Origin of the sequence: Kribbella sp. NPDC006257, assembly GCF_040613535.1 — a bacterium.
Taxonomy (GTDB): domain Bacteria; phylum Actinomycetota; class Actinomycetes; order Propionibacteriales; family Kribbellaceae; genus Kribbella.
Window position 1 is genome coordinate 1 of sequence record NZ_JBEXSJ010000032.1, and the last position, 57,671, is coordinate 57,671.

A 57,671-nucleotide genomic window follows, 5' to 3' on the forward strand; every position below is an offset into this window, starting at 1 on the left:
CCCCAGGACAAACCAGCACCGACAACCTCACGCCGCTCGGGCGACTGAGCCACCGGATCAAGACCCACGGCGGCTGGAACGTCACGCGCCTCGACGACGACACCCTCGAATGGACCACCCGCTACGGATTCACACTCCACGTCACCCACCGCGGCACCTACCTCATCCACAACAACACCGAACCTCTCATCCACAACAACACCGAACCTCTCATCCACAACAACACCCAATCCGAACAACCGCAGCAGCCCGAGTTCGAGCGAATGGACCCACTCGTCCGGACCCAACCCGGGCTGCCCGAACCCGAGCGGACGCAACCCGAGAAGGACGTTGAAGGGGCCGACCGGGTTCGCGTAGAGACCGAGCTCCAGCCGGTTGGCGCCGCCGGGCACATCGGTCGGGACGGTGACACACCGACCCAGGACGAAGCTCACCGTCCGGGACCCGGCGCGGCCGCTCCGGATGAGCAGGCCCGGCCCGAAGTCGCATCAGGCAAGCAGGTGCCGGGCGGATGACGGGCTCGGCGCGGTGGCGGAGAGGGTCCTTTCGGGCAGAGATGGTTGCCCGGACGAGTGCCTGTGTGGTGCCGGTACGCCGTACGCGGGAGCTGCACGCTCGGGAGATGGCCGCCGTGCGCCCGACGGGTTCTTCTGTGAAGGCCGAGGTCAACGACGCCCTTGCCGAAGGTAAGCGGCGGGCCACGGCCGATCGGTCGCGCGTTCCACCGGGGTTGCTGGCGTTGCAGCGGAAGGCGGGTAATGCCGCCGTCAACGCGTTGCTGGAGGCGAAGCTCAAAGCGCCCGGTGGCGACGGCACCAGTGAAATCGACGCTGCGCTGGTAGAGATCCGCCATGACGAACCGGCGATCGACACGGTGGAGAAAGGGCTGAAGGCGGCGAAGGCTGCCGGCGTACCGGTTGATCTTGAAGGGCTCAAACCGCCGGCCTCGGCGCTGGCGGTGACGACGACCGGATTCGGGCCGGGATCGGTCGCGCCGAAGAAGGCGGTGCCGCCGGCGAAACCCGTACCGGCCGTCAGTCCGTTGGGAAAGGCCGGTGCCAAGCCGGTCAAGCCGGGTGGTGGCAAAGGCGGGGCCAAGGCTACGGGCGGCGGCGGGTCCGGAGGTGCGGGCTCAGGCGGTGGTGGCGGCGGAGTTGGTGGCGGCGGAGGGGCGGCTGCGATGGCGCCGTTGTCGGGGGCGCAGTTGCTGGAGCCGCCGGCGCCGCCTACCGGCGTACGGCCGGAGCAGGATCCTGCGTTCACCGGGGTGACCGGGAATGTGAAGGGGTTCGCCAAGGCGAAGCGGGCGCATCCGCCGGCCGCGGCGAAGGCCAAGGAGGCGCAGGACGCCGCGTTGCCACCGACCGGCGACCTGGGTGCCCAGGCCAAGGCTGCCAAGGCCGACACGATGGATGCGCAGCAGGCAGGGACATTCGACAAGAAGGCGTTCATCGCCGCGGTGAAGACCGCGATCGAGGCCAAGTCGCCGAAGACACTCAAGGAGGCCGACAACTACAAGGAGTCGGGCAAGGCCGGTGAGGTCAAGGGCGAGATCAAGGGCATGGTCGGCGAGGGCAAGGAGGGCCAGGCCAAGGACATCGAGACCGCGACCAGGGCTCCGGAGGACACGTCGAAGGGTGTCCCCAAACCGGTCACGCCGCTGGAGACCGAGGATCCCGGGCGGTCCGCCGCGATTCCGGCCGCCGGGGCGGTTCCGAAGGTGGCGCCGCCGGAGCAGACCAACCTGGAGGCCGGCAAACACCAGGCCAATCAGGAGATGGCCGACGCCGAGGTGACCGACCAGCAGTTGGCGCAGTCGAACGAACCGCAGTTCCAAGGGGCCCTAGCCGACAAGCAGACTGCGGCCGCGCATGCCGATACGGCACCGGCCGCGTTCCGGGCCGAAGAGCAGAAGACCATCGAGCAGAACAAGGCCGAGGCCGGCACCGAGACCAAGGCCGGGGTCGCTGGAATGCAGGGCTCGAAGGCGGCCGCGCTGGCGAAACTCGTTGCGGACAAGGGGAAGACCAAGTCCAAGGACGAGGCGAAGCGGGCCGAGGTAACCACCAAGATCCAGGGCATCTTCACGGCGGCCGAGGCGGATGTGAAGAAGATCCTGGACGGGATCGATCCGAAGGTCGACGCCGAGTTCGAGAAGGGTGAGAAGGCGGCGCGGAGTGCCTTCGAGACGTACGTGGCGGCCAAGATGTCGGCGTACAAGGAAGACCGGTACGGCGGTTGGCTCGGCGGGCTGCGATGGGCCAAGGACAAGCTGCTCGGGATGCCGGACAAGGTGAACGAGTTCTACGAGGCCGGGCGGGAGATCTACCTCAAGCAGATGGATGGGGTGATCTCGCGGGTCGCGGACATCGTCGGGGGTGACCTGACCGCGGCGAAGGCGCGGATCGCGGCGGGGCGCAACGAGATCGCGACGTACGTGAAGAGCCTGCCGGCCGATCTGCAGAAGGTCGGGTCCGAGGCGTCGAAGGAGATCGGTGAGAAGTTCTCCGAACTCGAGAGCGACGTCGATTCCAAGCAGGACGCGCTGGTGGAGACGCTGGCGACGAAGTACAGCGAGGCGCGCAAGGGGCTGGACGAGCGGATCGAGGAGCTCCAGGCCGAGAACAAGGGCCTGGTCGACAAGGCGATCGGTGCGATCAAGGCGGTCATCGACACGATTCGCGGGCTCGTCTCGATGCTCAAGGACGTGCTGGCCAAGGCCGCCGGGGTGGTCGGGGACATCATCAAGAACCCGGTCGGCTTCCTGTCGAACCTGATCGACGGGGTGAAGGGCGGCATCCTCAAGTTCAAGGACAACATCCTCGACCATCTGCGCAAGGGGCTGATGTCGTGGCTGTTCGGCGCCCTGGCCGAGGGTGGGGTGACGCTGCCGGACAAGTTCGACGTGCGCGGCATTCTCCAGTTGCTGCTGTCGCTGTTCGGGCTGACCTGGGCGAACATCCGCAACCGGCTGGTGAAGAACATCGGCGAACCGGCGATGGCGGCGATGGAGAAGGGCGTCGAGATCTTCCAGAAGCTCCGCAGCGAAGGGATCGCGGGGCTGTGGCAGATGCTGATCGAGAAGCTCGGCGACATCAAGGAGATGATCCTCGAACAGGTGAAGGACTTCGTCATCACGAAGATCATCACCGCCGGCATCACCTGGCTGATCGGGCTGCTCAACCCGGCCGCCGCGTTCATCAAGGCCTGCAAGCTGATCTACGACGTGATCATGTTCTTCGTCACCAACGGCAGCCGGATCCTCAAGTTCGTCAACACCGTGATCGATTCGGCGGCCGACATCGTCCGCGGCAACGTCTCCGGCGTCGTCAACAAGATCAACGACGTCCTCGGCCAGATGGTCCCGATCATCATCGGCTTCCTGGCCAGCGTCATCGGCCTCGGCGGGATCGGCCAGAAGATCCGCGAAATAGTAGAAAAACTCCAAAAACCAGTCAACAAGGCCCTCGACTTCGTCATCAAAACCGGCTTGAAGCTGGCCGGCCCCGTCATCCGAGGCCTCAAGAGCCTCGGCAACAAGGCCAAGAAGAAGATCGCCGCCGGCAAGGCCTACGTGAAGGGCAAGGTCGAGAAGGGCAAGGACTGGGCCAAGGGCAAGGTCACGGCCGGTCTCGACGCCGTGCGGAACGCGATCTTCAAGGCAGTTGGCCGGCGCCGGCCGGTCGGCATGGAAGGACGGACCCACCATCTGTACGTCGAGCAACGCGGCGGCGCGTACCGGGTCATGCTCGCGAGCACGGCGGCGGAGCTGATGGCCCGGATCGACCGCGCGCTGGAGAACCCCAAAGCCAAGGGCAATCCCGGCATCACCAGCCACCTCAGCGGACTGCGCGGGAAGGTCGCGACGGCCGAGGCGGCCTTCGCGAGCGCCAAACAGGTGGGCGACTCCGCCAAACTCGAACGGGAGACCCGGCGCGACCTGGAGAACACGGTTGACGAGGTCGAGAAGGAAACCATCCGGCTTGGCGCCAAGTGGGACATCACGGAGCTGACCGGCGGTGAGTACGTGCTCGACGACAAGGTTCATCCGAAGTATCAGAAGCAGATCCGCAAGGTGTTCTACGAAGGCTTCGATCGGATGACGACCGACGCTCACCGGGAAAAGCAATACCTGCTGCAGCACAGGAATCTTCCCCCCGGGCCGATGAGCAACAACGTCGACATCTACTGGTGCCCCGGCTTCGGCCGGGATGCGCACCCCGCCGACCGCCGCTCGGACACCGGTCGCTTCGCCCTCGACCACGGTCAAGCTGTTGTGCAGCATTGGAACAAGGAGGCGGGGGGCCGGTTCATGACGCAGGACGAACGGAAGAAATTCCTCAGGGAGATCGAGAACCTGTCCGGCCTCTGCACGTCCTGCAATGGCCGGAAGAGCGGCCGCGAGAAGGTCGGGGACAAGAACCCGACCTACCTCCTCGACGTCGGCCCCAACTTCAGTGGCCCGAATGGGCTCCGATGAACGTGAGAAAGGCTTTGTCATGCATGAGCACGGGTTTGATGTTGAGGAGAAGGCTCTTCGGCCTAAGGGTGGGCGGGTTGAGGAGTTGGTTTCGGATCAGCAGGGGAAGGCGGCTGTTGAGGGGCGTACTGATGTGTTGGGTGGGGTGGGGATGTTGGGGTTGCAGCGGGCTGTGGGGAACAGTGGGGTGACGGCGATGGTGGAGGAAGAAAGGTCGCCGGTGCATGACGTGATTTCTGGTGGGGGGCGGCCGTTGGAGCCTGAGGTTCGGGGGGAGATGGAGGGGCGGTTGGGGGCCGATTTCGGGGATGTTCGGGTGCATGACGACTCGGCTGCTCATGATTCGGCCAAGGCTGTCAATGCGCACGCGTACACCGTGGGGAGCAACGTGGTGTTTCAGCGGGACAAGTACGACCCGGGGTCGGACGCTGGGAAGACGATGCTGGCGCATGAGTTGACGCATGTGGTGCAGCAGCGGAGTGGGCCGGTGGAGGGGTCGTCGGCGCCGGGTGGGATCAAGGTGAGCGATCCGTCGGACCGGTTCGAGCGGGAGGCCTCGGCCAACGCTGACAGGGTGATGGCGGCGCCCATGCCCGTGGTCGGTGTGCAGCGAGATGAGGCGCCCGCTGAGGAGGAGAAGGAGAAGGAGGAAGAGGTGCAGGGGGCGTTCGTGCAGCGTGAGGAGGAAGAGGCGCAAGAAGAGGAGAGCTGACGCCGCTGGTAGACAGCGGAGGGGTCGAGCGGGTGCACTGGAGAAGTGCATGCCCGCAGGAAGACCTTGCTGTCCGGCGTACGGAAAGACGCCGGTACTGCGGCGCGCGCGGCGGGCGGCGGTACGCCGTACGAGCGAGTGATCGCGCTGCAGCAGACAGCCGGGAACCGGGCGGTGTCGATCGCGCTGCGGGGTGGACCGGTCAATGTGAGTCTGCACGGGGAGACCAAGGGGAACTACGACGGCGGCACGAGCGTCGTGAGCAAGCCGAAGATCGTCCGGGCCAAGGGGTGTGACTGCCCGGACGAGGATCCTTGTCTGCGGGCAACCGGGACGATCGCGGTGACCTATCACGTCGATGTGGACATCCGGATGCCGTCGGTGCCGGACGGGTTGAACGAATGCCAGGAGCAGCGGGTGCGCGCGTTCCTGCGGGACGTGCTGGGGCCGCATGAGCAGGATCATGCGCGAAGGCTGCGGACGTACAACGGTACGACGCGGCGGGCGTACTCGATCACGGGCTGCGGGAAGACAGGTCTGGAAGCGGAGCTGTCGACCAAGCTCCAGGAGATGCACGACACCGAGGCAGCGGACCGCGCCAGCAAGGCCGACGACAACTCCGCCGCCATCGACCCGTTCACGCGGACCATCGACCTCGACTGCTGAGTTGCCCTCCTGGCGGCTCGGACTTCCCCTTCGGGCAATCGAGAGTGCCCTGGTCTGCGTCCGGTTGGTCGCCGGGCTCGGCAGGGGTGGCGATCAGGCTGGAGCAAATCCTGATCGAGGAGGGGAAGCATGCCGACGTACCTGTCACCAGGTGTGTATGTGGAAGAAGTCGAATCGGGCGCCCGCCCGCTCGAGGGTGTCGGTACGGCGGTGGCCGCGTTCGTCGGGCTCGCCGAGGACGGCCCCTTCAACACCGCGACGCTGATCAGCAACTGGACCGCGTTCACCGATACGTTCGGCGGCTTCGTGGCCGGTTCGTATCTGGCGCAGGCCGTCTACGGGTACTTCCTGAACGGCGGCGGCAACTGTTACGTCGTACGGATCGGTGGTGGTGCCGAGTCCACCGACAGCAAGCGTGGGCGCAAGGAACTGCCCGCCGGGCCGCAGGCGATGCTGGGCCGGTTCCGGGTGGTCGCGCTCGATCCGGCGCAGTCGCCGGGCGAGGTGAGCGTCGAGATCACCGACGCCGGCGGCGAGAACCCGTCCGACGACATGTTCAAGATCGTCGTCAAGCAGAACGGCAACCAGGCCGAGGAGTTCGACCGGCTGACCTTGTCGCGCGGCAAGACGAACGTCGCCACGGTGGTGAACGCGAACTCGAAGCTGGTCAAGATCGAGGAGATCACCGGGGCAGCGCTGGAGAAGCCCGCGCATGGTGAGGTCGCGCTCACCAGTCCGCCGCCGGCGCCCGCAGTACCCTCGCCGCGGTTGACGGCCGAGGACTATGTCGGCGACGTCTCCGACCGGACCGGGTTCGGCGGGCTCGAGGCAGTCGACGAGATCACGATGCTCTGCGTACCGGATCTGATGAGCGCGTACCAGCAGGGGTCGATCGACCTCGAGACGGTCCAGGCGGTCCAGCTGGCGATGCTCGCGCACTGCGAGTTGATGGGCGACCGGATCGCGATCCTCGACTCGCCGCCCGGGCTCAATGCCCAGCAGGTGAAGGAGTGGCTGGTCGACAAGGCCGGCTACGACTCGGCGTTCGGGGCTTTGTATTACCCCTGGATCAAGACGGCCGATCCCGGCACCGGGCACCTCGGGTTCATGCCGCCGTCCGGGCACATGGCCGGCATCTGGGGCCGCAACGACGACACCCGTGGTGTGCACAAGGCGCCCGCCAACGAGATCATCCGGGGCGCTGTGAGCCTCGAAGTACAGATCACCAAGGCGGAGCACGATCTGCTGAACCCGGTCGGCATCAACGTCCTGCGGACCTTCCCCGGGCGCGGCAATCGGGTCTGGGGCGCACGGACGTTGTCGTCCGATCCGGCCTGGCGCTACCTGAACGTGCGGCGGCTCTTCAACTATCTCGAAGAGTCCATTCTCAGCGGCACCAACTGGGTCGTGTTCGAGCCGAACGACGAGGCGCTGTGGGCCCGCGTACGGCGTACGATCTCCGCCTTCCTGGTGAACGAGTGGCGCAACGGAGCCCTGTTCGGGCAGACGCCGGACGACGCGTTCTTCGTCAAGTGCGACGCGGAGACCAACCCGTCCGAGGGGATCGACGCCGGCCAGGTGGTCTGCGAGATCGGGGTCGCGCCGGTGAAGCCGGCCGAGTTCGTCATCTTCCGGCTGTCGCAGTTCTCCGGCGGCACCAGCCTGGTCAGCGAGTGACCACCAGCTTCTCTTCAGGCTTCGCAGAAAGGTAACCAGTCATGGCTCTTCCGGACATGGACTCCGGTGTCGGTCACTCCTTCGGGCTGGAGTTCGACGGCATCCAGATCAAGAGCATCACCGAGATCAGCGGCTTGAAGATGGAACAAGACGTGATCGAACTCAAGGAAAACGGTGCCGACGGCAAGTATGTGATCAAGAAGCTGCCCGGTCGCTGGAAGGCGCCGGAGATCACGCTGACCCGCGGACTCTCCTCGGACACGAGTTTCGACAAGTGGATCAAGGATTCCCAGTTCGGCAAGATGGGCGCGGTCCGTAAGGGTGGTGCGATCATCGTGTACGACTACGAGGGCGCGCCGCTGAAGCGGTACAAGCTCACCAACGCCTGGCCGAAGAGCCTCGAGATCGGCACGATGAAGGCCGGTGACACCTCGGTGATGACCGAGAAGCTGGTCGTCACCTGCGAGCGGCTCGAGGTGGAGTGATGCGCCGCACCACGTCTGCCACGCTCGACCCCGGTACTGCGAACGCGAGCGCCGCGGTGGCGCAGGAGGTTGCCGCGGCGCCGGTCGCGGTCGACGTGCTGCGCACTGAGTTCCCGTTCGTGCTGCCGCGCGGGTACGTCGACTCGGCGGGTGTGGTGCATCGCGACGGGGTGATGCGGCTGGCGACGGCACGCGACGAACTGGTGCCGTTGCGGGACGACCGGGTGCGCGAGAACCCGGCGTACCTGACGGTGGTTCTGCTCGGTCGTGTCGTGACCCGGCTGGGGAGTCATACCGATATCCATGCCGGGGTGATCGAGGATCTGTTCGCGGCGGATCTCGCCTTTTTGCAGGACTTGTATCGCCGGGTGAATCAAGAGGGACATACCCGTGCGGGGGTGAACTGCCCGGCGTGCGGGCACGCGTTCGCGATCGACCTGGCCGGTGGTCGCCTGGGGGAATCGTGACGTACGCGGCCGAGCAGCTGTATTCCGAGGTCGCGTACGTCGCCTACCACTTCCACTGGTCCCGCGAGGAGATCCTCGACCTCGAACACCCCGAACGCCGCCGCTTCGTCGACGAGATCGCCACCCTGAACACCCGCACCCACCCCGGAAGGTAAACCATGCCCTGGCCCTTCCGTCGCTCCACTTCCGCACCGTCTTCGGTTGCTGGGGGCAACAGCATGGACGGCGGAGGTGGGTCCGCAGGTGGCGCCGAGATTGCCGGCACGACGGGCGAGTGGGACGCTGCTGGTGGTGCGTTCGGGGGTGGTGGGCTGCGGGCGGCGTGGGAGGATCTGCCGCCGTTGCAGCGGTCTACTGAGGACTTGGCGCCGGTGGTGTCCGCAGCATCGTTTCGGGAGTCGCTGTCGGCGCACCAGGATCCGCGGTTCCTGGCGCCGCTCGGGCATGCGCTGACGGTGGATGCGCCCGCCGGCGAGATCGGCAACTATGCACAGCCGGCGCCGGTCGAGCAGCGGCATGAGTTCACCCTGCCGCCGAGCGCGGCGAACTTCAGTACTACGGGAAGCGGCGGTGCGAGCTCCTCCGTCCAGCGAGCAGCCGAGCAGCCTCCTCCGGTTCAGCGAGCAGCCGAGAGCCTTCCCCCGGTCCAAAGGGTCGACGGGTCTGCACCGATCCAGAGTTCGGCTGAAGGGTTTGTGCCGGTCCAGCAGGCGGCTGAAGGATTCGCGCCGGTCCAGCGGGAGGCGGACGGGGTTGCGAGGGTCGAGCGAACGGGCGATGGGTCTACACCGGTGCAGCGGGCGGTGGAGGGGCTTGCGCCGATTCAGAGATCGGCTGAGTGGGGTGCATCGGTCCAGCGATCAGCTGAGCAGTCTGCACCGGTCCACCGAGCCGCCGAGGATGCCGTGTCGGTCAACCGAGCCGCCGTGGATTCTGCGGCAGCCAAGCAAGCCGGCGGGGATTCTGCGGTGCTCCAGCGGGCGGTGGAGGCTTCTGCGCCGGTCCAGAGATCGGCCGAGGGCTTTGCTCCGGTTCAGCGAACAGCTGGAGGCTTTGAGCCGGTTCGGGGATCGGCGGAGAGTTCTGCCGCTGTCCAGCGATCAGCTGAGGGCAGTGGGCTGGTCCCGGGATCGGGTGAGGGCTTTGCTTCGGTTCAGCGATCAGCTGAGGGTTTTGGGTCGGTCGGGGGATCGAGTGAGGGCTTTGCTTCGGTTCAGCGATCAGCTGAGGGTTTTGGGTCGGTCCGGGGATCGGGTGAGGGCCTTGTTCCGGTTCAGCGGACGGCTGGGGGTTTTGAGTCGGTCCAAGGATTGAGTGAAAGGGCTGTCCCCGTTCAGCGGGTGGCGGGGGATTTTGAGGCGGTTCGGCGGTTGAGCGGAGACGGTGGGGTGGTTCAGCGGGCGGTGGAGGGGGCATCGGCGGCGGTGCGGACGTTCTCGTTGCCGGCGGTGGGTGGGGGTACTGGGGGGCGGGCGGGAGAGCTTCCGGTGATTGAGGCTCGGTCTGCGCCTGTTGTTGACGTGCAGAGCTCTTTTGCGTCGGCGGGGTTGCCGGTGGTTTCGCGGGTGGTTGAGTCTCCGCAGGATCATCATGAGCACGCTGCGGCTCGAGATGGTGGGCAGCGCGAATCGGTGCAGCCGGTTGTGGAGCAGGTGCCGCTGGTGGGTCAGTCGGCGTTCGTGTCGGCGTTGGGCGGGCCGCAGGACGACGGTGAGACTGTGCAGCGGGCAGAGGAGGGTCACGACGGGTTGCCTGTGGTTGCCGGCGGTGCGGCGGATTCGCGGGTGGAGTTCCCCGTGCAGCGGGTGGCTGATGAGCGGGTGCCGGAGTCTTTGCAGGTTGAACTGCTGGCGAACCGGGCGGGCAAGCTCGGGCCGGTGGCGCAGCGGGCGGGCGAAGCGCAGTCCGCTCAGCGCGCGGGGGCCGGGCGGTCCGTGCAACGGGCGACCGACGGGCGGTTCGTGCAGCGGGCGACCGACGGGCGGTTCGTGCAGCGCGCGGGCGATGCGGGGTCCGTGCAGCGGGTGGCGGATCAGTCGGTGGTGCAGCGGGTTGGAGGAGGGGCGGCTGAGTTGTTGTGGCCGCCGCCGGTGCGGGGCGGGGCGGATGCTGTTGTGCCGTTGGCTAGTGCGACGCCGTTGACGGTGCCGGGGGTGCAGGGGACGACCAACGCCGTGAGTGTGCCGCCCGCTGTGCAGCGGGTTGTTTATGACCATCCGGGGCTTCGGGTGCCTAGTAGTAGCCGGACGGGGGCTGTACCAGGCAGCCAGGTCAGCGCAGGACAGGCAGTTGGACAGGCGCAGGACAGCTCTGTGACAGAAGCGCCGCAGGAGCAGGTGTTGTCTTGGTCGGCGGGGGAGAGTTTTCACGCGGGGCCGGCCGTTCAGCGGGTTGAGGCCGAGAGCGTGCAGGCTGTTTCGTTGCAGCAGATGTTCGGGGGGCAGGCGACGTCGGAGAGCGTCGTACAGAGGGATGAGGCACCGGTGGCCGCAGTACAGGCCGCGCCAGATCAAGCAGCGCCAGATCAAGCTGCGCCGGCTCAAGCGGCGCCGGCTCCAGCAACAGCGGCACCGGGTAAGGCGGTTAGTGCGGCTGAGGTGGAGGAGTTGGCCAAGCGGTTGTACGAACCGTTGACGGCGAAGTTGCGGGCCGAGTTGTGGCTGGATCGGGAGCGGGCCGGCCGGGTGACGGACCGGTGGCACTGATGGAGGGGGTGGCGGGATGACGCAGAGCTATCCGGAACCGGCGGTGAGCGTGTGCTTCGGGGTGACCATCGACGACGCGCGGCTCGGGACGTTCAACAGCTGTGAGGGGCTCGGCCTGGAGATCGTGCTGGAGCAGCGCGAGGAGGGCGGGCAGAACGGCTTCATCTGGCAGTTGCCGACCAGGATCAAGTACACCAACATCAAGCTGACCCGGCCGCTCTGCAAGGACACCACCGAGGTGATGGCCTGGCTGGCGAGCATGACGACCGGCGTGAAGCCGCAGACCGCGAGTATCACCGCGATGACGGCCGAGCGGAAAACCGTGGCCCAGTGGGGATTGCTCGGCGTGATCCCGGTGAAGTGGAGCGGTCCCGGCCTGAACCTCGACTCGCCGAAGGTGGCGCTGGAGACGCTCGAGATCGCCCATCACGGGTTCACCGCGAAGAAGGTGGCCGGATGACGAACCCGATCGCGTTGACCACGACCGCGGGTGGCGCCCAGCCCACGGATCCGGGCGGCGGTGGGCGGGCGCAGTTGGAGAAGGCGAAGCTGAAGATGTTCGACCCGTCGCCGAAGAGTGGCGGGGGCAAGGGTGCGGACCGCGGCACGATCCAGTTCCAGTTCAACCCCAAGGAAGTGACGATCCAGAAGTCGGCCAAGTGGGAGCGGAAGCCGGCCAAGAAGGCGAAGTCTGCTGGTCCACCCGAGTTCAGTGGCGCCGAGCCGTGCAAGCTCACCGTCGAAATGTTCTTCGATGCCTCCGGCAACCATGACGGCAGTGTGGTGGCGGCTGTGGAGCAACTGTTCAGCTGCTGCGTCCCGACCGAGGAGAGTCGCGGCAAGGAGAAGCCGACGCCGCCGCTGGTGGTGTTGCAGTGGGGCAAGATCGCGAGCTTCCCGGCGTTCGTGACTTCCGTCAGTGCTAAGTACACGCTGTTCAGCCCCGATGGAGTGCCGATCCGCGCGCTCTGCAGCGTCGCGATGGAGGAGATGCCGAACGAGCCGTGGCGGCAGAACCCGACGTCTGGTGGGCAGTCGGTGCGCAGGTCGCACCGGATGATCGACGGCGACACGCTCGCATCGGTGGCCTACGCGGAGTACGGGGATCCGGCCATGTGGCGGGCGATCGCGAAGTACAACAGCGTCGACGATCCGATGCGGTTGCCGATCGGGACCGTGATGGTGCTGCCGGCGCCCGAGGAGCTGGTCTGAATGTCGATCACGAACACCTGCCTGATCGAGATCAACGGCCAGGCCTTGCCTGCGGACGTGGTGAATCTGCTCAGCACGGTGTACGTCGACGACAGCCAACGCCTGCCGGATCTCTTTGAAATAAGGTTCCGTGACGGCGATCACCTGGTGTTGCAGAAGACCGGGGCCAAGATCGGCTCGCCGGTCAGGGTCTCGGTGATGACGAGCACCAGCCAGACCGCCGTACTGCTGATGGCAGGCGAGATCACCGCGCTGGAAGCAGAGTTCGATACCGGCGGATCGTTCACCGTGATCAGAGGCTACGACCCGGCCCACAGACTTTTCAGAGGCCGTACGACGAACAGCTACCACCAGATGACCGCGTCGGACATCGCCCAGAAGGTCTCGCAACGGGCCGGCTTCACCAACGGCACGATCAAGCCGACGACCACCGTGTTCGAGCACATCTCGCAGGCCGGGATGAGCGACTGGGAACTGCTCGACGGACTGGCGTCGGATGCCGGCTACGAAGTCTCCGTCCGCGACGGCAAGTTCAACTTCGGCCCACCGGCCACCGCATCGGGTGCCCCGAGCAACGAACAGAGCCCGCTGGTGCTTCAGCTCGGCACCGACCTGCTCAGGTTCCGCGCGGTGCTGACCTCGGCCGGGCAGGTGAAGGAGGTCGAGGTGCGCGGCTGGGATCTGTCGACCAAGAAGGCGCTCACCACGCGCAGGCCGGCGAAGACCACCACGGCCGAACTCCCCCAGGCGAATCCGGCCGACTTCGCGCACGCTTTCGGCGATCCGGTGTACGTCGCGACCGACGTACCGCATCGCACTCAAGCTGAAGTCGATCAAGCTGCCGCCGCCATCGCCGAAGGCATCGCGGGGGCCTTCGCGGAGTTCAACGGTGTTGCCCAAGGCAACCCAACTCTCAAGGCAGGCGTGGCCATCACGGTCGAGAACCTGGGTGCGCCGTTTGACAGCAAGTACACCGTCACCACGACGCGGCATCGCATCGACCCGACCACCGGCTACACCACCTCCTTCGCGGTCACTGGTGCCCACGACCGGAGTCTCCTGGGACTCACAGGCTCAACCGGTCAGCGAGCACCAACCGGCATCGTCATCGGTCAGGTCAGCGACAACAACGACCCGGAGAAGCTCGGCCGCGTGAAGCTGACACTGCCCTGGCTCTCCGACGACTACGTGAGCGCTTGGGCGAGGACGGTGCAAGCCGGCGCAGGGAAGGACCGCGGCACCCTGATCGTGCCGGAGGTCGGCGACGAAGTACTGGTCATGTTCGAGCAGGGTGATCTCAGAAGACCTTATGTATTAGGGGGTCTGTACAACGGTGTCGATCTCCCGGACAGCAAGGGGATCGACCCGATCGACTCCGGCTCCGGTGCGGTGAACCGGCGCTCGATCGTGTCCCGCAAGGGTCATCGGATCGACCTGCTCGACCAGGACGGCCAGCACGAAGGCGTCACGCTGGCAAGTGGCGACGGGAAGCTCAGCGTCACCCTGGATGCGACCAGTACGACGATCACCGTGCATGCCGACGGGACCGTCAAGATCGAGGGCAGCCAGGGCATCACGATCGACTCGTCGAGCGCCAAGCTCGAACTCAAAGGTGGCGAGGTCTCGGTCACCGCCACCGGCAACCTGCAGCTCAAGGGCGCGAACACCACCCTCGAGGGCAGCGCGCAGACCGAGGTCAAGGGCGGCGCGCTGTGCTCGGTCTCCGCCGCGATGGTCAAGATCAACTAGGGGGCAAAGATGCCAGCAGCAGCCAGGGTCGGCGATCCGACCGGCCATCCCGGCGTGATCGGGCCGCCCGGCGTACCGACCGTGCTGATCGCGGGGATGCCGGCCGCGACGGTGGGGACGCCGCACATCTGCTCGTTCCCGCCGCCCGCGGTGCATCCGCCGAGCGCGATCGTCCCGCCTGGTTGCCCGACCGTGCTGATCGGCGGGATGCCGGCCGCGCGGATGGGTGACCTGGCCGCTTGTGGTGCGCCGATCGTGATGGGCGCGCCGACCGTCATGATCGGAGGGTGAGATGAGTACCGACTTCATCGGCGCCGGCTGGGCCTTCCCGGTCGGCACGGATGCCACCGGCGGGATCGCCTTGGTGACCAGGGAACGTGAGATCGAGCAGGCGATCCGCCTCATCCTCGGGACGGCGAAGGGCGAGCGCCCGATGCGGCCCGAGTTCGGCTGCCGGATCCACGACCACGTCTTCGGCCCGGCGAACGCGGCGACGGCAGGGCAGATCGCGTACGACGTCCGCGAGGCGCTCGAGCAGTGGGAGCCGCGGATCTCGGTCGAGGACGTGAACGTGCTGTACGACGAGATCGAGTCCGGCCGGGTCCATGTCGACGTCGGCTACCTGATCCTCGGGACGAACGACCCGCGCAACCTGGTCTTCCCCTTCTACACGATCCCGGACGAAGAGATCGCCGGTACGACGGTGGCTGGTTACCGGCCGGCCGAGCTGGGGGTCTGACATGTTGCCCGCGCCGAATCTGGACGACAGGACCTTCCAAGGGCTGGTGGACGAAGCCAAGCGGCTCGTCCAGCGGCGATGCCCCGACTGGAGCGACCACAACGTCTCCGATCCCGGCGTGACGCTGATCGAGGCGTTCGCGCAGATGGTCGACCAGCTGATCTACCGGGTGAACCGGGTTCCCGACTTGAACTATGTCAAATTCTTAGAGCTGATCGGCGTCGAGCTGCGGCCACCGGCGGCGGCCCGGGGTGGGGCGACGTTCTGGCTGTCCGCACCGCAGCCGCAGACCGTGCTGGTCCGGGCCGGGACCGAGGTCGCGACGCCGCGGACGGACATCCACGAACCGATCGTCTTCACCACCACGCAGGACCTGGAGATCATTCCCTGTTCCTTCGCACGCGCGGGTGCGGCGCCGGTCGACGGTACGCCGGCCGATCTCACCACCGCGCTCTCCGGCAAGAACGGATTCCCTTGTTTTTCCGATGAACCAAGCCCTGGTGACGCCCTGCTGATCGGCCTCAGCGAAGCGGTGCCGTCCTGCGCGGTGAACATCCGGCTGAATTGCAGCGTTTCCGGCGTCGGTGTCGATCCGCGCCACCCGCCGTTGGTCTGGGAGGCCTGGACCGGCTCCGGCTGGACCGAATGCGATCTCGACAAGGACGACACCGGCGGCCTGAACAAGGCGGGTGACGTCGTCATCCATGTCCCGCCGCAGCACGAGACCTCGATCATCGCCCGGCAACGGGCCGGCTGGATCCGGTGCCGATTGCTTCCGGTGGACGACGGGCGCCCGACGTACACGGCCTCGCCGCGGATCCTTTCGGCGTCCGCGTTCACCATCGGCGGCACTGTCCCGATGATGCACGCCGAGGTGATCCGGCACGAGCTGCTCGGCCGGTCCGACGGGACTTCCGGACAACGGTTCGCCCTGAAGCGGAATCCGGTGGTGCCCTCCGAGGAGCCGTGCACGGTCGAGGTGACCGACGAGGACGGCGTCGAGACCTGGGAGCCGGTGACGACTTTCGCCGACTCCGGTGAGACCGATCGGCATTTCCGGATCGATGCGTTCTCCGGTGGCGTGCAGTTCGGGCCCGCAGTACGGACGGCCGACGGGCGGCTCCGGTACTACGGTGCCGCGCCGCGCTCGGGCACCAGCGTCGCCATCTCGTCGTACCGGACCGGTGGTGGACGGCGTGGCAATGTCGCGCGCGGGCAGGTCCGGGTGCTGAAGACGAGCGTCCCGTACGTCGCGCGCGTCGAGAACCGGGCGCCGGCGATCGGTGGAGCGGATGCGGAGTCGCTCGACGAGGCGAAGGTGCGCGGGCCGATGCTGCTGAGGTCACGCGGTCGTGCGGTCACGATGGAGGACTTCGAGGAGCTGGCGCGCGAGGTCGCACCGGATGCGGCGCGGGTCCAATGCGTCCCGGCGACCGAGGCTGCCGACGCCGGTGGGATCCGGGTGCTCGTCGTACCGCACGTTTACGGTGACCTCGTCGGGAGGATTCGGCGGAACGATTTGATTCCGCCCGAAGGAACGCTGGAGCGGATCACGCAGACGTTGGATGAGCGGCGGCTGGTGGGGACCCGGTTGCTGGTGGCGCCGGCGGAGTACGTCGGGTTGACGGCTGTTGTCGACGTGAGTGCGCGGTCCCGGTTCGACCCGGAGGAAGTGAAAGAGGGTGTGCTCAAGGCGTTGTACGGCATGCTGCATCCGTTGACCGGTGGGCCGGACGGGACTGGCTGGCCGTTTGGGCGGTCGGTGCAGTCGCATGAAGTACACGCTGCGCTGGCACGGATCCCAGGAGTCGATATGGCGCAGGAGATGAGCGTTGCGCTGTTCCCTGCTGATCCGGAGACAGGGCGGCGCGGGGCGCCGGTGCAGCGGCTGGATCTGCCGGCTACTGCGCTTGTGTTCTCCTACGAGCATCAAGTGCGGGTGCGCTGATGCGTGGGGCATTGGGGGCGCTGCCGAGTCCACATCCGATCGGCGAGATCCTGCCGTCGGCGTACCGGACGGATCAGTTCACTCAGCAGTTGTGTGCGAGCTTTGATGACGTGCTGGCACCAGTGATCAGTGCGCTGGACAACCTCCCGGCGTACCTGGACCTCGGTACTGCGCCCGAGGACATGTTGCCCTGGTTAGCGCACTGGCTAGGACTCGCAGTAGATCGCGGTGACGATCCCGTGCGCCAGCGGGAGTTGCTGCGCTCGACCAGTGAGCTGCATGGGCGACAGGGAACGCGGCTGGGGATCGAGCTGGCGATCAGTGCTGTGCTCGGCGTGCGGACCGAAGTAGTGGAGTCAGGTGGAGCCAGTTGGTCCGTGGATCCCAATGACCCGCTGCCGGGAGAGGCTCTACCGGCTCTCGTCGTACAGGTGTTTCCAGTGGCGGGACAGGAGATCGACGAGGAGCGGTTGAAGGACACTGTGGCGGCACTGAAGCCGGCGCACGTCATCCATCGCGTCCAGGTCGTCCCGGCGGACTGACGGCCAGCTCTGCACAGATCCGGGTGTGCTCGCGGCGGGTCGCTGCCGCAGCGGTCGGATCGCCCTGATCTGCTTGCAGGTCGGCCAGCAGGAGCCAGGAGGAGTCGCGGAGCGGGTCGAGCTCGACAGCACGATGCGCTGCCCGCAGAGCCTGAGCATCCTCGGCCAGACCAGCCACCTGTACTGCGGCGTCGGCCGCGGCGAGCCGGTAGCGGTCCCGCTCGGCCAGCACCCACTCAGCAGCGCCTACCTCGGGCAGCAGCTCGCCGACATAGAGGTCCAGTACGCCGGACCAGTCGGCGAGCGTGCCGGATCGCCTGGCCTTCCGCAGCTGTCGCTCGAACTCCAGCAGATCGATCCACGCGTCGGGAAGCACCAGGCGATAGGCGTCGCCATTGCGTTGCACCGCCTGGTCGCTCAGGCCGATCGCGGTGAGGCACTGCCGGACGTTGGACGCCGCGACCTGGAGACGATGCGTTCCTGCCTCTGGGGGAGCGTCCGGCCAGAGTGCGTCGATCAACCTTTCCCGATGCAAATCCTTGCCGGGGTTAATTGCCAACAGCAACAACAAGGCGCGGGCACGCGGACGAAGTGGCGGCCACTCGACTTCCTGGCCGTTGATTTCCAGCCTGAAACCGCCCAGGGTCTGCAGCCGCGTGGGCAGCTCGACGGTCCGAGTGGTCTCGGCCAGCTGGCGGGCGTGGTCGAGGAGCCGGCGGGGGCCCGGTACAGCTGCTGAGCGGATCAAGCTTTCGGCCTCGGCCAGCTGGGCAGCTGCGTCCGGATGTCGCTGCCTGGCCATCGCCACGGCTGCGAGGGCGAGAGCCCAGGTCTGCAGAGCGCGAGCTTCGAGTGCGGCAGCCTCGGTGGCGGCCCGGCCGAGCCAGTGCGTCGCTGCCTGGTCGTTGTCGGCCTTCAGCTGAGCGGCACCGATGAAGGTTGCCATCAGCAACGAGCCCCACCGGTCGCCGTCGCGGACACAGTCGTCGACCATCGAGGCGCAGCCGTCGGGTCGCCAGTCCTCCGGCCGGGTGGCCAGCAAGACGGCCGCCTGCAGCCCGCGCGCGACCCGGGCCAGCCAGGGAAGTTCGTCCAGCTCGGCCGAGAGCGCGATCTCCTCCAGCGGCACCTCGGCGTGCGACCAGTTCCCGAGCGCCAGGTCCGTCACGACGACGGCGATCGCAGCCCACAGCCGACTCGCCGACTTGAGCGACGAGTCCGCAGCGACCAGTGTCAAGAGCTCCTGGGCCGCATCGAACCGTCCACCCAGCAAGGCGATCGACCCTGCCGCCAGCGGGTCGCTACTGGCCGGCCCGGGCCACCGCGTGAGCGCCTGGCGAATCGCTTGCCCGATACGGCGTACGGATGCTTGGGCCGGCGGTTGCGGCAACCAGACCTCGGCCTGGGCACGTTCGTTTGCACAGCGGGCCTGGAAGTCCGGGTCGTCGAGCAGGGCCTCGGCATCGCGATAGGCAGCCACTGCGGCGCTCACTGAACCCGACCGGAACAAGCGGCGAGCTCTCGCAAGCGCTAGCCAAGGGTCGTCGTCTGGTAAGCCCGAGTGCTCCACCCAGTCGTGACCAACGGCGTTGCCGTCCTGCAGCAGCCGTGCGACCGCAGCCCAGTCGTCAGCGAGTGCATAGGCCCGCATGGCTTCGCGTGGATGACCAGCCTTCTCCAGCAGGTTCGCACTGCGCTCGTGGATCTCTCGCGAGGCAGCAGCGCCCAGCTCATCGATCAGCAAGCCTTCTAGATGTGTCTGCAGCACCTGGTGATATCTGTACGTCGCCCCGTCATCCGTGGATGTCGTGAAGAACTGGAGCGCCTCCAGCTCCTCCAGCACACCAGCGCTACCCGTCTGCTCAAGCAGCTCATCGCACAGCGGTCCAGTAAGCCTGCCAAGCGCACTGGTGATCAGCAGGAAGCGGCGTCGCTGCGGTGCAAGTCCAGCGAGCACGTTGCGAGTCAGGTAGGCCCGGACCAACCGCGACCGGCCACCGAGCTCGGTCGCCGCACGGATCCGTTCGGTACTGGACTTGCCCATCGTCGCCAGGTGGAACAACTGCAACCCAGCAGCCCACCCGCCCGTACGCCGGGTCAGCGCGGCTGCTGCTTCAGGCGACAGCGGTTGCCGGTACACCGACCGGAACAGCTCCTCGACCTCCCACGACCGGAAGCGCAGATCGTCGCTGTCCAGCTCCAGCAGATCCCCGGACACGATCAGTCGTGGCGTGTTCAACCCGAGCGGCCGACGAGAGCCGAGCAGCAACCGCAGATGCCGGGGGCGGAACTCCAGGAACCTCTCCAGCGCGGCCTCGGCCGGGCTCCCCGCCAGCTCGTGTACGTCGTCCACGATCAACTGAACCGGTCCAGGAACCCCTTGCTCAGTTGCAAGAATCAACTCGTCGACAGTCGTCGACGCAGCGAGTGCTGTCGGCAGGACGACAGACAGCGCCTCGGTCACATGCCGGACGAGGGCGTCCTCGGACCGGTCCTCGGGGCGCGCCCGGTACCAAGCGGTTGGCCGGAGTCGAGTCGCGGCGACCTGAGCGAGCAGCGTCGTCTTGCCCGAGCCGGCAGGCGCCAGCAACAGTCCGACGCTGGGACCCGCTTCGTCGAGCAGCGGACGCTCCAAGCGATCGCGCGACAGACCCGACGGCTCGGGCCGTCTGACCTTCTCCCTGAACACCACTGAACCCACGACTTGCCCCCCGGCCTGGTGACAGACACCAATCCTCAGTGTGGAGCAATATCGGGTGTCCCGCCCAGCCCTTCGTGCCCATCGATTCCGTCGACGCCGTGATCCAGCCCTTCGACACCGGCGCCCGCGGTGACTCCTAAATCTCCACCCAGGCCGGTCTTCAGCGGATCCGTGCCGAACTGGACCTCGAGCGAATCGCTGATTCCGTCGTGATCCGAGTCCAGTGCCGCCGGGTTCGTTCCCATTGACAGCTCGCTGTTGTCCGACAGCCCGTCGCCGTCGGAGTCCATGCTGTGCGGGTTGAGACCGGCCTTCGTCTCGTAGCTGTCGGTCAGCCCGTCATGGTCGCTGTCCACGACGCCGTTGCGGATCACCTCGGCGAACTGCCCCTGCCCGCCGACGCCCGCCACGCCGGGGATCTTGCCGGGATCGCTGCCGGCGGAGAGTTCGTACGGATCGGAGATGCCGTCGTGGTCGGTGTCCGCGCTGAGCGGGTCGGTGTGCGACTTGATCGCCTCGAACGCGTCCGGCAGACCGTCCTTGTCGGTGTCGGCCGCATTCGGGTTCGTCCCGGCCAGCTTCTCGAACGCATCGGTGAGGCCGTCGTGATCGGTGTCCGGCGGCGCCACTATCGACGTACCGGTATCGATCTGGTCGTAGTGGTTGGTCGCGACAGTTGGCTGGACAGAGGCGGCGTCGGCAGCTGGGACAGCTGAGGCGTCCAGGCCAGGGATCACACCCGCATAGTTGAACCTGTTGTGCGCGGTGAACTCACCCACGCCGTACTTCGTGCCGCGCGCCTCGATCGTCCGGCCGTCCCCGAGACTGATCGCCACGTGCGCCTTCGACGGCCGGCCGCCACCGGGAGTCGGCTCGTCCGAGAAGTAGAACAGCAGCGCGCCCTTGGTGTGCATGGCCTTGTCGACCGAGATCAGCGCGTCCTTCTGCTTCAGATCCAGGTACTGGTACATCGCGCCGTCCGGGATCTCCACTCCTGCTTGGTGTGCCGCCCATTTGGTCAGCTCCGAGCAGTCGAACTTGTCCGGATCAGGGTCGCTCAGCTTCGCCCGGATGCCGAAGACGTACTTGTCGCCCTCCTGAGCGAGTGCCTCGTTGACGAAGTGCCCGACCTTGGAGTCATGGCCAACGAGCGTCGGCGTACCGGCTGCTTGCATCGTCTGTACGGCGGGTGGCTGTGCGCCGGGAATGACCCCGTCGCCGGCGTCGGCGTGGGTCGGATCGGAGCCGTACTGGATCTCGACCTGGTCCGACAGGCCGTCGTTGTCGCTGTCCCACTTCAGCGGATCGCTGCCCAGCGAGGCCTCCGTGCTGTCCGACAGTCCGTCCAGGTCGCCGTCCGCCAGCTTCGGATTCGAATGGCTGACTGCCACCTCGTACCCATCGGTGAGGCCGTCGTGATCGGTGTCGACCAGCTTCACGCCGGTCCCCGCCGCCTTCTCGAACGCGTCGGTCAGCCCGTCGTGGTCGGTGTCCTGCTGCATGCCGGCGACGGTCTGCCCGGTATCGATCTGGTCGTACGACGCGGCCAGTGGATGCGATGCCCCGTTGGTCTCCAGCGGAGGCGGCAGTTTCGAGCTGTAGCTGTGCACACCACGGTCGTCGCCCTGCACGCCGGTGACTGCCTCCACCTGGTCCAGGTAGGTGCGGTAGTCGGCCGGGGTGCCCTTGTTCGAGTCGTGCGTCGTGGTCCACGGGCGCATGTCGGTGCCGTGGTGGGAGATCGCGTACGCCGCGCGCGCGTTCGCCCGCGGGTCGTTGAGATCGCCGTACTTCGTGGCCCGGCTGCCGTCCGAGGCGACGTTGATCTGCCACAGGCCCATCGAGTGCTCGCCGTGGTCGTTGAGCGCGCCGGTCCGGCCGCCGGACTCGGCCATCGCGATGGCGGTCCACGTCGTCGCCTGGTGCGGGGTGAAACCCGCGGACAGCGCGGCGTCGTAGATCTCCGCGATCGACAACTTCGGCATCCCGCCCCCTCGCAAGATTCTTGAAGGCCAGTTTAAGCCCGTTGCCCTACCATGAGGTCACCGTCGGGTATGACCGAGGTGGGGGCATGGGTTATCGGCTAGGCGTAGATCTGGGGACGACTTTCACTGCCGCGGCGATGCGCAACGGCGGCCCACCGAGCATGCTCGGACTCGGGAACCGTGCCTTGCAGATCCCGTCGGTGCTCTATCTGCAGGAGGACGGCCAGTTCCTGGTCGGCGAGGCGGCCGAGCGGCGTGGCGCCACCGATCCTTCGCGGGTCGTGCGCGAGTTCAAGCGCCGGATCGGTGACCCGATTCCGTTGATGGTCGCCGGTACGCCGTTCTCCGCGCAGGCGTTGTCTGCCCGGTTGCTGTCCTCGGTGGTCGCCACGGCCACCGAGCGACGGGGTGCTCCACCGGACGAGATTGTGCTGACCTATCCGGCGAACTGGGGAGCGTACAAACGCGAACTGGTCGATCAGGTGATCTCGTTGGCAGACATCGGGCCGACTGTCACCTGCCCCGAGCCGCAAGCAGCCGCGATCCAGTACGCCGCGCAGGCGCAACTGCAGGCGGGCGATCGGGTCGCCGTCTACGACCTCGGTGGCGGCACCTTCGACGTGTGTGTGCTGGAGAAGACGTCGAGCGGCTTCGTCATCCTGGGGAACCCGGAAGGCATCGAGCAGCTCGGCGGTGTCGACTTCGACGAGGCCGTCTTCCAGCATGTCGTCGGCGCACTCGGTCCGGCGATGGAGGATCTCGATCTGGACAGTCCCGAGGGGCGTACGGCGCTGACCAGGCTGCGTCGCGACTGCGTCGAGGCGAAGGAGGCGCTGTCGGTCGACGTCGACACGATGATCCCGGTGACGCTGCCCGGCCGGAGTACGTCGGTGCGGTTGACGCGCGCCGAGCTGGAGACCTTGATCGCGCCCGCCCTCGAGCAGACGGTCGAGGCGACCGGACGAGCTCTCCGCGCCGCCGGTACGACGACCGACCAGCTGAAGGCCATCGTCCTGGTCGGCGGCAGCTCCCGCATCCCGCTCGTCAGCCATCTCCTGCAGTCGCGCTTCTCCACCCCAACTGCTCTGGACACCCACCCGAAGCACGACATCGCTTTAGGTGCCGTCCAATTCACCGAAGCTCCCAGCACCACTCAGTTGGCCGCAGTAGGCGACACCAGAACACAAGCCGCGGTAGCCGCGGGAGCTGGGGGAGTCGCGGGAGCCGCGGGAGTCGCGGCCGGGGGAGCTGCCGGTACGCCGGCCGGTCTCCTCCCGAAGCCGGCCAGAAAACCCCTGCCGCCGCAGACCCGCCGCCTGGTCGCCTTCGTCGCAGGAGGCGTGGCGGTGCTCGCGATCGGAGTGTTCGCCGCGATCCAGCTGCTCTCGGGCGACGGTGACTCGGGAAGGGCCGCCGGTTCTGGCACCGGACCGACGGTCCCGGCCAAGTCGGTCTCGCCGTCGCTGACTCCGTCCAACTCAGCCCCGACCGGCCCGACCCTGAAGGCGTTGCCGGCGGCCGCGGTTCCGCTGAGTGCATCCGAGCTCATCATCCCGCTGAAGATCAGCACGGATGAAGACCTCTATGTCGCGGACGCGAACAACCCTGCCGAGAAGACCCGGATCACGACGCTGAAGGGCAACGACTCCGTGCCGTCCATCTCGCCGGATCGCCGGTCGGTGGTCTTCCGGCATTCCGCAGAGGGCCAGAAGGACAGCCTCTGGGTTGTCGGCACGGATGGAAGCCAACCGAGGGCGCTGTTCACGAAGAGACCGGCAGAATGTGCTGACAGCATCGGCCGGCCCGGCTGGAACTCCAAGGCGCCGAGCCAACTCGTCGTACCGTGCAGGGCAGGCAAGACGACCGGGCTGTACCTGGTCGATACCGACGGCCGCCTGCTGCACAAGATCTTCAGCAAGACCGGTGACGGGTTCATCGTCAGTGATCCGGCGGTCTCCACGGACGGCGCCAGAGTCATTTTCGAGTACCACGAGGGCAAACAGAACGCGATGATGCTGGCGACCCTCGACGGAAAGGGGCAGCCCCGCCGGGTGACGAGCGCCAACGACTCCGATCCGGCCTGGTCGCCGGTCAAGCCCGGCCTGCTCGCCTTCCGCCGCGCCGAGACCAACGGCGGGCTCGCGCTCTACACCGCATTCGTTGACGGTGTAGGCGCGCCCTGCGACGGCGGTCAGCCACGACCGTTGGAGGTCGACGGCGTGACCCTTTGCCGGCTGACCGACGGCAGCAAGGGCGACCAGGACCCGACCTGGGCTCCAGAGGGGGACCGGTTCGCCTTCAAGCGCGGCAGGAATCCCTCCACCACCATCCAGGTCATGTCCCTTGACGGCAAACTGCAACCCAAGCCCATCTGGACCACCAACCCAGGCAGCCAAAACGCCCCAGCCTGGACCACCCGCTGACCGCGCCCCGGCCGATCTGAAGGCCACTTTAAGACCGGCTTCCTACGCTGAGCCTCGAGCTGACTGGGGTGGGGCGAATGGGCTATCGGCTGGGCGTGGACCTGGGGACTACTTTCACGGCGGCGGCGATCCGCAACGGCGGTCCACCGAGCATGCTCGGGCTCGGCAACCGCGCCTTGCAGATCCCGTCGGTCCTCTACTTGCAGGAGAACGGCAAGTTCCTGGTCGGCGAAGCGGCCGAGCGCCGGGCCGTCACCGATCCTTCGCGAGCAGTGCGCGAGTTCAAGCGCCGGATCGGCGACCCGATCCCACTGCTGGTCGCCGGTACGCCGTACTCCGCGCAGGTGTTGTCGGCCCGCCTCCTGTCATCGGTGGTCGCGACCGCTACCGAACGCCGCGGCGAACCACCGGACGAGATCGTCCTGACCCACCCGGCGAACTGGGGCGCCTACAAACGCGAACTGGTCGACCAGGTGATCTCCTTGGCCGACGTCGGACCCACCGTCACCTGCCCGGAACCGCAGGCTGCGGCCATCCAGTACGCCGCGCAGGCGCGCCTCGCCGCAGGAGATCGTGTCGTCGTCTACGACCTCGGCGGTGGCACGTTCGACGTGTGTGTGCTGGAGAAGACCTTGAGCGGCTTCGTCCTTCTCGGGAACCCCGAAGGCATCGAGCAGCTCGGCGGCGTCGACTTCGACGAGGCGGTCTTCCAGCACGTGGCCGACGCGCTCGGGCCGGCGCTGGAGCAGCTCGACCTGGACAGCGAAGACGGCAAAGCCACCCTCACCCGGCTCCGCCGTGACTGCGTGGACGCCAAAGAGGCGCTGTCGGCCGACGTCGACGTCGTGATCCCCGTCAACCTCCCCGGCCGCACCAGGTCGGTCCGCCTGACCCGCGCAGAACTCGAGAACCTGATCACAGCACCCGTCGAACAAACCGTCGAAGCAACCGCCCGAGCCCTCCGCACAGCCGGTACGACGACCACCCAGCTAACCGCCATCGTCCTAGTAGGCGGCAGCTCCCGAATCCCCTTGGTCAGCCACCTACTCCAGTCCCGCTTCTCCACCCCCACCGCCCTGAACACCCATCCCAAACACGACGTCGCTCTAGGCGCAGTCCAATTCACCAGCCCGCCACCACAGGCCGCCGCCCCCCGGATCACCAGCACCAGCACCGCTGCCAGCCCGCCTGAAGTGAATGCGCCTGGCCTCGCCGATCCCGCGCCCAGCCCGCCGCCACTCGCTGGTACCAATGCTGGCCCCGGCCGCCTCCCGAAGCCGCCAAGGAAACGTCGGCTCTATCGTCGAATCGCTCAAGTGCTTGCCGGAGTACTGGCGACGGCAACCATCGCCTTTCTGGTCCATCCTTGGGTCTTCACGCCGGCCGTGACGATCTTCCATCTGGTCATCGGTGGACTTCCGGACAAATCATCATCCGATCAGGCCGGTGGTGCGTCGAGCGGCTCCCTGAGCAACCCGGGCCTACCTGCCGCCGGCGTTCCGTTGAGCGACACACAGCTCGTCGTACCGCTCCAGAACAGCGACGGTCAGGCCCTGTACCTGGTCGATACGAGCAACCCCGGCAACACGATGAAGGTCACTCAGCTCGCAGTCGATGCGGTGGGCAAGGACTCCGGCCCGGTGGTGTCGCCGGACCGGAAAGCGATGATCTTCACGCGGTCGATTCCGTCCACCAAGCCGGCGCTGTGGGTGTCGGGTACGGACGGCCGCGGCGCACGGCCCTTGTTCGCGAAGCTGCCCTCGCAATGCGCGGACGGCATCGACCGACCGGCCTGGAATCCGAAGGACCCGACCCAACTCGTGCTGGCCTGTCGCGGCGCCAAGACCATCGGCCTGTATCTGGCCGACACCGACGGCAAGATCCTTCGCACCCTCTTCTCAGCGCCTGAGGGTTCGGCGTCCGTCAGCGATCCCGCGATCTCGCCGGATGCCACCCAGGTTGCTTTCCAAGCGCAGCGCACCCCGGCGAACGGGGTCGGCGGCATCTATACGGTGCCGCTCGACGGCAGCCGAAGGTTGCATCAGCTGACCTCCGGTGCCGATGCGGATCCCACTTGGTCACCGACGAAACCGGGCCGGATCGCCTTCCGGCACACCTTGTCAGCGAAGTCGTGGGCGATCTACCTGACCGACGTCGGCGGCACCAGCCCTCTCTGCCGGGGGAAGATGACCGCCAATCCGCTGGGGGGCATGCTCTGTCATTTCACCGACGGCAGTTCGCTCGACCAGGATCCGGCCTGGTCGCCGGACGGGAGGCAGCTCGCCTTCCGGCGCGGACCGCTCTCCTCGGCGCGGGTCTACACCACGGCCGTCTACGAGGACAAGGAATGGCGGCCCCTCTGGCCTGCCGGCGCCGGGAACCAGCTGGCGCCCGCCTGGTCCACCCGCTGACGTAGGAGCGGGGGCTAGTTTTCGGCCTTGGCTGGTTCGTGGGTGGGGCAGGCGGGGAGGGAGCCGTAGGCCTGTTGGGTCTTGGTGGAGACGCACAGGGCGTTGGCGGCGTCGGCGGAGGGGAAGGGGCCGACGTAGACGATCCAGGTGTTGATGGTTGGTTCGAGGTTGCTGTTCGCCAGGCCGGGGTATTGGCCGTTGGCGAGCAGGGCCTTGGCGGGGACGCCGGCCGCGATCATCTTGGCGGCCAGGGAGCGGGCCAGCTGGTCGGCGGGGATGCCGGCGTCGGTGGGGTAGCTGTCGACGACGGCGATCCATTGGCCGCGGCGGAAGACCGGCGATTGCGAGCCGGTGTCCGGCGGGGTGGCCGACGTGGTGGTCCGGGTGGAGGCGGTGCTCTTCCCGGGGGCGGTCTTCCCGGCGGGCGGCTTGCGGTCCGCCTTGCCGGAGGCGGCCGGGGTCGGGTTCGAACTTGGCTGGACAGCCGGCGTGCTTGCCTGGGGCAGCGAACCGGTCCGGATGCTGTCGTCGGTGGAATCGGAACGGCCGTTGGTGAGGATGAAAGCGAACGCCGCCACCATCGCGGCGCCCGCAACGACAGCAGCACCGATGGCACTGTGCGACCGGTTGGCCTTCTTCCGGCCGGAGCCATGGCTCGTCGGCGCATTTCTCCTGGCGGCCCGGGCCGGTGGCTTCCGGTGATCCAGGTGTGTCACGACAAAGCCCCTCCCCGGGTTCCGTCGGCATTCCGATTTTCCGCTACCTTAGTGCCGATCGCCCCGGAAGTGAGCACTCTTCAGGTGTTGATAATCTCCTTCGAGACAAAGAATTGCAGCCTGGAATCAACCCACCACAACAGGTGCGCAAACAACCGTTTGAATGTCACTTCTGGTAGAGAAACCGGCACTTTCCGCCGTGTATACAGAAGTGGCGATTATTACCGGAAAAGTGAATAGGCCGGTAATTAGATGCCGGACGGAATGCCGTCGGTGGGCGGGGTAGGGCGGGTGTCGAGGGCGTCTTCGAGCCAGGAATCGACGTCGACCTCGGCGTTCAGGATGTGGTTGACGTAGGCGGCGCGTTCGTGGCTGAGGACCTCGAGCTCCCAGACGCAGGGGGCGGCGCCGATCGGGGCGGGGCGGAGGTCCTCGACGTCGAAGCCGGAGAAGATGCTGAGCCGGGACTGGAAGTCCTTCGCCCAGGTCTGGACGACGAGGTAGACGCCGTCGTCGCCGAGGTGCAGGACGACGACGCCCAGGCCGATGCCGCCCATCGCATCGTCGAAGTCGAGTTGCCGGGCGGCCGCCGTACGGGCATGGCCGACCATCTGGTCGTCCCACGCCCGCCCGCGGGCGGTGATCACATAGGGCTTCACCAGGCGCTGCGGGAAGCGCCAGGGAAGCAGAGGAGTGATCGGCCGAGGCCGGTAGGCCTCGGCCAATCCAGTCAGAGCAACAGCAGCAGCACCAGCAAGGGCGGGATCAGGGGAAGCCACCCGCACTACCCAACAGCGTCACGACGCTGGGCGTCCAGTGCGCGGACCAGGTCTGCACGGGCTTCGCCGACGTAGCGGAGGGTGGGGGCGTCGACTGACTCGGCTTCGGTGTCCAGCCAATCGGTGAGGGCTTCCAGGGTGGAGTCCTCGGGGAGGTTGCGCGGCGACAGGTAGACGAGCACGTTCTCGCCCATGGACGAGCCCAGCCGGGTGTAGACGTCCTTGGCGGCTGCCAGGTACTTGCCGATGTACGGCCGGAGCAGCTCCTCCTGACCCGGCTGCTGGAAGCCCAGGATGGTCCGGAACTGCGTCTCGTTCGGAGTGTCGTCCGACTCCACCGCGAGCTGCCACGCCTCGGCCTTCGCCTCGGCGCTCGGCCGGGCCGCACGAGCCTGGGCGGCCCGCTCCTGCCCGGTGATGGTGGTGTCGCGGGTCAGCTCGTCCTCGATGCCGTCCGCGTCGATCCGGCCGAGCCGGGACAGCGCGACGATCAGCGTCCAGCGCAGGTCGTTGTCGACCACCAGTCCGGCCGGCAGGTCCCGGCCGTCCAGCCAGGCGGCCAGCTGGTCGGCGCCGGCGGCGGAGAAGACACCCGCGATGTAGGCGCGCGCGAACGCGAGCTGGTGGTCGCTCCCGGCCTCTGCACCGGCCACCAGTTCCGTCAGCGTCTGCTCGTACTGCGTGCGCAGGTCGGCCCGGTTCTCCGGGGCCGCGTAGCTGTTGATCGCGCTCGTCGCCTGGCCGAGCAGTGAACGGACACCGGTCAGGTCGGTCTCGGCCCGGACGCCGCGCAGCACCATGCCGACGTACTGGCTGGCCGGCATCTCGGCGTCGCGGGTCATGTCCCATGCCGCACCCCAGGCCAGCGCCCGGGCGAGCGAGTCGGGCAGCTGGTCGATCGAGTCGACCAGGGTCGCGCGGGACCGCTCGTCGAGCCGGATCTTGGCGTAGGTCAGGTCGTCGTCGTTGAGCAGCACGAGATCCGGCTGCTGCGCGCCGATCAGTTCGGCGAGCTCGGTCCGCGGGCCGTCGATGTCGACCTCGAAGCGCTCGGTGCGCACCAGGCCGGCGTCCGTCGTGCGGTACAGACCGACGGCGAGCCGGTGCGGGCGCAGTACCGGGAAGGCCGCTGCCGCGGTCTGCTCGATCGCGAACGTCTTGAAGGCACCCGCCTCGTCGACGGTGAAGTCGGCGCGCAGCGTGTTGACCCCGGCGGTCCGCAGCCAGCGCTCGGTCCAGTCGTCCAGGTCGCGCCCGGACGCCTTCTCCAGCGGCTTCAGCAGGTCGGCCAGCTCGGTGTTGCCGAACGCGTGATCGGCGAAGTATTCCTTCAGCGCGGCGATGAACGTGTCCTCACCGACGAAGGCGACCAGCTGCCGCAGCGCCGAAGCGCCCTTGGCGTAGGTGATCCCGTCGAAGTTCACCTCGACCGCGTGGAAGTCGACCATGTCCGCGGCGATCGGGTGCGTGGAGGGCAGCTGGTCCTGCCGGTATGCCCAGTTCTTCCGTGCGTTGCAGAAGGTCGTCCAGGCGCCGTTGTACTTGTCCGTCGCGACCACCTGGGCCCAGTGGCTGGCCCATTCGGCGAACGATTCGTTCAGCCACAGGTCGTCCCACCAGGTCATCGTGACCAGGTCGCCGAACCACATGTGCGCGAGCTCGTGCAGCACGGTGTTCGCGCGGCTCTCCAGCTCCGCGTGCGTCGTACGGCTGCGGAAGATGTATTCGTCCCGCAGGGTGACGCAGCCGGCGTTCTCCATCGCGCCCATGTTGTACTCCGGCACGAACGCCTGGTCGTACTTGTGGAACGGGTACGGCGTACCGAAGGCGCGCTCGAACAGCTCGAAGCCCTGCTTGGTCACCTGGAACAGGTCCTCGGTGTCCAGGTGCTCGGCCAGCGACGGACGGCACAGCAGCGACAGCGGGTAGGAGCCGTTCGGACCCTCGTAGACATCGGTGACCACGTGGTACGGACCGGCGACGACGGCGGTGATGTACGTCGACATCCGCTCGGTCGGCGCGAACTCCCAGCGGGCCAGCTCCTCGCCGTTCTCACCCTTGTACGGCGTGGGCTCGGGCGTCGGCGAGTTGGAGATGACGACCCAGCGGGCCGGCGCGGAGACGGTGAAGGTGAACGGGGCCTTCAGGTCCGGCTGCTCGAAGGTGGTGAACACCCGGCGCGCGTCCGGCACCTCGAACTGGGTGTAGAGGTAGGTCTCCTTGTCGGCCGGGTCGACCGAACGGTGCAGCCCTTCACCGGTGCGGGAGTAGGTGCAGTCGGCGACCACCCGCAGCTCGTTGCGCTCGGCGAGGCCGTCCAGCTGGATCCGGGCGCCGTCGTACACGCTGTCCGGGTCGAGACTCTTGCCGTTCAGGGTCACCTCGCGCACCGACGCCGCGATCAGGTCGGCGAAGGTGCTGGCGCCGGGTTCGGCGGCGAAGGTGAGAACGGTGGTCGACGCGAACGTCGGGGCGCCGGCGGCGGCGGTGGTCAGGTCGAGCTCGATCGCGTAGCTCACGTCACTGATCAGGCCGGCGCGGGTCCGCGCTTCATTGCGCGTCAGGTTGGTTCCAGGCATGTCGGCATCCTATGCACCTGCCCAGTGGCTTCGCCGAGGGTTTCCCCGCGACTTGCGGAACCGCAACTTCATCGTTTCCAACGATTGGCCCGGCGGTGCCGTGACACCGGAGTTGGGTAACGGCCCCGTGCCACCCGGTGACGACCGAGTGCCGGCCGGGCGCCGGCCGGGTGCTGGCGCCACGCCACTTCATGACCAGGTTGGTTGCATTTTGTACGATCGGAACATGACCGCCTCCGCTGATTTCTGGTTCGATCCGGCCTGCCCCTGGGCCTGGATGACGTCTCGCTGGATGCTCGAGGTCGAGCAGGTCCGGGACGTGCAGACGACCTGGCATGTGATGAGCCTCGCCATCCTGAACGAGGACCGCGACGAGCACGACGAGAACTGGCAGCGCAAGCTGGGGATCGTCCGGGTGTTGATCGCGGCCGAGCAGGCCCACGGCAACGAGGTCCTGCTGCCGCTGTACACCGCCCTGGGCAACCGGATCCACGTCGAGCACAAGGGCACGAAGCACGCCGACCTGCTGCCCGAGGCACTCGCCGAGGCCGGCCTGCCGGCGTCGCTGGTCGAGGCCAAGGACACCGACCGGTACGACGACGCGCTGCGCAAGTCGCACCTGGCCGGCATGGAACTGGTCGGCATGGAGGTCGGTACGCCGGTGATCGCGGTCGAGGGCTCCGCGTTCTTCGGCCCGGTCGTGACGCCTGCGCCGAAGGGTGAGGCGGCCGGCAAGCTCTGGGACGGCGTCCGGCTGGTGGCCGGCACCGAGGGATTCTTCGAACTGAAGCGCACCCGGGACCGCGATCCGATCTTCGACTGAGCCGGTTCCGGCCTGAACCAGTTCGATCAACGCGACAAGGGTTGAACGTTCCACAGCCAGGGACGAAGGTTGCTCACCAACGATTCATCCCCTCTGGTGAGTAGGTTTCATGGTGGAGCTTCTTCGGGCTGATGCCGTAGTAGTCCCGACGGGTGTCACTGCGGGAGTTGCTGTCTTCGATCGGCAGACCGGGCAGTTCACGGAGCAGTTGAACCCCGACCTGCAGTTCCGCTCGGCCTCAGTGGTGAAGCTGCTGATCGTGCTGGACTACCTGTGGAACCGCGGACCGGCGTACGAGATCCCTGCTGCCGACAAGGCTCGGCTGGAGGTGATGCTGCGCAGTAGTGATGACGATGCCGCTAGCTACTACTGGGACCAGCTGGGCGGCGGGCAGATCATCGACCGGATGGTGCCGCGGCTCGGCCTGACCCACACCGCGCCTCCTCCTGCCACTCACCCGGGCTTCTGGGGGTACGTCGCGCTGACTGCCGGCGACACTGTGCGGCTCTACCGCTACCTGCTCGACCAGGCTCCAGCGCCGGTGCGTGACTACGTGCTGGGCAACCTGCATCAGGCGACTCGCTACGGCACGGACGGCTTCGATCAGTACTTCGGGATCGCGTCGGTGTTCGACCCGCCCTTCGCCATCAAGCAGGGCTGGTCCGGGTTCGCGGGGTCGAAGAGCAAGCGCAAGGTGGATGCAGTGGATCTCACTAGCGAGGCGCTGCACACCACGGGCACTGTCGGGCCGGGGGACCGGACGATCGTTGCCGTCTACACCTTGCATACCGAGGGGACGGCGTACGGGAAGGCCTATGACGATGTGACTCGCCTGGTCCGGATACTGAACGTGCCGGGTGGCGTCCATGCAGGCACCCCGAAGCTCCCCGGCGTCCCAGAATGACAGTGGGACCTGCAAGACTTCACGCCATGCGAGTGCACATCGGCTCTGATCACGCCGGCTTCGAACTGAAGAACCACCTTGTCGAGCACCTGAAGAGTGCCGGCCACGACGTCGTCGACCACGGCCCGGCCGTGTACGACGCGGTCGACGACTACCCGCCGTACTGCCTGCGTACGGCGGAAGCGGTCGTCGCCGACGCGGGCAGCCTCGGCATCGTGATCGGTGGTTCCGGCAACGGCGAGCAGATCGCCGCGAACAAGGTGAAGGGGGTCCGGGCCGCGCTGGCCTGGAGCACCGAGACCGCCGAACTCGGACGGCTGCACAACAACGCCAACGTGATCAGCGTCGGCGCCCGGATGCACAGCGAGGAGGACGCGACCGCGTTCGTCGACACCTTCCTGGCCACCGACTACTCCGGCGAGGAGCGGCACACTCGCCGGATCGAGATGCTGAACGGCTACGAAGAGACCGGCGAACTGCCGCCGCTGCCTTCCTGATTCTTGTCCCGGGGCTTGTCGGTAGTGCGCGGCTTGGAGACGTCCCGGGCCCGCATCGACCGGCCGGTCCCGACCACCGCCGGGGTGGGCGCACCGCCCCGGCCCTTGTTACCTGTCACACCCATAAGAGGAATCATGCCCGAAGGTCACACCCTGCACCGGCTGGCGAACGACGTCTGGGACGCCTTCGGCGGCCGGATCGTCCAGGCGTCCAGCCCGCAGGGCCGGTTCGTCGAGGGCGCCGCGCTGCTGAACGGCAAGGTGCTGCGGCAGACCGAGGCGCACGGCAAGCACTTCCTGGCCGAGTTCGACGGCGCCGGCTGGCTGCACATCCACCTCGGCCTGATCGGCAAGGTCGACTTCGGTTCGGCGCCGGTGCCCGAACCGGTCGGCGCGGTCCGGCTCCGGCTGCAGAACGCCACGTCGTACGCCGATCTCCGGGGTGCGACCGTCGTGGAGGTGGTCACCGACGGCGAACGCGAGAAGCTGATCTCCCGGCTCGGCCCGGACCCGCTGCGCGACGACGCCGACCCGGAGCTCGCCTGGAAGCGGATCCACAAGAGCGCGCTGCCGATCGGCCGGCTGCTGATGAACCAGGAAGTGCTCAGCGGGGTCGGCAACGTGTACCGCGCCGAGGTGCTGTTCCGGGCCAAGCTGCACCCGATGACGGCCGGCAACGTGGTCAAGAAGCGCGAGTGGCAGGGGATGTGGGACGACCTGCTGGCGTTGATGAAGTACGGCGTCGAGACCGGCCGGATCGACACCGTTGCCGACGACCACACGCCCGAGGCGATGGGTCGTGATCCGCGCCGCGACGACCACGGCGGCGAGGTCTACGTCTACCGTCGCCAAGGGCAACGGTGTCATGTCTGCGACTCGGTGATCCGGACCGAGATCCTCGAGGGCCGCAACCTGTTCTGGTGCCCGAAGTGTCAGCGCACCGGGCTGACCCGAAAGAAACTGTGACAACTTGATGCGCGGACCGAGCGGTGCCGTTACATTCGTCTCACCATGAGTAGCGGCGGGGATTTCGCTGGCTTGCGACGGGTCCGCCGACTGGCGCGCTCGGTGGGCCGGCGCGTGCGGAAATCACACCTGCTGACCTTCGTCGGTCTGCTGGCGTTGACACTCACCGTCGGGTCCGCCGCACTGGAGATGCCCTCCTTCATACCCACTGCCGTCCTGGTCCTACCCCTGCTGCTCGGCGGATTGTTGCTGCGGTTCAAACCGCTGGTCCTGTTGACCGTGGTGGCGCTGGTGGTCGGCTCGTACGTCGTGTCCCATCGCACCGGGAATGTGCCGAAGATCGGCTTCGTGGTGACGCTGGGGGTGGCGGCGTGGATCGTGCTGGCCGGCGCGAAGGTGCGTAGCCGGCTCGGCGTCCAGGGGACTCGTGGTGAGTCGATGCTGATGGAGTTGCGCGACACGTTGACGGCCCAGGGGGAGCTGCCGCAGTTGCCGCCGGGCTGGCGGGCGGAGGTGGCGATCCGGTCGGCCGGGGGAGAGTCGTTCTCCGGTGACTTCGTGGTCTCGACGATCCGAGACGACGCGCTGCTCGAGGTGGCGCTGGTCGATGTGTCGGGCAAGGGAATCGATGCCGGGACGCGGGCGCTGTTGCTGTCCGGTGCGTTCGGCGGGTTGCTGGGCGTCGTACCGGTCGAGGAGTTCCTGCCGTCGGCGAACCACTATCTGCGGCGGCAGGACTGGGACGACGACTTCGCGACCGTGGTGCAGGTGGCGGTGAACCTGGCGACCGGCGACTTCGAAGTACGGACTGCCGGGCATCCGCCGGCGATCCAGTTCGACTCGTGGTCGGGGAAGTGGCAGACGCGGGAGGCCGAGGGGCCGTTGCTCGGGCTGGTGGAGATCCCGGAGTTCAAGGTGAACAAGGGGCAGTTGCGGCTGGGGGACGCGCTGTTCCTCTACAGCGACGGGATGGTCGAGACACCTGCTCGTGAGATCGGTCAAGGGACGGATCGCCTGGCGGGGCATGCCGAGCGGTTGGTCGCGCAGGGCTTCAAGGGGGCTGCCCAGGAGCTGGTCCTCGAGATCGGCGGCCGCGGCGACGACTCCGCCATCGTCGTCATCCACCGCCAGATGAACCCCGCCGACCTGGTGGCCCCCACCTGCCCGACCCCCACCCCCCGCCGCCGCGGCGGCGCCCTCTTAAGAACCCTCCACCTCATCTGACTCCTGCCGCTTCCCTTCTTTGGCTTTCCCTGACCTCTCTCCTTTCGCGCCTGCCTGCGGGTTTGGTCTCGGTCTGAAGTAGCGTCTCGGTCGTGGCGATTGATGGGGTGGACGAGGCGGACCGCAGTGCACCTGACGTGTCCTTCGAAGAGTTGCTGGCGTTGATGCCGGAGTCGATGCGTGAGGTCTTCCCATCGACCCGCTGGCAGCTCGGCAAGTTGTGGGCGCTGGACCTGCGGGTGGAGCCGATCGAGGTCGCCGATCTGCTCTGGATGCTCGACCTGCCGCTCTGGCAACTCAACGGCGAACGCTTCAAGGTCACCCCGAACCAGGTCGCCGCCACCCCGATGAACTTCCGCGCCCACTACGAACGTGTGATGAACGCCGACCTCGACTTCCCGATCCACCTGGTCGCCTACCGCGGCCGCCTGGTCGTCCTCGACGGCATCCACCGCCTGCTCAAAGCCCACTTCCTCCGCCGCCGCTGGCTCGAAGGCAAGATCGCCACCTCAGCCCAACTGGCCGAATGCGGGCCTGACCACTTCTAGCCGGTCGCGGCGGCGATGACTCGGGTGAGGTTCTTGTGCAGGTCCTCGAGTTCGGGAAGTGTCATGCCTAGCCGGTCGATGATGGCGGGCGGGATCTTCAGGGCCTCGTTGCGGAGCTCCTGGCCGGACGAGGTGAGGCGGACGGCCAGGGAGCGTTCGTCGCGGGGGTCTCGCTGGCGGCTGAGGTAGCCCGCGGACTCCAGGCGCTTGAGGAGTGGGGAAAGGGTGCCTGGATCTAGCTGGAGTAGGCCGCTCAGCTGCTTGACCGACAGCGGCGACTCTTCCCAGAGGGCGAGCATCACCAGGTACTGCGGGTGGGTGAGCCCCATCGGGTCCAGCAACGGCCGGTAGAGGGCGATCACACTGCGGGAGGCGACTGCGAGCGCGAAGCAGACCTGACGATCCAGCGCCAGCAGGTCCTCGGAATTTTCAGCCATGTTTGTATGCTATCAATTGGTGTACAAACTATTGCCACACCAAGCGACTGGAGAGTTCCGATGGACGACAAGAACGCCGGCCTCAGCCTCGCGTACCGTTTCCGCTGGCGGCTGACCTGGCTGTTGCTGCACGTCGCCGGCCCGGCCACCCTGCCTGACCATCTCGACCCGCGGCGCCGGATGGAACGCGAACGGGCGGCCCGGGTGGCCCGCGCGCAATCGGGCGACGCGCAGCGAGTTCGGTTGATGACGTATCACCCGTAAGGTTGGTGATATGTCAACCGAAAACGAATACGCCCCCAGCCCGACCGCCTGGGTTCGCAGTGCGGTCGAGAAGATCGAGGAGACCGGCAGCACCGAGTCCGCCGGCTTCAACGGCATGGGCGTCATCCTGATGACCATGCGCGGCGCCAAGTCCGGCAAGATCCGCAAGGTGCCGGTGATGCGCGTCGAGCACGACGGCGTGTACGCCGCGGTCGCGTCGCTCGGTGGCGCACCGAAGAACCCGGTCTGGTACTACAACCTCAAGGCCGACCCGTCGGTCCAGGTGCAGGACGGCACCACCACCCGCGAGTACGTCGCCCGCGAGATCGAGGGCGAGGAGTACGAGCTGTGGTGGAAGCGCTCCGTCGCCGCCTACCCCGAGTACGCGGAGTACCAGAAGAAGACCACCCGCAAGATCCCGCAGTTCGTCCTCGAGCCCGTCGAGTAAGACACTGGCAGCCGGTGGCAGGAGGAGCACCCGGCTTGTGAGACGCTGGCGGCGAGTCCGGCGCGCTGCGTCGACCGAGTTCCGGGAGTCCTCCTGACCACACAAGACGCGGTGCGGGAACCGTTCGTCGGCTCGACGCGACTGCGTCTGGCCGGACTGGCACTGCATGCCTATACAGCGAGCGGGACGGTGCTCGCGCTGCTCATCGTGATCGCGGCGATCGACGGCGACGCCGTCCGGGCGCTGTGGCTCGGCCTCGCCGCGCTCTGGATCGACGGCACCGACGGCATGATTGCGCGCCGGCTGCGGGTCAAGGAGACGATCCCGTGGTTCGACGGGGCGATGCTCGACAACATCGTCGACTACCTGACCTACGCCTTCGCGCCGATCGTGCTGCTGTGGACCGGCAACTACCTGCCGCACGGCTGGTACGGCGCGGTGCTCGCGGCGCTGCCGTTGCTTGCGTCGAGCTACCAGTTCTGCCGGGTCGACGCGAAGACCGACGACCACTTCTTCCTCGGCTTCCCCAGCTACTGGAACGTGGTCGCCTTCTACGTGGTGATCCTCGGCCTCGGGCACGTCGCGACCGCGGTGATCCTGGTGACCTGCGCGATCCTGGTCTTCATCCCGGTCAAGTACGTCTACCCCTCGCGGACCAAGGCGTTCCGGTCGATGAACCTGCTGACCACGCTGGTCTGGCTCGCCGCGTACGCCGTACTGCTGACCCAGATGCCGAACCCGAACGCGATCGTCGTCGGCATCTCGCTGGCCTACCTGGTGTACTACGCGGTGCTCAGTCTGTATCTGACGTTCTGGGTGCCCCGACGGACGAAGGTCGGCTGAGTGGTTCTCGGATTGGGCGCGGCGCTCGGAGCCGCAGTCGTCTTCGGTATCGCCTCGATCTTGCAGGCAGTCGGTTCCCGCAAGGTGCCGACCGGCTCGGAACTCGATCCGCGGCGGCTCGGCGGCTTCGTCGTCGCGTTGCTGCGGCAACCTACTTTCCTGGGCGCACTCTTGCTGCAGTTGGCGGGCTTCGGACTGCACTTCGTTGCTTTGAGGCTGCTTCCGCTGTACCTCGCGCAGGCGGGGATCGCGATGAGCCTCGTCGTCACCGCGTTGCTGGCGACGCGGTGGATGGCGGACCAGTTGTCGGCGATCGAGTGGTCGGCGGTGATCGCGGTGTGCGTCGGGCTCGGGCTGCTCGCGGTCTCGTCCGGCGACGCGGGTGAGGCTGCTCGCCACCACGGTCTGACGATCGGCCTGATCGTCGGTTTGGTCACCATCGCCGTACTCGGCGGACTGCTGAGCCGCTCGCAGCATGCGAGTGCGGTGGCGTTGCTCGGGATGCTCGCCGGACTCGGCTATGCGGGTGTCGCGATCTCGGCCCGGTTGCTCGACGACAGCTCGATCAGCGCACTGCTGCACAGCCCCACGACGTACACGCTGCCGATCTCCGGCGCACTCGCCTTCATCCTCTACTCGCTCGCCCTGCAACGCGGTTCGGTGACGCTGGCAACCACCCCGATGATCGCACTCCAGACCGTCACTCCGGCCGTCGTCGGCGTCGTACTCCTCGACGACGCGATCCGGTCCGGCTGGTACGCCGGCGCGCTGGGCGGCTTCGTGGTGACGGCAGTCGGAGCCCTGATCCTCGTCCGCTTCGAGAGCATCAAGGACGAGGCGCCTAGCGAGACGGCCACTTCCACGGGGGTTCGTCCAGAGGGCCCTGGCCTTCGATAGCGGTCTGGCCGAACTCCTTCACCAGTTCGATGGTTCTGAAGTCGAGGTCGGTCTCGTCGGAGCCGGCCTGGAGTGCGGCGAGGAACGGGCGGGAGTGGGTGACGGCGATGACCTGGGCGTCCTTGGCGGCGGTGACAACGAGATTTGCGAGCGCGGGCAGGAGATCGGGGTGCAGGCTGGTCTCGGGTTCGTTGAGGACCAGCAGGGCCGGCGGCCTCGGAGTGAGGAGGGCCGCGACCCAAAGGAGGTAGCGCAAGGTTCCGTCGGAGAGCTCGGCGCCGGACAGTGGGCGGAGCAGGCCGTGTTGGTGGAAGGCGATCTCGAACCGGCCGGCGTTGTTGCGGATCTCCACCTTGCTGCCGGGAAAGGCTTGCTCGATCGCGACGTCGAGGGCACCTTGCGGGCCGATCTCGCGGATGGTCTGGAGGGCGGCGGCGACGTCGGCGCCTTCGGGACCGAGGACCGTCGTACGGGTTCCGATCTGTACTTGCCGGGCGGGTGCATCGGCGTCGGTGCGGAGATGGTCGTAGAACCGCCAGGACCGCATACGTTCTCGTAGCGTCAGCAACTCCGGCGCTCGCTCAGGATCGGCGAACTCGCTCAGCATGCTGTCGAAGGGCTGCAACGCGTGCCCGCCGTCGTGCCACTTGCCGTCACCGTCGCGGATCCGCACGCCCCCACCACCGCGCTCGACCAGTAATGCGGCCGGACGCAGGAACGGCCCTGCCCAAAGAGCCTCGCGCTTGATCTCCGGATCCTGCGCGAACGCCGACGGCTTCCCGCCTTCCCCGAGCGTCGGTTGCGGCAGTCCGAAGTCCATCGCATAGCCGTAGTCCTCGGATGCGAACCCCATCCGCAGACCGATCGCCTTACTCCGCACCGTCCCCTGCAACGGCTGCTCACCCCGGCGTACGGCTCCGGAGATGTTCTCCGGCCCCGCCCACAACGTCGAGGACAATCCGCCCTCGCGCGCCAGCGCTGCCACCGCGCCGTTCCGCGACGCGTCGGCCAGCAGTCTCAGTGCCCGGTACAGACTCGACTTGCCGGTTCCGTTCGCCCCCGTCACCACGTTCAGCCGGCCCAAGGGCATGACAAGTCGCCGCAACGAGCGGTAGTTCTCGATGGCGAGCGTGGTCAACATGCCAGCCAAGCTACCGACCGGCGCCGACAGAACTCAGTCGGCCGCCGCAGCCAGGTGGCTCAGAACCTTCTGCAGGAGTGGCGAGCCTTGGGCGCCTGCCGGGATCGCGGCGAAGAGGTGGCGGCGAGGCTTTTGGCGCGCGACCGGTCGCAGTACGAGGGATGGGGGCAGGTCTCGTTGGGCGAGGCGGGGGAGCAGGGTGACTCCGTGGCCGTGGGCGACCAGTTGGGCCACGGCGAGCCAGTCGTCGACGTGGTGGCGGATGTCGGGAGCGAAGCCGGCGGCTGCACAGGCGGTGGCGGTGATGGTGGCGCAGCAGCCGCCCGGGCTGCCGGTGATCCAGCGGTCGGTCGCCAGATCGCGCAGGTCGATGGTTCGATCGGCCGCGTGCGGGTGGGATTGCGGTACCGCGATGTCGAGGTGGTCGGGTCCGAGTTCGACCCGGTGGTAGCGCGGATCGCCGAGTGTCGGCGAACCCTCGAAGCTGACCGCGATCGCGAGATCGACCTGGCCGGCGTCCAGTTGGTCGAACAGCACCGGCGGTTCGGCCTGCCGGAGTTTCACCACTAACTCGGGCGCCTCGGCGGCCAGGGTGTCCAGGGTGGTTGGAAGCAGCCCGGTCAGCGCCGTGGAGAACGCGCCGATCGTGACCGTGCCCCGAAGCGTTTCGTCCCACGTCTGCAGGTCGTGGCGCGCGTGTTCGAGGTGCGCGAAGACCACGTCGGCATGGCTCAGCAGTGCGTCGCCACGGGGTGTCAGCACGATCCGCCGGCCGCTGCGGCGGGTGACCGGGAAGCCCAGATCATGCGAGAGCCCGGACAGTTGCTGCGACACCGCGGAGGGCGTCAGGTGCAGCGCCTCGGCCGTCGCGGTGACCGTGCCACGTTCGCGGAATTCGCGCAGGACTCGCAGCCGGCGCAGATCGTCCATGAAGTCGTGGCTTAACTTATCCATACATAAATTGTAGATGGACTGAAAGATCCCGCGCGCCCGATGATGGAGCCCATGAGCACTGATCCGATCCGGCTCGGCATCGTCGGCCTCGGCGCGATGGGCCGCCGCATCCTCGAAGTCGCCCACACCCATCCCCGGTACGCCGTGACGCACGCCGCCGATCTCGACGAGGCGACCGTCTCCCGGTTGCAGGCCGAGCACCCGGTCGTGCTGTTCAGTACGACGCCCGCCGACGTACTCCGGGCGGACGTCGACGCGGTCTATGTCGCCACACCACCGGCGACCCACGCGGGTCTCGTCGTACCGGCTCTTGACGGTGGGAAGGCGGTGTTCTGCGAGAAGCCGCTGGCCGTCTCAGCAGAGGATGCGGAGGCGATGATGGCGGCGTCGGCGGGTCGGCCGACCGCGGTCAACTTCGCGCTTTCTGACCGGCTCGCCACCCGGTACGTCGAGCAGGCGCTGGCCGACGGCCGGGTGGGGGACGTGCTGGGCGTGGAGATCCGGTTGCACTTCCCGGTCTGGCCGCGGCGGTTCCAGGCGGACGCCGCCTGGGTGGCCGGCCGGGCGCAGGGTGGGTTCGTGCGTGAGGTGTTCTCGCACTTCGCGTATCTGACCGATCGGCTGCTCGGTCCGCTCTCGGTGGTGCAGACGCGGCTCGATCACCGCGACGAGGCGAGCGAATCCACGGCGTACGGGTTGATGCTGGCCGGTGACATCCCGGTGGTGCTGACCGGATCGGCCGGCGCGGCAGGGCCAACGACGTACGAGTGGATCCTGCGCGGAAGTCACCAGTCGTTCCTGCTCCGCGACTGGCGTGAGCTGCTCGTTGCCGAGGGCGACGAATGGGTGCCGGTCGAGCTTGCCGGCGAGGAGGGTTCGGAGTACAGCCGGCTGTCGCTGTTCGCCGATCTCATGGACGGCAAGGCATCTCCCGAGTTGGCCGATTTCGCTGCCGCACGACGGGTTCAGCGCGTCGTCGAGTCCTTTCACGAGCAGCGATGAGGCAAGTCGAAGTCCACGGTCCGGAGGATCTGCGGATCGTCGAGCAGCCGTCGAGAGCGCTGGCGACCGGCGAGGTGCGGATCAAGGTGGCGGCGATCGGGGTCAACTACCTCGACATCCAGGAGCGCACGGGAGCCTATCCGCGGTCGTTCCCGTATGTACCGGGTGGTGAAGGCAGCGGCACCATCATCGAACTCGCGGCCGACGTCACCGGCCTACAGATCGGGCAACGCGTCTGCTGGCAAGGCGTTCGAGGCTCGTACGCCGATGAGGTGGTCGCGCCGGCTTGGAAGGTGCTGCTCGTTCCCGACGAGGTGAGCGACCAAGAGGCAGCCGCGATCCTCTTGCAGGGGCTGACCGCGCACTACCTCGCGACCGCCTCGTATGCGATCCAGCCCGGAGACGTAGTGGTTATCCACGCGGGCGCGGGTGGCCTCGGCCTGCTCCTCACCCAGGTCGCGAAACTCCGCGGCGCGCGCGTCATCACCACTGTCTCCAGCGCTGCCAAGGGAGTGCTGTCACTCGAGGCGGGCGCCGACCTGACGGTCCCGTACGCCGAACTGACGGCCGTTGCCTCAGGCAACGCCGCCGTCGTCTACGACAGCGTCGGTGAGGCGACATTCGAGGATTCCCTGACCTGCTTGAAGAAACGAGGCACCCTCGTTCTCCTGGGTCAGTCCAGCGGCCCTGTACCACCCTTCGACCTCACCCGCCTCGGCCGGCTCGGCTCGCTCACCATCACCCGCCCCACCCTGAGCGATTTCGTCAGCACTCCCGCCGACCTGCACGACCGAGCCTCCGCCGTCTTCACCTGGCTCACGACCGGCCGGCTGCAACTTCGCATCGGCGCCACCTACCCCCTGACCCGAACAGCCGAAGCCCACGCCGCCCTAGAAGCACGCACCACAACAGGCAAGCTCCTCCTAATCCCCTGAAACGGCACGAGGCCCCTCCCGATCGCCGGGAGGGGCCTCGTGGTGCTGCGGTCAGGCGAGGGAGTCTTCCCAGGCCTGGTGGAGGCCGGCGTAGTTGCCGCCGGTGGTGATGAGGTCGGTGGGGGAGCCGTCCTCGAGGATGTGGCCGTGTTCGAGGACGATCACCCGGTCCGCGGTCTCCACGGTGGAGAGGCGGTGGGCGATGACGATCGCCGTACGGTCGGCCAGGATGGTCCGGAGCGCACGCTGGATCAGCCGTTCGCTCGGGATGTCGAGGCTGGAGGTCGCCTCGTCCAGGATCAGTACGGCGGGGTCGGCCAGGAACGCGCGGGCGAAAGCGACCAGCTGCCGCTGACCCGCGGACAGCCGGTTGCCGCGCTTCTCGACCGCCGTCTCGTACCCGCTCGGCAGCTTGGTGATGAACTCGTGCGCGCCGATCACCTTCGCCGCGTCGACGATCTCGTCCATCGTCGCGTCCGGTTTGCCGAACCGGATGTTGTCCGCGACCGTTCCGGTGAAGAGGAAGTTCTCCTGCGTCACCATCACGACCCGGGTACGCAGGTCGTCCTCGGTCAACTGGCGCAGGTCGATCCCGTCCAGCAGCACGTGCCCGCCGGTCGGGTCGTAGAACCTGGAGACCAGCTTGGCGATCGTGGTCTTGCCGGCCCCCGTCGTACCGACCAATGCAAGGGTTTGCCCGGCCGGTACGTCGAGGTCGAGTCCGGGCAGGATCGGCACGCCTTCGACGTACGAGAACTGCACGTTGCGCAGTTCGAGGTGACCGCGGGCTCCGACCGGCTTGGCGGGCTTCACCGGTTCGGCGACGTCGGGCTTCTCGTTCAGGACGCCGGACAGCTTCTCCAGCGCGGCACTCGCGGACAGGAAGGTGTTGTAGAACTGCGAGATGTCCTGCAGCGGCTCGAAGAACTGCCGCAGGTAAAGGAGAAACGCAGTCAGTACGCCGACCGTCACGTGACCGTGGTAGGCCTGCCAGCCGCCGTACGCGAGGATCGCGACGATCGTGATGTTGCCGACGCCCTTGATCGACGGCATGAAGATCGCGTTGATCCGGAACGACTCGAGGTTCGCCTCGCGGTACTTGTCGTTGACCCCGTGGAAGATCTCCTCGTTGCGCGGCTCCCGCCGGAACGCCTGCACTGCGCGGATGCCCTGCATCGACTCGACGAAGTGCACGATCACCAGTACTACGGCTTCGCGCGTACGCCGGTAGACAACAGCTGATCGGCGCCGGAACCACGCGGTGAGCAGGAACAGCACCGGAAACGACAGCAAGGCGAGTGCGCCCAGCTTGAGGTCCAGTGTGAGCAGCAGGATCGCAGTACCGATCAGGGTGAGCAGTGCCGTCACCAGACCGTCGAAGCCGGTCTCCAGCATCTCGTCGATGACATCCACGTCGGAGGTCAGCCGGGAGATCACCCGGCCCGACGTGTACTTGTCGTGGAACGACGGGCTGAGTCGCTGGAAGTGGTCGAAGACGCGGCGGCGCAGTCCGAGCAGGATCGTCTGCCCGAGCCGCCCGGACCGCATCAGGAAGACCTGCCGGGCACCTGCCTGGATCAGAGCAGAGGCCAGTACTACGAAGACGATGGTGACCAGCGTCTTGCTGCCCTCGCCGGCCAGGATCGGCGGAATGCCCTTGTCGATGCCGAGGTGGACCAGGTACGGCACGGACAGCCGGGCCGCGTTCTCCACCACGACGATCACGACGAGCAGCCAGATCATCTTCTTGTAAGGCCGCAGTAGTTCACCGAGCAACTTGCGCGACTGTTCCTTCAGCCGCAGAGTCGTTGCCCTGGACAACTCGTCGTTGCCCTCCTCGGCGTACCCGCGCCAGTCGTGCTGCTGTTCCACTGAGGGCTGAGGTGGTTGCTGGGTCGTCGTCATGCGTGCACCTCCTCCTCTTCGGCCGCCAGCAGTGTCCGGTACGCCGGAACGGTGGCGAGCAGTTCGCTGTGCGTGCCCACGTGGGTGATCGTCCCGTCCTGCAGGAGCGCCACCTGATCCGCGAGCATCACTGTCGACGCCCGGTGTGCCACCACGATGCCGGTGGTCTCGGCGAGCACGTTGCGCAACGCCTCCTCCACCAGGGCCTCGGTGTGCACGTCCAGTGCCGACAGCGTGTCGTCCAGCACCAGTACTGCGGGGCGCGCGAGCACCGCACGCGCCAGTGCGAGCCGCTGCCGCTGTCCGCCGGACAGTGACATGCCCTGCTCACCGACCCGCGTGTCCAGACCCCACGGCAGGTCGTTCGCGAAGGTCGCCTGGGCGATCTCCAGCGCCTGCTGCACGTCGGCCTCGGACGCGTCCGGCCGGCCCAGCGTGATGTTCTCCCGGGCACTCATGGAGAACAGCGTCGGGTCGTCGAACGCCGAGGCCACCGCGCTGCGCAGCGACGTCAGGGTGAGATCCCGTACGTCGTGCCCGTCGATGGTGATCCGCCCGCCGGTCACGTCGTACAGGCGCGGGACCAGTGCGGTCAGGGTGGTCTTGCCGGAGCCGGTCGCGCCGACCAGGGCGAGCGTCGTACCGGGCGGCAGGTCCAGGTTGATGTCGTGCAGGACGTCCTCGGAGTCGGGGGAGAACCGGAAGCTGACGTTCTCGAACCGCAGGTGCCCGCGCGGGTGCACCAGCTCGTCCCGGCCGTCGGTGATGGTCGACCGGGTGTCCAGGATCTCGCTGATCCGGTCCGCCGACGTCATCGCCTCCTGGGCCATCGCCAGGATCGTTCCGAGCGACTCGACCGGCCAGATCAGCGACAGCATCAAGGTGATGAAGGCAACCAGCGTGCCCAGCGTGATCGAGTGCCGGCCGACGGCGAGCGCGCCGAGCAGCAGCACGATCACCAGGGTCAGGTTCGGGATCACCTCCAGGAAGGTCCAGAACCGTGACGCCAGCCGGACCTTGTCGACCGAGGTCTCGTAGAGCTTCACCGCACCGTCGTCGAACTGCTTCTTCACGTGCTCGCGACGGCCGAACGCCTTGATCACCCGGAAGCCCACCGCGGACTCCTCGATCCGGGTGGCCAGGTCGCCCTGCTGGTCCTGCACCCGGCGGGAGATCGCCAGGTACTTCTTCTCGAACTTCAGCGACACGATGATGATCGGGGCCGCGGCCACCAGGACCACGACGCCGAGCGGCCAGTACAGGCGCAGCAGCAGAATGGTGACGACCACTAGCTGGAGGATGTTGATCACCAGGAACAGCAGACCGAAGCCCATGAACCGGCGGATGATCGACAGGTCCGAGGTGACCCGGGAGAGCAGCTGACCGCTCTGCCAGCGGCTGTGGAACTCCATCGGGAGCGCCTGCAGCCGGACGTACAGGTCATGGCGAAGGGTGGCCTCGAGGTCGCTGACGGCCTTGGACTGGGCCCAGCGGCGCATCCAGACCAGGAGCACCTCGCTGATGCTCAGACCGAGGGCCAGCAGCGCCAGCGGAAGCAGCAGGTCGAGCTCGCGACGGGTGACCGGTCCGTCGATGATGGCTCGGGTGACCAGCGGGACGGTGAGGCTGACACCGACGCCGAGAACGGCGGTCGTGAACATCGTCAGCAGGCGCCAGCGGTGCGGTCGGAGGTAGGGACGAAGCCGCCAGAGGTTCTCACTCCGGCGGTGGTTGCGTCTGGAAGGGGCAGCAATAGACGGCGCTTTGACAGGTGGCTCTGAGGGCATCTGGAGGGGCGCACTTCCCAACATGCTCGGCACGGATGGGGGTCGCAACCGGAAAACGGCGCAATTTCAAGTATCCCCCAGAGTGGTAACCGATGTCCTCCGATTTCCATTCCCCGGTCAACAATTGCCGCTTCCTGCAATGGATGACCCCGGCCACTAGCGGCGACCGGGGTCATATTCATTACGAAGTGCGATGAGTCCTACGACCTCAGCAGTGCGATCCCGTCGATGGCGGCCGGAGCCGCCGCGACCGACACGACCCGGACGGTCCCGGTCCGGTACGGCGTCACCGGCAGATACGTCACCTTGCGCGTCCAGGTGGCCGAAGCCAGTGAAACCCGGCCGATCTTCACGCCTGCGTGGTAGACGTCCACGCTGCCCTGGCCCGGTCCGTTCAGGGTGACCAGTGCGACCCGGACGCCCGCCTCACCGCTCTTCGTCAGGGAGGCTCCGGACGCGTTGAGAGTCGACGTGGTGCCCTGGAAGGCGAGACTGTTCGTGGTCCGGCCGACCGATCCGGCGGCGGTCAGCGCCCGGTCGTCCTGCGGCGTCACCGAGCAGGTCGCGGGGGACCAGGCAGAGGTGTTCCCGATCCCGTCCCTGGCCCTGACCATGAAGCAGCGATCCGACCCGAGGACCGGAGCCCAGCCCACCGAGCCGGCCGTGATGCCCTGCCAGGGAGCCGGATAGACCCACGCCCCGAAGGCGTTTCCGGCCGTCGCCGTGCGGTAGGCGACGTCGTACGAGGCAACCGCCCCGTTGTCCGTGAACGAGTACCTGTACGTCGCCGTACTGGTGAGGATCACCCGATCTCCAGGCTTGCTGGAGACATGTACCGGCGCCGCCCCGTCCACCTCGCTGCAGTACGAGGTGCTCCACTCGCTCAGGTTCGCCTTTGAGTCCCTGGCACGGACCTGGAAGCAGGTGTCGGTACTGCGAGCGACACCCGGCAGCTGCACCTGCTTCACGTTGGCGGGCAGTACCTGCCAACTCGCTGGCAACACCCAGGTGCCGTACGGCGAACTCGCATTCGGCCGCTGCTGATACCGCACGTCGTATGACGAGACACCGCTGCCGGGATTCTCCGGTGTGCTCGGATCCGCGTAGTCCCAGGAGAAGCTCAGGTCGGCACTCTCGCTGACCCGGGGACCCGCGGTCGCCGTTGTGAGCGTCGGGGGTGTCTTGTCGTTCTCACTGGTCGGTGGCGCGGCGAGCCAATTGAGAGTGATCACCCGGGGCCGGCCGTCGGGGTCGATGTAGGCGATCCGCGGCGTGTCGGCATCGTCCGGGGTGTAGCTGGCGCCGCGCCAGAACCGGCCGGCGACCGGCCCGTAGCTGTGCTGGATCGGCGTGGCCGCGTTGAGGTCGGTGACCAGTAGTTGCTTGTGCGCAAGACCGTCCACAGTCGTCGTGATCGGCCGGACGACGAAACCGGCACCGATCTTCCAGCCGTCGCCGAGGGAGATGGTCCGGATCGGGATCTGCTGATCCAGGTCGACCACCTCGTCCGGGCCGGTGCAGTCGAGCACCGCCCAGCGGCCGGCCACCTGCAGGTCGAGCAGCCCGTTGCAATCCGCTCCGAACGGGACTGTGCGGGTGAAGCCGTCCACCTGTCGGCCGGTCAGCGTGTCGCTCGCGGTCCAATAGGTGTCGCCGTCGATCCCGACCGGTCCCGCAACCGTGGTGACGATCTGGCGTCGCCGGGTGTCGTAGATCCCGGTCCGACCGTTCTGCTCCAGCTGGTACTGCGCCAGCTTGCCGCCGCGACCGAGTGCGAACCGGCTGAAGTCTGCGACGACGTTGTCGTCCTGCGGCGTCCGGAGCCGAACGGTCCATTTGCCGCTCGGGCCCGGGTTCGAGGTGACCAGGCTTTCGCCGGCCGCCTGCAGGTCGTTGGTCGTGGTGACGCCGTCGAGCGGAAGCCAGCTGGTGCCGAAGTTCCTCGTCTCGGTCACCTGCTTGGCCGTGCGCTCGCTCGCGAACCCGTCCACCAGCGGGAGATCGTCGGTGAGGATCCGGTCGCCGACCATGGCGACGTGGCGCGACTGCCCGGCGTACGACGGAGTCCAATTGATCCGGTCGAGTACACCATCCGGACCCACGGCGGAGATGCCGCCCTGAGCGGCGACCAGGAGCCGGCCATTGCCGAGGTCTGCCGCGTCCTGCACATCGCTCAGGAAGCGCCAGGTGACGGTGCCGCTGTCGAGGTCGACCTTGGTCAGCTCACTCGTCGCGGGATCGCGGAATGCGACCTCGTCGCCGACGGTGAGCAGCTCCTGCCTGGTCGGCACAGTGGCGGTGCCTTCGCCGGAACCGGTCCGGGCTTTCCAGGCCAGGTTGGTGGCGGTGTCGGTTGTTCCGGTCTGCCAAACCACGCGGTTGGGGGTCAGCTGAGCCCACCGCAGGTCGCCGGTGAAGGTCGCACTCTTGGTCACGGCGCCCGTGGTCAGGTCCAGGATGTAGAACGCCGAGCCGGCCGTGAGGAGGAGAGCTGAGTCGCTGCGGTCCCGGACTGCTGCATCGGCGGGCAGACCGGTGACCGGGCGTTCGGTGCCGTCATAGTCGTGCAGGGCGAAGGAGCTGTCCGCCGTACGGACGATCAGCATGCCTCCCGGGTAGTCGCCGCGGATCTGGGAACCAGCAGGAGCGTCGTACCGGACCATCGGTGTCGTGCCGATCTTGCTGGCGATGACGTGGTCCGTGCCGGTCTCGATGGCGTAGTCGCCGACCAGTTGCGGCACGCGGTCCGGGAGGTCGCGGAGTCGTTGGTAGCTGCCGACCACATAGCCGTCCGCGGTAGTCCGGATGTCCCACGGGCGTGGCACATCCTCGGACGGCGTACCGACGTCGGTGATGTAGTGCTCCGGCGATGCGCTCATGATCCGCAGCGCTGGTTCATGCACCACGCGCGGGCCGAGCGGATCACCGTCCCCGAGATACGTGGCCGGTTCGGCCGCGGTGGCGGGGACTACCCCGATAACGGTCAGCAGGCAGGTTGCCAGCGCACTGCGGAACTTCACTTGGGACCCCTCCCTCGAGCCGGCCTCTGCCGGACCCGCGGCGGAGCCTATGGGCCGTCAGGGTCACGGCAGGCGTAAATCGGGTGACAGAGCGCGAGCGGGTGCGGGACCCTCGGATGTCTTCTTGAACCGTTGCGAAAGGAACTGATGCAGGCTGCGATCACGGTGACGCCTGAGGAACTGCCTGAGGTGTTGCTGCATGTTGCCGTTGTCCGCCCGGTCTTCCTGTGGGGAGCGCCCGGGATCGGCAAGAGCAGTCTGGTGCGTTCGTTCGCCGACTCGCTGGGGCTGGAGTGCGTCACGCTGCTCGGTACCCAGCTCGCGCCGGAGGACCTGATCGGCGTACCGCAGATCGTCGACGGGCGGAGCCGGTTCGCTCCGCCGGTGAGCATCGCCCGCGACACGCCGTACTGCCTGTTCCTGGACGAGCTGAATGCTTCGTCGCCCGAGGTGCAGAAGGCGTTCTACTCGCTGATCCTGGATCGACGGATCGGTGAGTACGAGCTGCCGGCCGGCTCGGTGGTGATCGGGGCCGGGAACCGCGCCACCGACAACGCGCTGGCGCGGCCGATGGCTTCGGCGCTGGTGAACCGGCTGGTCCACGTGCACCTGCGCGCCTCGGCGTCGGACTGGCTGCGCTGGGCGGCCGGGGCCGGGATCCACGGGCTGGTGCTCGACTACCTGCGGAACCGGCCGGACCACCTGTGGACGGCGCCGCCGAAAACCGAGGAGCCGTTCTCGTCGCCGCGGAGCTGGCACATGCTGTCGGACGCGCTGCACTCCTACGGCGACGGGATCTCGGACGAGACTCTGCGAGTGCTTGCCTTCGGCACCTTGTCGGCCTCGCACGCCTCCAGTTTCCGTGCCTTCGTGAAGACGGTCCGGAACGCCTTCGGCCTGGACGCGATCCTCAAGGGCGACGCGGGCTGGCCTGCTGCCGCCGAGGACCGGGACCTGCTGTACTTCCTGGCCGAGACGTTCCGGGCGCGGCTGGTGAAGGAGCTGGCCGCGGACAAGGCGTCGGCGAGCCCGGCGGCGCGGCAGCTGGCGCATCGGGGGAAGGCGCTGCTGGTGCAGCTCGCGGAGATCTCGCTGGAGATCGCCCAGATCGTGATCGCGACCGATGACGACGGCAACGCGGTCCTGCCGTCGTGGTTCCTGGTCGAGGTGACGCGTGATCTGCCGCGACTCGTTGCCGCCCGGGCCTAGCTGATGGCCAGGCGACCTGCTGCCAAGAAGGATCCGGCTTGGGAGGCGATTCAGGCCGGCTGGCGGATCGTTGCAGCTCATCCCCTGTTCGCTGCGATGGGAGGCGGCGGACCGGTCCGGGACTCCTCGGTGCCAGCTGACGGCTGGGCGACGATCAACTCGCACGGCGCTGTCCTGGTGCACGAGACGCGCCGCGGTACGCCGGAGGAGTGGGCGTGGGTGTTCGCGCATCTGCTGATCCACCTGGGCCTGGGGCACGGCTCCTGGGTCGATCCGGATCAAGCGGCAGCCGCTGCCTGCGACGTGGCGGTGAACCGGTTCCTGCAGTCGCTCAAGCTCGGCCGGGCGGTGGTCCAGGTGTCGTCGGACCTGCCGGGGACCTCGGAAGAGGTACTGGCTCGCCGGTGGCGGCAGGACGGCGTACCGGCTGCCTTTGCTGACTGCGGCGTGGCGGGTGGTCAGGCGGACGTGCTGCTCCGGCCGTGGACCGGCTGGGGTGATCCGCCGAAGTGGGAGGAGCGGTTCGCGTCGGGGTTGTCCGCTGCCGCTACTGCAGCGGTCGATGTCGCTGGTGGGGCGCGGATGTCGCTGTCGGACTCGGGGCGGTCGGTGGCGTTGTGGGACGCGGCGCTGGGGTGGTTCGTCTCGTCGTACCCGTTGCTCGGGGCGATGGCAGCGACGATGAAGGTGGTCGCGTCGACTCCGCTGGCACGGCAGTGGGACATCCGGGTCGCAGCGGTGAACTCGGAGGTCGGGGAGATCTACGTGAACCCGCTGGCCTCGCTCACTGCGAACGAGTGGCGGTTCGTGATGGCGCACGAGATGCTGCACGCTGCTCTGCGTCACGGTGCGCGGGTCGGCGGGCGGGACCACTACCTGTGGAACGTGGCTGCGGACCTGGTCATCAACGGCTGGCTGCTGGAGATGGGCGTCGGCACGATGCCTGACGGTGCTCTGCACGATCCGTCGCTCAAGGAGCTCTCAGTCGAGGCTGTCTACGACCGGATCGTCACTGACCTGCGCCGCTACCGGAAGCTGGCGACACTGCGCGGCGTCGGGCTCGGAGATGTGCTGGGCGAGCCACTGCCGCACCCTGGTGAAGCACAGCGCGCTGCTGGGCTCGACGACATCTACCGGCGTGCCTTGACGACTGGACTCGCGTACCACGATTCCTCGCGCGGTCTGCTGCCTGCCGGTCTTGTTGCTGAGATCCGGGCGCTGGATCATCCGCCGCTGGCTTGGGATGCGCAGTTGGCGCGCTGGTTCGAGGAGTTCGTGCCGGCGGCTACTCGTCGTCGTACCTATGCACGGGCGTCGCGGCGGCAGGCGTCCACTCCAGACATCCCGCGGCCCGGGTGGATCCGGCCGGTGGAGCGCGAGCAGCTCCCGACGTACGGGGTGGTGCTGGACACCTCCGGCTCGATGGACCGGGTTCTCCTCGGCAAGGCGCTCGGCGCGATCGCGTCGTACTCGATGGCTCGGGACGTGCCTGCGGCGCGTGTCGTCTACTGCGACGCTGTGGCTTACGACGCCGGCTACCTACCGGTCGACTCCCTGGCGGGGAGAGTGCAGGTGCGTGGGCGTGGCGGCACCCGGTTGCAGCCCGGCGTGGACCTACTGGAGCGCGCTGACGACTTCCCGTCGAACGGCCCGATCCTGATCATCACGGACGGCTACTGCGACGTGGTCCGCGTACGCCGGGATCACGCGTGGCTGATGCCCGCCGGCGCCTCCCTACCCTTCGCCCCCCGCGGCCCGGTCTTCCGCGTCTCTTAGCTGGTCCAGCCAGGTGATCAAGGCGGCCGCGATCTTCGCTGGTTGGTCCTCGGGGAGGAAATGGATGCCGGCGCCCACGGAGGTGATCGTCAGGTTGCGGCCGTTGGTGCGGCACCACGCGACCTCTTCTGCGCCGATCACCGCGCCGGGCTCGCCGTAGAGCAGGAGATTCGCGGCGCCCGGGTCCGCGATGATCATTTGGTTCGCCTGGACGAGCGCGGCGACATCGGCCGGTTCGCCGGCGATCGGGATCTCCTGCGGCCACCTGAGCATCGGCGAGTTCTTCGACGTATGCGATGTGGTCGGCCAGCCGGTAGTCGAGCGCGGGTCTGCCAGACCTGCCCATCCCGATCAGGTCGAGGGCAAGACAGTCGGCAGCTTCCACCTTGCAGGGTTGGGGTTTCTGCTGGGGGTGAACAGGCTTCGCTCATGGTGAACAAGGGCGGCCCGTGGGTCCTGACGAGTGACAGTGTCGGGAGATGCTCAGGCACCGTGAGTTTCTGAAGTTGTGGGTTGGGCAGGCGGTTTCTGCTTCGGGGAGTGCGATTACGGCGGTTGCGATGCCGCTGGTTGCTGTGGTCACGCTGGGGGCGTCGCCGGTCGAGATAGGGGTGTTGTCGGCGCTGACTGTTGTGCCGCATCTGGTGTTCGGGCTGCCAGCTGGTGTGTGGGTGAGCCGGGTGTCGCGGCGGCGAGTGATGATCGCGGCCGACGTGGGGCGGGCAGTCCTGCTTGGGTCTGTGCCCGTGCTGTCGGCCGTGGGGTTGCTACGGATCGAGCACCTGTACGTCGTGGCTGTGCTGGCCGGAGTACTGACACTGCTCTCGGACACAGCGTCGATGACTCTGCTGCCCGCATTGGTGCCACGAGCTTCGCTGATGCAGGCGAACAGCGCGTCGATGCTGAACCAGACCGTTGCCTCGACTACTGGCCCTTCTATCGCAGGTGTTCTGACACAGGTCGCCAGTGCTCCGTTTGCGATCGCGGTAGATGCACTGTCGTTCCTGGCCTCAGCTGTGGCTTCCTTCTTGATCAAGGAGCCGCCGGTGCCTGCGCTAGCTCCTGGTCGGTACCGGCTGCTGGGAGGACTACGCGAGCTGTTCGGCAGTCCTGTGTTGTCGGCTCTGACCTTGTCGGCAACTATCGCCTCACTCGCTGGTGCTGCGCAGGCTCCGCTAGTGGTCCTCTACCTCGTCCGCGATCTCCATTGGCCGCCACTGCTGGTCGGCGTCGCGATCACCGTCGCAGGAGTTGCTGCTGTGGTTGGAACTCTGGTGGCACCCGCCTACAGTCGCAGGCTCGGCATGGGGCGCGCGTATGTCTCCGGCCAGCTCCTGGCTTCGCTGGCAGGCGCTGTGCTCGCTAGCGGTTGGTTGCCGCTTGTCCTCCTCGCCCAGATGGTGGCGGGCTTGGGGATGTCGCTGTACGGCGTACCGCAGCGAACGCTTCGCCAGGCGCTCGTACCGGAGCACCTGTTGGCCCAGGTGACCGCGACCTGGCGCACCTTGGTCATCGGCGGCCAGACCGTCGGAGCGCTCGCTGGAGGACTCGCGGCCACCTACCTCGGCGTACGGGCGACTCTTCTACTCAGTTGCGCCGGCATGCTCGCCGGAGTCGCCGTAGCTGCCCGCTCACCGCTGCGGAGTCAGGCCACGGCTGAGCTGGGGTGCTTATAGGGTCGCGGGCATGGTGAATGTGAGTGCTGAGGTGGTCAAGGATCTGGCCGCGGACGGCGTACTGCGGGCTTCTATCAACCTGGGAAACCCGGTGCTCGCGCAGGGGACACCCGAGGAACCGACCGGGGTCACTGTCGACATCGCGCGCGAGATCGCCGCGCGGCTGGGCGTCTCGCTCGAGCTGATCTGCTTCGACGCGGCCCGCAAGTCCTTCGAGGCGATGACGTCCGGCCGGGCCGACATCTGCTTCCTCGCGATCGACCACGCCCGGGAGGCAGAGGTTGCCTTCACCGCGCCGTACGTGGTGATCGAGGGCGTGTACGCCGTACCGGTGGACTCACCGTTGACGACGGTCGACGAGGTCGATGCCGAGGGCATCCGGATCGGGGTGAAGCGCGGTTCGGCGTACGACCTGTATCTGTCCCGCACCCTCCAGCACGCCACCGTCGTCCAGGGCGAGGAAGGCACGACCGCCTTCCGCGAGGGCGCTCTCGAGGCAGCCGCCGGCATCCGCCAACCCATCACCGACTACGTGGCCGCCAACCCCGACCTCCGCGTCATCCAAGACCGTTTCATGCAAATCCAGCAAGCAGTCGGCACACCGAAGTCCCGCACCCCCGAAACCCTCCACTTCCTCCACACCTTGATCGAAGACCTCAAGTCCTCCGGCTTCATCGCCAATTCCCTAGCCCGTTCCCACCGCCCCGTCGCCACCGTCGCCCCACCCGCCGAGTAGCGCTCGCCATGGACGAGATCTCGCTTTCGGTCCCGCGCTACCGCCGAGAGACCGGAGTCGTCGCACCGGTCGAAGGCGGAACCATTCGCGTCGAGGTGGTGAATGGCGCGGTCGAGCTGTACGGCGACCCCGCCGGCCTCCGCGACCTCGCCCGGTGGTGCCTCTCCCTGTCCGATTCCACAGCACCAAGCGGAGGCCACATCCACCTCGAACCCGGTTGGGTGCCACTCAGCCCGGATTCGATTCCCCTCTTGATAGCCCGCGAAGACACCATCGACGCCACGGTCGCCGATGACCGGTTCGCCTAGGCTTTGGAGGTGTGGGTGAGCAGGTGATTCTGGAGACGGAGCGGCTTCGGTTGGTGCCGCTCGGGGTGGAGTACGCCGCCGAGCTGTGGAACGTGTACTCCGATCCCGAGGTCGCGCGGTACATCGGTGGGGACCTGTTGACCGCCGAGTCCACCCGCGAACAGATCGAGCGCTTCGCCCGGACCTGGGACGAGCGGGGCTACGGTCAGAGCGCCGTCATCTGCCGAGAAACCGGCCAGCTCCTCGGCAGGATCGGCCTTTCGTACTGGCCCGAGTGGGACGAGACCGAACTCGGATACGCCCTCTCCCGCGCCGCGCAGGGCCAAGGAATAGCGCAGGAAGGCACGCGCGCCTGGATCGCCTGGGCCACCGCCAACCTCGCCGACGACCACCCGATCGCAGTCATCAACCCAGCCAACACCCCCAGCACCCACTTGGCCCACCGCCTCGGCTTCAAACCCACCCGCCACGAAACAGTCCGCGATGTGGATGTCGTAATCCACCGCCTCAACCTGGACCGCTGATGCCTGGTGACCTGTTGTGGGAAGACGTGCAGTGCTTCTTCGACATCGATCTGATGGGGAGCCTGCCGGACGTCTATGTGCCCGACACCTCGGTCGAGGAATGGCAGGCGGTTCTTGACCTGATCAGAACGAGTGGCTGGCGATACGAATACAGCGTGGGGGGCACCGTGCTGCCGCTGCCCCCGGCCGAGGCGGTGCTCTCTCGACCGGCCGACGCCGAGATGCCGGATCTGCGGGTCTGGCCGGCGCCCGACGTACTGGCGATCTTCCGCTTCCTCGCGCCGACCGAGATCGACTTCGACATCGACCTCCATGAACTGCAAGGACAAGATCGGCTGGACCTGTTGTGCGACTTCTTCGCCACGATCGGCCGTCGCCTCGGGAAGCCTGTCCTGATGACACCAGAAGGCGACTACAACCACCCAGTGCTCGGCTACGACGTCACCGCCGACCGAGTCATCCGCCTAGCCGAACCGTGGTGAGACAGGCCCTGCATTCCGGCTGGGCATTCTCAGGGTGCGGGGTTGTGCGGTAGAGCGAAGGCTTTGGTGATTCGTTCGGCTGCTTGTTCTGGTGTGAGGTTGGTGTTGTCGATGCGGAGGTGATCGTGCTGGTCGATCAGGTCTTGGGCGACGGTGCGAGGGCCGCCGGTGTTCAGGGTGTGGTCGGTGTCCATCGCGAGGAGGAGGGTGCGGGAGCTCTCCAGATCGCGCTTGCTCGCCTGCTCGGTGAGGCGGAACTCGGTACCGTTGCGGGCGAGGCGCTCTTCCTGTTCGGCGTACAGCTCGACCAGCCGTGCCCGGCCGCCGGCTTGTTCGACGATGTGGATGTACGACGCGATCGTGTCGGAGTCAGCGGGATCGTTCAGGCCCCAGACGAAGGTGAAGATCAGACCGAGCAGGTCCGAAGCCGCGGCCTCTTCGATCACTCGGCGGCGGAATTCCGAGACCAACCGCCCGAACGGCGCGGAGCCGAACGGGAAGATGCCGAGCACCGGCTCGATGGTCGCGTGGTTGTGAAACAGCTTGAACCCGGTGACTTCACACAACGCGTGTCCCACGGTCATTTTCCCGACCGCGGCCGGGCCGAAGATGATCACCAGGTCCATGGGCACATCGTGGCAGCGCACCGCCGTACGGACGAACCTATTTACCCCGGCAGGGCCCGTTGATCGTGGAGAGCTGCTGGGACGGTGATCAGCATGAGGTGGATCACCTCGTCGTCGGTGAGGCCGCCTTGGGAGCAGAGGGAGTGCCAGGTGCGGAAGTCGAGGGCGTGGGCCAGCGCGGCGTTCAGCCGTTGAGTTTTTCGGCCAGTTGAGTGGAAGCCCTTGCTGAGAATCGCCACTCGTGATCGAAGATGGCTTCCTCGGCGCCCACCTCGCCCTACACCGAGGAACCGCCCGCCGAACTTCCATGAACGAGCGCTACGAGAGCTCCCAACCCATGCAGCGCCAACTTCACGACCGGTTTCAGTCAGCTGTGCCGCTCAATTGTGGGAGCGTGGCCGGGGTGAACGGTCACTGACGCCGTCATCGAGCCCTGCCCCAGGACAGTCGAGGAGCTGCCGATGGCGATCAAGTGGTTGCAGTTGGTTGGCGGCTCCTACTGGGGGCCCAAGGGACAGGCGTTTTTGGGCGCCGCCGAGGCGCGTGCCGGCATCGCTCTCTCCTCGCTTGAGAGCGAACTGCTCACGGAATTCGATGGTGGCATCTGGCTGGCACAGGCAGGCTATGAACGAGTCTCGGTCGGACTTGAATTCCGATCTGACAAGCGCGGCAGACCGCTGAGGAAGATCGCCGACATAGGCCGGCTGATAACACCTGAGTACTCGTTGGTTTGGCCGGAGCTGGAGAACGCGACCGTTGACGA

Annotated in this window: 51 protein-coding genes and 1 pseudogene (1 of these 52 running past the window's edge); 38 read left to right on the forward strand and 14 right to left on the reverse strand. The window is 67.2% G+C overall.

Features of this window, described 5'->3' with window-relative positions; genetic code table 11:
• From ABZ004_RS30515 to ABZ004_RS30590, 16 genes and pseudogenes are all read left to right on the forward strand, one after another.
• Positions 1–515, forward strand: a pseudogene (locus ABZ004_RS30515) (hypothetical protein); the annotation flags it as partial.
• Positions 516–622: 107 nt separating this feature from the next.
• Entirely contained in the window at positions 623–4,480 is a 3,858-nt protein-coding gene (locus tag ABZ004_RS30520; protein WP_355684536.1) for a hypothetical protein, read from the forward strand.
• A 196-nt stretch (positions 4,481–4,676) separates the two neighbouring features.
• Positions 4,677–5,192, forward strand: a complete 516-nt coding sequence (locus tag ABZ004_RS30525; RefSeq protein WP_355684614.1) for a DUF4157 domain-containing protein — start codon at positions 4,677–4,679, stop codon at positions 5,190–5,192.
• 45 nt (positions 5,193–5,237) lie between these two features.
• Complete coding sequence (locus ABZ004_RS30530) at positions 5,238–5,858, forward strand: hypothetical protein (RefSeq protein WP_355684537.1); 621 nt, start codon at positions 5,238–5,240, stop codon at positions 5,856–5,858.
• A 129-nt stretch (positions 5,859–5,987) separates the two neighbouring features.
• Positions 5,988–7,535 (forward strand): phage tail sheath C-terminal domain-containing protein, encoded by a 1,548-nt coding sequence (locus ABZ004_RS30535; protein ID WP_355684538.1) that lies wholly within the window; start codon positions 5,988–5,990, stop codon positions 7,533–7,535.
• Between the two features lie 41 nt (positions 7,536–7,576).
• Positions 7,577–8,020 (forward strand): phage tail protein, encoded by a 444-nt coding sequence (locus ABZ004_RS30540; protein ID WP_112246009.1) that lies wholly within the window; start codon positions 7,577–7,579, stop codon positions 8,018–8,020.
• Complete coding sequence (locus ABZ004_RS30545; protein WP_355684539.1) at positions 8,020–8,487, forward strand: hypothetical protein; 468 nt, start codon at positions 8,020–8,022, stop codon at positions 8,485–8,487. Before ABZ004_RS30540 ends, ABZ004_RS30545 begins: the two co-directional genes overlap by 1 nt.
• A complete protein-coding gene (locus ABZ004_RS30550; RefSeq protein WP_355684540.1) occupies positions 8,484–8,642 on the forward strand; it encodes a DUF6760 family protein in 159 nt (52 codons plus the stop codon). Before ABZ004_RS30545 ends, ABZ004_RS30550 begins: the two co-directional genes overlap by 4 nt.
• 1,410 nt (positions 8,643–10,052) lie before the next feature.
• Positions 10,053–11,192, forward strand: a complete 1,140-nt coding sequence (locus ABZ004_RS30555; protein WP_355684541.1) for a hypothetical protein — start codon at positions 10,053–10,055, stop codon at positions 11,190–11,192.
• A gap of 16 nt (positions 11,193–11,208) precedes the next feature.
• Entirely contained in the window at positions 11,209–11,652 is a 444-nt protein-coding gene (locus ABZ004_RS30560) for a phage tail protein (RefSeq protein ID WP_355684542.1), read from the forward strand.
• Entirely contained in the window at positions 11,649–12,404 is a 756-nt protein-coding gene (locus ABZ004_RS30565) for a peptidase M23 (RefSeq protein ID WP_355684543.1), read from the forward strand. Before ABZ004_RS30560 ends, ABZ004_RS30565 begins: the two co-directional genes overlap by 4 nt.
• The gene (locus ABZ004_RS30570; protein ID WP_355684544.1) at positions 12,405–14,153 is read left to right on the forward strand and encodes a VgrG-related protein; all 1,749 of its coding nucleotides are present in this window, start codon (positions 12,405–12,407) and stop codon (positions 14,151–14,153) included. It abuts the gene before it with no gap.
• A gap of 9 nt (positions 14,154–14,162) precedes the next feature.
• On the forward strand, positions 14,163–14,444 hold the full coding sequence (locus ABZ004_RS30575) for a PAAR domain-containing protein (protein WP_355684545.1): 282 nt from the start codon (positions 14,163–14,165) through the stop codon (positions 14,442–14,444).
• A gap of 1 nt (position 14,445) precedes the next feature.
• On the forward strand, positions 14,446–14,892 hold the full coding sequence (locus ABZ004_RS30580; RefSeq protein WP_355684546.1) for a GPW/gp25 family protein: 447 nt from the start codon (positions 14,446–14,448) through the stop codon (positions 14,890–14,892).
• Between the two features lies 1 nt (position 14,893).
• Complete coding sequence (locus ABZ004_RS30585) at positions 14,894–16,840, forward strand: putative baseplate assembly protein (protein ID WP_355684547.1); 1,947 nt, start codon at positions 14,894–14,896, stop codon at positions 16,838–16,840.
• Positions 16,840–17,382, forward strand: coding sequence for a phage tail protein (locus ABZ004_RS30590; protein WP_355684548.1), 543 nt, complete (start codon positions 16,840–16,842; stop codon positions 17,380–17,382). The genes ABZ004_RS30585 and ABZ004_RS30590 overlap by 1 nt, the downstream gene beginning before the upstream one ends.
• On the opposite strand, the gene ABZ004_RS30595 is transcribed toward ABZ004_RS30590, so the two are convergent.
• Positions 17,348–20,071, reverse strand: a complete 2,724-nt coding sequence (locus ABZ004_RS30595) for a winged helix-turn-helix domain-containing protein (protein WP_355684549.1) — start codon at positions 20,069–20,071, stop codon at positions 17,348–17,350. The two genes, ABZ004_RS30590 and ABZ004_RS30595, sit on opposite strands and share 35 nt — an antisense overlap.
• 47 nt (positions 20,072–20,118) lie before the next feature.
• Positions 20,119–22,068, reverse strand: coding sequence for an NlpC/P60 family protein (locus ABZ004_RS30600; protein WP_355684550.1), 1,950 nt, complete (start codon positions 22,066–22,068; stop codon positions 20,119–20,121).
• Between the two features lie 86 nt (positions 22,069–22,154).
• On the opposite strand from ABZ004_RS30600, the gene ABZ004_RS30605 reads away from it, so the two are divergent.
• Complete coding sequence (locus tag ABZ004_RS30605) at positions 22,155–24,491, forward strand: Hsp70 family protein (protein ID WP_355684551.1); 2,337 nt, start codon at positions 22,155–22,157, stop codon at positions 24,489–24,491.
• A gap of 77 nt (positions 24,492–24,568) precedes the next feature.
• The gene (locus ABZ004_RS30610; protein ID WP_355684552.1) at positions 24,569–26,902 is read left to right on the forward strand and encodes an Hsp70 family protein; all 2,334 of its coding nucleotides are present in this window, start codon (positions 24,569–24,571) and stop codon (positions 26,900–26,902) included.
• Positions 26,903–26,916: 14 nt separating this feature from the next.
• On the opposite strand, the gene ABZ004_RS30615 is transcribed toward ABZ004_RS30610, so the two are convergent.
• The 3 genes from ABZ004_RS30615 to pepN form a co-directional block, all read right to left on the reverse strand.
• The gene (locus ABZ004_RS30615) at positions 26,917–27,618 is read right to left on the reverse strand and encodes a hypothetical protein (RefSeq protein ID WP_355684553.1); all 702 of its coding nucleotides are present in this window, start codon (positions 27,616–27,618) and stop codon (positions 26,917–26,919) included.
• Positions 27,619–27,866: 248 nt separating this feature from the next.
• Positions 27,867–28,397, reverse strand: a complete 531-nt coding sequence (locus tag ABZ004_RS30620; protein ID WP_355684554.1) for a hypothetical protein — start codon at positions 28,395–28,397, stop codon at positions 27,867–27,869.
• 5 nt (positions 28,398–28,402) lie between these two features.
• Positions 28,403–30,976, reverse strand: a complete 2,574-nt coding sequence (gene pepN, locus ABZ004_RS30625) for an aminopeptidase N (protein WP_355684555.1) — start codon at positions 30,974–30,976, stop codon at positions 28,403–28,405.
• Positions 30,977–31,202: 226 nt separating this feature from the next.
• Here pepN and ABZ004_RS30630 point away from each other — a divergent pair, with 226 nt between their 5' ends.
• From ABZ004_RS30630 to ABZ004_RS30655, 6 genes are all read left to right on the forward strand, one after another.
• Positions 31,203–31,799 (forward strand): disulfide bond formation protein DsbA, encoded by a 597-nt coding sequence (locus ABZ004_RS30630; protein WP_355684556.1) that lies wholly within the window; start codon positions 31,203–31,205, stop codon positions 31,797–31,799.
• A 109-nt stretch (positions 31,800–31,908) separates the two neighbouring features.
• Positions 31,909–32,703 (forward strand): hypothetical protein, encoded by a 795-nt coding sequence (locus ABZ004_RS30635; RefSeq protein ID WP_355684557.1) that lies wholly within the window; start codon positions 31,909–31,911, stop codon positions 32,701–32,703.
• 26 nt (positions 32,704–32,729) lie between these two features.
• Complete coding sequence (locus ABZ004_RS30640) at positions 32,730–33,200, forward strand: ribose-5-phosphate isomerase (RefSeq protein WP_355684558.1); 471 nt, start codon at positions 32,730–32,732, stop codon at positions 33,198–33,200.
• Between the two features lie 135 nt (positions 33,201–33,335).
• A complete protein-coding gene (locus ABZ004_RS30645; protein WP_355684559.1) occupies positions 33,336–34,166 on the forward strand; it encodes a DNA-formamidopyrimidine glycosylase family protein in 831 nt (276 codons plus the stop codon).
• Positions 34,167–34,280: 114 nt separating this feature from the next.
• Positions 34,281–35,390, forward strand: a complete 1,110-nt coding sequence (locus tag ABZ004_RS30650) for a PP2C family protein-serine/threonine phosphatase (RefSeq protein WP_355684560.1) — start codon at positions 34,281–34,283, stop codon at positions 35,388–35,390.
• Between the two features lie 92 nt (positions 35,391–35,482).
• Positions 35,483–35,938: a hypothetical protein gene (locus ABZ004_RS30655; protein ID WP_355684561.1), complete on the forward strand. Its 456-nt coding sequence runs from the start codon at positions 35,483–35,485 to the stop codon at positions 35,936–35,938.
• On the opposite strand, the gene ABZ004_RS30660 is transcribed toward ABZ004_RS30655, so the two are convergent.
• Positions 35,935–36,375, reverse strand: coding sequence for a MarR family transcriptional regulator (locus tag ABZ004_RS30660; protein ID WP_355684562.1), 441 nt, complete (start codon positions 36,373–36,375; stop codon positions 35,935–35,937). The genes ABZ004_RS30655 and ABZ004_RS30660 overlap by 4 nt on opposite strands.
• Positions 36,376–36,435: 60 nt before the next feature.
• On the opposite strand from ABZ004_RS30660, the gene ABZ004_RS30665 reads away from it, so the two are divergent.
• The 4 genes from ABZ004_RS30665 (at position 36,436) to ABZ004_RS30680 (ending at position 38,827) form a co-directional block, all read left to right on the forward strand.
• Positions 36,436–36,639: a hypothetical protein gene (locus ABZ004_RS30665; protein ID WP_355684563.1), complete on the forward strand. Its 204-nt coding sequence runs from the start codon at positions 36,436–36,438 to the stop codon at positions 36,637–36,639.
• Positions 36,640–36,649: 10 nt separating this feature from the next.
• Entirely contained in the window at positions 36,650–37,087 is a 438-nt protein-coding gene (locus ABZ004_RS30670; RefSeq protein ID WP_355684564.1) for a nitroreductase family deazaflavin-dependent oxidoreductase, read from the forward strand.
• A 111-nt stretch (positions 37,088–37,198) separates the two neighbouring features.
• On the forward strand, positions 37,199–37,930 hold the full coding sequence (locus ABZ004_RS30675; RefSeq protein WP_355684565.1) for a CDP-alcohol phosphatidyltransferase family protein: 732 nt from the start codon (positions 37,199–37,201) through the stop codon (positions 37,928–37,930).
• Positions 37,931–38,827, forward strand: coding sequence for a hypothetical protein (locus ABZ004_RS30680; protein WP_355684566.1), 897 nt, complete (start codon positions 37,931–37,933; stop codon positions 38,825–38,827).
• Here the strand turns inward: ABZ004_RS30680 and ABZ004_RS30685 are convergent.
• Together ABZ004_RS30685 and ABZ004_RS30690 are read right to left on the reverse strand one after the other, a co-directional pair.
• A complete protein-coding gene (locus tag ABZ004_RS30685; RefSeq protein ID WP_355684567.1) occupies positions 38,772–39,968 on the reverse strand; it encodes an AAA family ATPase in 1,197 nt (398 codons plus the stop codon). The two genes, ABZ004_RS30680 and ABZ004_RS30685, sit on opposite strands and share 56 nt — an antisense overlap.
• Before the next feature lie 33 nt (positions 39,969–40,001).
• Positions 40,002–40,922, reverse strand: a complete 921-nt coding sequence (locus ABZ004_RS30690) for a LysR family transcriptional regulator (protein ID WP_355684568.1) — start codon at positions 40,920–40,922, stop codon at positions 40,002–40,004.
• A 51-nt stretch (positions 40,923–40,973) separates the two neighbouring features.
• Between ABZ004_RS30690 and ABZ004_RS30695 the strand changes: the two genes are divergently transcribed.
• Positions 40,974–41,924, forward strand: coding sequence for a Gfo/Idh/MocA family oxidoreductase (locus ABZ004_RS30695; RefSeq protein WP_355684569.1), 951 nt, complete (start codon positions 40,974–40,976; stop codon positions 41,922–41,924).
• Positions 41,921–42,859 carry a quinone oxidoreductase gene (locus ABZ004_RS30700; protein WP_355684570.1) on the forward strand — a complete coding sequence of 313 codons (939 nt, stop codon included), beginning with the start codon at positions 41,921–41,923 and terminating at the stop codon, positions 42,857–42,859. The genes ABZ004_RS30695 and ABZ004_RS30700 overlap by 4 nt, the downstream gene beginning before the upstream one ends.
• 51 nt (positions 42,860–42,910) lie before the next feature.
• Here the strand turns inward: ABZ004_RS30700 and ABZ004_RS30705 are convergent, their stop codons facing one another.
• The 3 genes from ABZ004_RS30705 to ABZ004_RS30715 form a co-directional block, all read right to left on the reverse strand.
• Complete coding sequence (locus tag ABZ004_RS30705; RefSeq protein ID WP_355684571.1) at positions 42,911–44,764, reverse strand: ABC transporter ATP-binding protein; 1,854 nt, start codon at positions 44,762–44,764, stop codon at positions 42,911–42,913.
• Positions 44,761–46,425, reverse strand: coding sequence for an ABC transporter ATP-binding protein (locus tag ABZ004_RS30710; RefSeq protein WP_355684572.1), 1,665 nt, complete (start codon positions 46,423–46,425; stop codon positions 44,761–44,763). Before ABZ004_RS30710 ends, ABZ004_RS30705 begins: the two co-directional genes overlap by 4 nt.
• Positions 46,426–46,751: 326 nt before the next feature.
• Entirely contained in the window at positions 46,752–49,571 is a 2,820-nt protein-coding gene (locus ABZ004_RS30715) for a hypothetical protein (RefSeq protein ID WP_355684573.1), read from the reverse strand.
• 147 nt (positions 49,572–49,718) lie between these two features.
• Between ABZ004_RS30715 and ABZ004_RS30720 the strand changes: the two genes are divergently transcribed.
• Positions 49,719–50,780, forward strand: a complete 1,062-nt coding sequence (locus ABZ004_RS30720) for a MoxR family ATPase (protein WP_355684574.1) — start codon at positions 49,719–49,721, stop codon at positions 50,778–50,780.
• 3 nt (positions 50,781–50,783) lie between these two features.
• Positions 50,784–52,556 (forward strand): hypothetical protein, encoded by a 1,773-nt coding sequence (locus ABZ004_RS30725; RefSeq protein ID WP_355684575.1) that lies wholly within the window; start codon positions 50,784–50,786, stop codon positions 52,554–52,556.
• On the opposite strand, the gene ABZ004_RS30730 is transcribed toward ABZ004_RS30725, so the two are convergent.
• On the reverse strand, positions 52,515–52,829 hold the full coding sequence (locus tag ABZ004_RS30730; protein WP_355684576.1) for a hypothetical protein: 315 nt from the start codon (positions 52,827–52,829) through the stop codon (positions 52,515–52,517). The genes ABZ004_RS30725 and ABZ004_RS30730 overlap by 42 nt on opposite strands.
• 206 nt (positions 52,830–53,035) lie before the next feature.
• Here ABZ004_RS30730 and ABZ004_RS30735 point away from each other — a divergent pair, with 206 nt between their 5' ends.
• Genes ABZ004_RS30735 through ABZ004_RS30755 form a run of 5 tightly spaced genes read left to right on the forward strand, consistent with a single transcriptional unit; the run spans position 53,036 to position 56,282 of the window.
• Positions 53,036–54,232, forward strand: a complete 1,197-nt coding sequence (locus ABZ004_RS30735; protein ID WP_355684577.1) for an MFS transporter — start codon at positions 53,036–53,038, stop codon at positions 54,230–54,232.
• Positions 54,233–54,242: 10 nt separating this feature from the next.
• Positions 54,243–54,968, forward strand: a complete 726-nt coding sequence (locus tag ABZ004_RS30740; RefSeq protein ID WP_355684578.1) for a transporter substrate-binding domain-containing protein — start codon at positions 54,243–54,245, stop codon at positions 54,966–54,968.
• Positions 54,969–54,976: 8 nt separating this feature from the next.
• The gene (locus tag ABZ004_RS30745) at positions 54,977–55,276 is read left to right on the forward strand and encodes a hypothetical protein (RefSeq protein ID WP_355684579.1); all 300 of its coding nucleotides are present in this window, start codon (positions 54,977–54,979) and stop codon (positions 55,274–55,276) included.
• Between the two features lie 11 nt (positions 55,277–55,287).
• On the forward strand, positions 55,288–55,800 hold the full coding sequence (locus ABZ004_RS30750; protein WP_355684580.1) for a GNAT family N-acetyltransferase: 513 nt from the start codon (positions 55,288–55,290) through the stop codon (positions 55,798–55,800).
• The gene (locus tag ABZ004_RS30755) at positions 55,800–56,282 is read left to right on the forward strand and encodes a hypothetical protein (protein WP_355684581.1); all 483 of its coding nucleotides are present in this window, start codon (positions 55,800–55,802) and stop codon (positions 56,280–56,282) included. The genes ABZ004_RS30750 and ABZ004_RS30755 overlap by 1 nt, the downstream gene beginning before the upstream one ends.
• A 29-nt stretch (positions 56,283–56,311) precedes the next feature.
• Here the strand turns inward: ABZ004_RS30755 and ABZ004_RS30760 are convergent, their stop codons facing one another.
• Positions 56,312–56,908, reverse strand: a complete 597-nt coding sequence (locus ABZ004_RS30760) for a hypothetical protein (protein ID WP_355684582.1) — start codon at positions 56,906–56,908, stop codon at positions 56,312–56,314.
• Positions 56,909–56,949: 41 nt separating this feature from the next.
• Positions 56,950–57,147 (reverse strand): hypothetical protein, encoded by a 198-nt coding sequence (locus ABZ004_RS30765; RefSeq protein WP_355684583.1) that lies wholly within the window; start codon positions 57,145–57,147, stop codon positions 56,950–56,952.
• 222 nt (positions 57,148–57,369) lie between these two features.
• On the opposite strand from ABZ004_RS30765, the gene ABZ004_RS30770 reads away from it, so the two are divergent.
• On the forward strand, positions 57,370–57,671 hold the 5' end (the start) of the coding sequence (locus tag ABZ004_RS30770; RefSeq protein ID WP_355684584.1) for a hypothetical protein. The gene runs 352 nt beyond the window's last position; the window shows 302 of its 654 coding nt (coding positions 1–302); it begins with the start codon at positions 57,370–57,372; the stop codon falls past the right edge of the window.

Bases quoted from the DNA above. Each gene is read 5' to 3' on its own strand.
- ABZ004_RS30520 (WP_355684536.1), top strand. From the start codon at position 623: ATGGCCGCCGTGCGCCCGACGGGTTCTTCTGTGAAGGCCGAGGTCAAC.
- ABZ004_RS30525 (WP_355684614.1), top strand. From the start codon at position 4,677: ATGGTGGAGGAAGAAAGGTCGCCGGTGCATGACGTGATTTCTGGTGGG.
- ABZ004_RS30535 (WP_355684538.1), top strand. From the start codon at position 5,988: ATGCCGACGTACCTGTCACCAGGTGTGTATGTGGAAGAAGTCGAATCG.
- ABZ004_RS30540 (WP_112246009.1), top strand. From the start codon at position 7,577: ATGGCTCTTCCGGACATGGACTCCGGTGTCGGTCACTCCTTCGGGCTG.
- ABZ004_RS30545 (WP_355684539.1), top strand. From the start codon at position 8,020: ATGCGCCGCACCACGTCTGCCACGCTCGACCCCGGTACTGCGAACGCG.
- ABZ004_RS30560 (WP_355684542.1), top strand. From the start codon at position 11,209: ATGACGCAGAGCTATCCGGAACCGGCGGTGAGCGTGTGCTTCGGGGTG.
- ABZ004_RS30565 (WP_355684543.1), top strand. From the start codon at position 11,649: ATGACGAACCCGATCGCGTTGACCACGACCGCGGGTGGCGCCCAGCCC.
- ABZ004_RS30570 (WP_355684544.1), top strand. From the start codon at position 12,405: ATGTCGATCACGAACACCTGCCTGATCGAGATCAACGGCCAGGCCTTG.
- ABZ004_RS30575 (WP_355684545.1), top strand. From the start codon at position 14,163: ATGCCAGCAGCAGCCAGGGTCGGCGATCCGACCGGCCATCCCGGCGTG.
- ABZ004_RS30580 (WP_355684546.1), top strand. From the start codon at position 14,446: ATGAGTACCGACTTCATCGGCGCCGGCTGGGCCTTCCCGGTCGGCACG.
- ABZ004_RS30585 (WP_355684547.1), top strand. From the start codon at position 14,894: ATGTTGCCCGCGCCGAATCTGGACGACAGGACCTTCCAAGGGCTGGTG.
- ABZ004_RS30590 (WP_355684548.1), top strand. From the start codon at position 16,840: ATGCGTGGGGCATTGGGGGCGCTGCCGAGTCCACATCCGATCGGCGAG.
- ABZ004_RS30600 (WP_355684550.1), bottom strand. From the start codon at position 22,068: ATGCCGAAGTTGTCGATCGCGGAGATCTACGACGCCGCGCTGTCCGCG.
- ABZ004_RS30605 (WP_355684551.1), top strand. From the start codon at position 22,155: ATGGGTTATCGGCTAGGCGTAGATCTGGGGACGACTTTCACTGCCGCG.
- ABZ004_RS30610 (WP_355684552.1), top strand. From the start codon at position 24,569: ATGGGCTATCGGCTGGGCGTGGACCTGGGGACTACTTTCACGGCGGCG.
- pepN (WP_355684555.1), bottom strand. From the start codon at position 30,976: ATGCCTGGAACCAACCTGACGCGCAATGAAGCGCGGACCCGCGCCGGC.
- ABZ004_RS30630 (WP_355684556.1), top strand. From the start codon at position 31,203: ATGACCGCCTCCGCTGATTTCTGGTTCGATCCGGCCTGCCCCTGGGCC.
- ABZ004_RS30635 (WP_355684557.1), top strand. From the start codon at position 31,909: ATGGTGGAGCTTCTTCGGGCTGATGCCGTAGTAGTCCCGACGGGTGTC.
- ABZ004_RS30640 (WP_355684558.1), top strand. From the start codon at position 32,730: ATGCGAGTGCACATCGGCTCTGATCACGCCGGCTTCGAACTGAAGAAC.
- ABZ004_RS30645 (WP_355684559.1), top strand. From the start codon at position 33,336: ATGCCCGAAGGTCACACCCTGCACCGGCTGGCGAACGACGTCTGGGAC.
- ABZ004_RS30660 (WP_355684562.1), bottom strand. From the start codon at position 36,375: ATGGCTGAAAATTCCGAGGACCTGCTGGCGCTGGATCGTCAGGTCTGC.
- ABZ004_RS30665 (WP_355684563.1), top strand. From the start codon at position 36,436: ATGGACGACAAGAACGCCGGCCTCAGCCTCGCGTACCGTTTCCGCTGG.
- ABZ004_RS30670 (WP_355684564.1), top strand. From the start codon at position 36,650: ATGTCAACCGAAAACGAATACGCCCCCAGCCCGACCGCCTGGGTTCGC.
- ABZ004_RS30685 (WP_355684567.1), bottom strand. From the start codon at position 39,968: ATGTTGACCACGCTCGCCATCGAGAACTACCGCTCGTTGCGGCGACTT.
- ABZ004_RS30690 (WP_355684568.1), bottom strand. From the start codon at position 40,922: ATGGATAAGTTAAGCCACGACTTCATGGACGATCTGCGCCGGCTGCGA.
- ABZ004_RS30695 (WP_355684569.1), top strand. From the start codon at position 40,974: ATGAGCACTGATCCGATCCGGCTCGGCATCGTCGGCCTCGGCGCGATG.
- ABZ004_RS30700 (WP_355684570.1), top strand. From the start codon at position 41,921: ATGAGGCAAGTCGAAGTCCACGGTCCGGAGGATCTGCGGATCGTCGAG.
- ABZ004_RS30705 (WP_355684571.1), bottom strand. From the start codon at position 44,764: ATGACGACGACCCAGCAACCACCTCAGCCCTCAGTGGAACAGCAGCAC.
- ABZ004_RS30710 (WP_355684572.1), bottom strand. From the start codon at position 46,425: ATGTTCACGACCGCCGTTCTCGGCGTCGGTGTCAGCCTCACCGTCCCG.
- ABZ004_RS30720 (WP_355684574.1), top strand. From the start codon at position 49,719: ATGCAGGCTGCGATCACGGTGACGCCTGAGGAACTGCCTGAGGTGTTG.
- ABZ004_RS30725 (WP_355684575.1), top strand. From the start codon at position 50,784: ATGGCCAGGCGACCTGCTGCCAAGAAGGATCCGGCTTGGGAGGCGATT.
- ABZ004_RS30730 (WP_355684576.1), bottom strand. From the start codon at position 52,829: ATGCTCAGGTGGCCGCAGGAGATCCCGATCGCCGGCGAACCGGCCGAT.
- ABZ004_RS30735 (WP_355684577.1), top strand. From the start codon at position 53,036: ATGCTCAGGCACCGTGAGTTTCTGAAGTTGTGGGTTGGGCAGGCGGTT.
- ABZ004_RS30740 (WP_355684578.1), top strand. From the start codon at position 54,243: ATGGTGAATGTGAGTGCTGAGGTGGTCAAGGATCTGGCCGCGGACGGC.
- ABZ004_RS30745 (WP_355684579.1), top strand. From the start codon at position 54,977: ATGGACGAGATCTCGCTTTCGGTCCCGCGCTACCGCCGAGAGACCGGA.
- ABZ004_RS30755 (WP_355684581.1), top strand. From the start codon at position 55,800: ATGCCTGGTGACCTGTTGTGGGAAGACGTGCAGTGCTTCTTCGACATC.
- ABZ004_RS30760 (WP_355684582.1), bottom strand. From the start codon at position 56,908: ATGGACCTGGTGATCATCTTCGGCCCGGCCGCGGTCGGGAAAATGACC.